Source organism: Neisseria macacae ATCC 33926 (assembly GCF_022749495.1).
GTDB lineage: Bacteria > Pseudomonadota > Gammaproteobacteria > Burkholderiales > Neisseriaceae > Neisseria > Neisseria macacae.
Genome location: NZ_CP094241.1, coordinates 1,665,944 through 1,723,614 on the forward strand (window position 1 = coordinate 1,665,944; position 57,671 = coordinate 1,723,614).

General features: G+C 49.7%; 39 protein-coding genes and 8 pseudogenes (2 of these 47 running past the window's edge). 43 read left to right on the forward strand and 4 right to left on the reverse strand.

The features are described 5' to 3' along the window. The 24 genes and pseudogenes from tssM to MON40_RS08150 all read left to right on the forward strand — a co-directional run. A protein-coding gene (gene tssM / locus MON40_RS08035; RefSeq protein WP_003780331.1) for a type VI secretion system membrane subunit TssM crosses the window boundary here: on the forward strand, nt 1-2,621 show its 3' portion. 937 nt of this gene lie to the left of the window's left edge; the window shows 2,621 of its 3,558 coding nt (coding positions 938-3,558); its start codon lies beyond the left edge, outside the window; its stop codon occupies nt 2,619-2,621. Between the two features lie 72 nt (nt 2,622-2,693). Beyond that, nucleotides 2,694-5,036: a type VI secretion system Vgr family protein gene (locus MON40_RS08040; RefSeq protein WP_003780333.1), complete on the forward strand. Its 2,343-nt coding sequence runs from the start codon at nt 2,694-2,696 to the stop codon at nt 5,034-5,036. Between the two features lie 12 nt (nt 5,037-5,048). Continuing rightward, nucleotides 5,049-6,185, forward strand: coding sequence for a DUF2169 family type VI secretion system accessory protein (locus tag MON40_RS08045; protein ID WP_003780334.1), 1,137 nt, complete (start codon nt 5,049-5,051; stop codon nt 6,183-6,185). An 82-nt stretch (nt 6,186-6,267) separates the two neighbouring features. After that, on the forward strand, nt 6,268-10,503 hold the full coding sequence (locus tag MON40_RS08050) for an RHS repeat-associated core domain-containing protein (protein ID WP_242925858.1): 4,236 nt from the start codon (nt 6,268-6,270) through the stop codon (nt 10,501-10,503). Further along, nucleotides 10,500-10,886: a hypothetical protein gene (locus MON40_RS08055; protein ID WP_003780337.1), complete on the forward strand. Its 387-nt coding sequence runs from the start codon at nt 10,500-10,502 to the stop codon at nt 10,884-10,886. The genes MON40_RS08050 and MON40_RS08055 overlap by 4 nt, the downstream gene beginning before the upstream one ends. Before the next feature lie 199 nt (nt 10,887-11,085). Continuing rightward, nucleotides 11,086-13,278, forward strand: a pseudogene (locus MON40_RS08065) (RHS repeat-associated core domain-containing protein); the annotation flags it as partial. Nucleotides 13,279-13,417: 139 nt separating this feature from the next. Beyond that, a complete protein-coding gene (locus MON40_RS08070) occupies nt 13,418-13,948 on the forward strand; it encodes a hypothetical protein (protein ID WP_242925859.1) in 531 nt (176 codons plus the stop codon). 81 nt (nt 13,949-14,029) lie between these two features. Further along, nucleotides 14,030-15,496: pseudogene (locus MON40_RS08075) on the forward strand (RHS repeat-associated core domain-containing protein); the annotation flags it as partial. Between the two features lie 840 nt (nt 15,497-16,336). Beyond that, entirely contained in the window at nt 16,337-20,680 is a 4,344-nt protein-coding gene (locus tag MON40_RS08085; RefSeq protein WP_242925860.1) for an RHS repeat-associated core domain-containing protein, read from the forward strand. 35 nt (nt 20,681-20,715) lie between these two features. Continuing rightward, the gene (locus MON40_RS08090; RefSeq protein ID WP_141765236.1) at nt 20,716-21,165 is read left to right on the forward strand and encodes a hypothetical protein; all 450 of its coding nucleotides are present in this window, start codon (nt 20,716-20,718) and stop codon (nt 21,163-21,165) included. A 159-nt stretch (nt 21,166-21,324) separates the two neighbouring features. Continuing rightward, nucleotides 21,325-23,127 carry an RHS repeat-associated core domain-containing protein gene (locus MON40_RS08095; RefSeq protein ID WP_242925861.1) on the forward strand — a complete coding sequence of 601 codons (1,803 nt, stop codon included), beginning with the start codon at nt 21,325-21,327 and terminating at the stop codon, nt 23,125-23,127. A 22-nt stretch (nt 23,128-23,149) separates the two neighbouring features. After that, on the forward strand, nt 23,150-23,572 hold the full coding sequence (locus MON40_RS08100) for an immunity 22 family protein (RefSeq protein ID WP_242925862.1): 423 nt from the start codon (nt 23,150-23,152) through the stop codon (nt 23,570-23,572). 207 nt (nt 23,573-23,779) lie between these two features. Further along, a pseudogene (locus tag MON40_RS08105) lies at nt 23,780-24,256 on the forward strand (RHS repeat-associated core domain-containing protein); the annotation flags it as partial. A gap of 66 nt (nt 24,257-24,322) precedes the next feature. Continuing rightward, a pseudogene (locus MON40_RS13415) lies at nt 24,323-24,628 on the forward strand (hypothetical protein); the annotation flags it as partial. 24 nt (nt 24,629-24,652) lie between these two features. Beyond that, nucleotides 24,653-25,015: a hypothetical protein gene (locus tag MON40_RS08110; protein WP_242925863.1), complete on the forward strand. Its 363-nt coding sequence runs from the start codon at nt 24,653-24,655 to the stop codon at nt 25,013-25,015. A gap of 138 nt (nt 25,016-25,153) precedes the next feature. Beyond that, on the forward strand, nt 25,154-25,288 hold the full coding sequence (locus MON40_RS13375) for a hypothetical protein (protein ID WP_003778042.1): 135 nt from the start codon (nt 25,154-25,156) through the stop codon (nt 25,286-25,288). A 100-nt stretch (nt 25,289-25,388) separates the two neighbouring features. Continuing rightward, nucleotides 25,389-25,916, forward strand: a complete 528-nt coding sequence (locus MON40_RS08115; protein ID WP_003778039.1) for a PAAR-like domain-containing protein — start codon at nt 25,389-25,391, stop codon at nt 25,914-25,916. Beyond that, a pseudogene (locus MON40_RS08120) lies at nt 25,823-26,278 on the forward strand (RHS repeat-associated core domain-containing protein); the annotation flags it as partial. The gene MON40_RS08115 and the pseudogene MON40_RS08120, both read left to right, overlap by 94 nt. 388 nt (nt 26,279-26,666) lie before the next feature. Beyond that, nucleotides 26,667-27,077, forward strand: a complete 411-nt coding sequence (locus tag MON40_RS08125) for a hypothetical protein (protein WP_049230542.1) — start codon at nt 26,667-26,669, stop codon at nt 27,075-27,077. A 143-nt stretch (nt 27,078-27,220) separates the two neighbouring features. Next, nucleotides 27,221-28,024, forward strand: a pseudogene (locus MON40_RS13630) (RHS repeat domain-containing protein); the annotation flags it as partial. Between the two features lie 183 nt (nt 28,025-28,207). After that, a pseudogene (locus tag MON40_RS13635) lies at nt 28,208-28,453 on the forward strand (HNH/ENDO VII family nuclease); the annotation flags it as partial. Nucleotides 28,454-28,484: 31 nt separating this feature from the next. Continuing rightward, nucleotides 28,485-28,895, forward strand: a complete 411-nt coding sequence (locus MON40_RS08140) for a hypothetical protein (protein ID WP_242925864.1) — start codon at nt 28,485-28,487, stop codon at nt 28,893-28,895. A gap of 241 nt (nt 28,896-29,136) precedes the next feature. Then, nucleotides 29,137-29,643: pseudogene (locus MON40_RS08145) on the forward strand (RHS repeat protein); the annotation flags it as partial. A 96-nt stretch (nt 29,644-29,739) separates the two neighbouring features. Continuing rightward, a complete protein-coding gene (locus MON40_RS08150) occupies nt 29,740-30,231 on the forward strand; it encodes a tetratricopeptide repeat protein (RefSeq protein ID WP_242925865.1) in 492 nt (163 codons plus the stop codon). A 90-nt stretch (nt 30,232-30,321) separates the two neighbouring features. Here the strand turns inward: MON40_RS08150 and purM are convergent, their stop codons facing one another. Continuing rightward, on the reverse strand, nt 30,322-31,356 hold the full coding sequence (gene purM / locus MON40_RS08155) for a phosphoribosylformylglycinamidine cyclo-ligase (protein WP_003778032.1): 1,035 nt from the start codon (nt 31,354-31,356) through the stop codon (nt 30,322-30,324). A 204-nt stretch (nt 31,357-31,560) separates the two neighbouring features. Between purM and MON40_RS08160 the strand changes: the two genes are divergently transcribed. After that, nucleotides 31,561-32,631 carry an AI-2E family transporter gene (locus MON40_RS08160; RefSeq protein WP_003778030.1) on the forward strand — a complete coding sequence of 357 codons (1,071 nt, stop codon included), beginning with the start codon at nt 31,561-31,563 and terminating at the stop codon, nt 32,629-32,631. Nucleotides 32,632-32,896: 265 nt separating this feature from the next. After that, nucleotides 32,897-33,613 carry an S-methyl-5'-thioinosine phosphorylase gene (locus MON40_RS08165; RefSeq protein ID WP_003778025.1) on the forward strand — a complete coding sequence of 239 codons (717 nt, stop codon included), beginning with the start codon at nt 32,897-32,899 and terminating at the stop codon, nt 33,611-33,613. Between the two features lie 168 nt (nt 33,614-33,781). On the opposite strand, the gene MON40_RS08170 is transcribed toward MON40_RS08165, so the two are convergent. Next, a complete protein-coding gene (locus tag MON40_RS08170) occupies nt 33,782-35,152 on the reverse strand; it encodes a polynucleotide adenylyltransferase PcnB (protein WP_003764158.1) in 1,371 nt (456 codons plus the stop codon). A 400-nt stretch (nt 35,153-35,552) separates the two neighbouring features. Between MON40_RS08170 and MON40_RS08175 the strand changes: the two genes are divergently transcribed. The 7 genes from MON40_RS08175 to MON40_RS08205 all read left to right on the forward strand — a co-directional run bounded on the left by MON40_RS08175 (nt 35,553) and on the right by MON40_RS08205 (nt 39,995). Continuing rightward, nucleotides 35,553-35,738 (forward strand): DUF3460 family protein, encoded by a 186-nt coding sequence (locus MON40_RS08175; RefSeq protein WP_003761287.1) that lies wholly within the window; start codon nt 35,553-35,555, stop codon nt 35,736-35,738. Between the two features lie 12 nt (nt 35,739-35,750). Next, complete coding sequence (locus MON40_RS08180; protein ID WP_003764187.1) at nt 35,751-36,419, forward strand: class I SAM-dependent methyltransferase; 669 nt, start codon at nt 35,751-35,753, stop codon at nt 36,417-36,419. Between the two features lies 1 nt (nt 36,420). After that, the gene (locus MON40_RS08185; RefSeq protein WP_003778020.1) at nt 36,421-37,161 is read left to right on the forward strand and encodes a tetratricopeptide repeat protein; all 741 of its coding nucleotides are present in this window, start codon (nt 36,421-36,423) and stop codon (nt 37,159-37,161) included. Nucleotides 37,162-37,238: 77 nt separating this feature from the next. Then, nucleotides 37,239-37,724, forward strand: a complete 486-nt coding sequence (purE, locus tag MON40_RS08190; protein WP_003778018.1) for a 5-(carboxyamino)imidazole ribonucleotide mutase — start codon at nt 37,239-37,241, stop codon at nt 37,722-37,724. Between the two features lie 111 nt (nt 37,725-37,835). Next, nucleotides 37,836-38,171, forward strand: coding sequence for a hypothetical protein (locus tag MON40_RS08195; RefSeq protein ID WP_003778016.1), 336 nt, complete (start codon nt 37,836-37,838; stop codon nt 38,169-38,171). A gap of 673 nt (nt 38,172-38,844) precedes the next feature. Further along, a complete protein-coding gene (locus MON40_RS08200; protein WP_003756443.1) occupies nt 38,845-39,195 on the forward strand; it encodes a helix-turn-helix domain-containing protein in 351 nt (116 codons plus the stop codon). Continuing rightward, nucleotides 39,099-39,995: an IS3 family transposase gene (locus tag MON40_RS08205; protein ID WP_242925829.1), complete on the forward strand. Its 897-nt coding sequence runs from the start codon at nt 39,099-39,101 to the stop codon at nt 39,993-39,995. The genes MON40_RS08200 and MON40_RS08205 overlap by 97 nt, the downstream gene beginning before the upstream one ends. 90 nt (nt 39,996-40,085) lie before the next feature. Here MON40_RS08205 and MON40_RS08210 read toward each other — a convergent pair whose 3' ends face one another. Beyond that, entirely contained in the window at nt 40,086-41,879 is a 1,794-nt protein-coding gene (locus tag MON40_RS08210) for a 2-isopropylmalate synthase (RefSeq protein WP_003778014.1), read from the reverse strand. A gap of 429 nt (nt 41,880-42,308) precedes the next feature. Between MON40_RS08210 and MON40_RS08215 the strand changes: the two genes are divergently transcribed. From MON40_RS08215 to MON40_RS08240, 6 genes are all read left to right on the forward strand, one after another. Continuing rightward, on the forward strand, nt 42,309-43,427 hold the full coding sequence (locus MON40_RS08215) for a methyltransferase (protein WP_003778013.1): 1,119 nt from the start codon (nt 42,309-42,311) through the stop codon (nt 43,425-43,427). 40 nt (nt 43,428-43,467) lie between these two features. Next, nucleotides 43,468-44,151, forward strand: coding sequence for a 16S rRNA pseudouridine(516) synthase (locus tag MON40_RS08220; RefSeq protein WP_003778011.1), 684 nt, complete (start codon nt 43,468-43,470; stop codon nt 44,149-44,151). Nucleotides 44,152-44,513: 362 nt separating this feature from the next. Then, nucleotides 44,514-45,773: a glutamate-5-semialdehyde dehydrogenase gene (locus tag MON40_RS08225; protein WP_003778006.1), complete on the forward strand. Its 1,260-nt coding sequence runs from the start codon at nt 44,514-44,516 to the stop codon at nt 45,771-45,773. 287 nt (nt 45,774-46,060) lie between these two features. Further along, nucleotides 46,061-47,059 (forward strand): hypothetical protein, encoded by a 999-nt coding sequence (locus tag MON40_RS08230; protein WP_003778003.1) that lies wholly within the window; start codon nt 46,061-46,063, stop codon nt 47,057-47,059. Between the two features lie 415 nt (nt 47,060-47,474). Then, nucleotides 47,475-49,502, forward strand: a complete 2,028-nt coding sequence (locus MON40_RS08235) for a BCCT family transporter (protein WP_003777999.1) — start codon at nt 47,475-47,477, stop codon at nt 49,500-49,502. A gap of 478 nt (nt 49,503-49,980) precedes the next feature. After that, nucleotides 49,981-50,904, forward strand: coding sequence for a pseudouridine synthase (locus MON40_RS08240; protein WP_003777997.1), 924 nt, complete (start codon nt 49,981-49,983; stop codon nt 50,902-50,904). A gap of 107 nt (nt 50,905-51,011) precedes the next feature. On the opposite strand, the gene MON40_RS08245 is transcribed toward MON40_RS08240, so the two are convergent. Continuing rightward, nucleotides 51,012-52,265 (reverse strand): D-alanyl-D-alanine carboxypeptidase family protein, encoded by a 1,254-nt coding sequence (locus tag MON40_RS08245; RefSeq protein WP_036492615.1) that lies wholly within the window; start codon nt 52,263-52,265, stop codon nt 51,012-51,014. A gap of 215 nt (nt 52,266-52,480) precedes the next feature. Between MON40_RS08245 and ilvA the strand changes: the two genes are divergently transcribed. The 4 genes from ilvA to patB form a co-directional block, all read left to right on the forward strand. Then, nucleotides 52,481-54,007 carry a threonine ammonia-lyase, biosynthetic gene (gene ilvA, locus MON40_RS08250; RefSeq protein WP_039862904.1) on the forward strand — a complete coding sequence of 509 codons (1,527 nt, stop codon included), beginning with the start codon at nt 52,481-52,483 and terminating at the stop codon, nt 54,005-54,007. A 437-nt stretch (nt 54,008-54,444) separates the two neighbouring features. Beyond that, complete coding sequence (gene rph / locus MON40_RS08255) at nt 54,445-55,170, forward strand: ribonuclease PH (RefSeq protein WP_003777992.1); 726 nt, start codon at nt 54,445-54,447, stop codon at nt 55,168-55,170. Between the two features lie 418 nt (nt 55,171-55,588). Then, on the forward strand, nt 55,589-57,025 hold the full coding sequence (locus MON40_RS08260) for an MBOAT family O-acyltransferase (RefSeq protein ID WP_003777989.1): 1,437 nt from the start codon (nt 55,589-55,591) through the stop codon (nt 57,023-57,025). A gap of 15 nt (nt 57,026-57,040) precedes the next feature. Continuing rightward, a protein-coding gene (gene patB / locus MON40_RS08265; RefSeq protein WP_003777987.1) for a peptidoglycan O-acetyltransferase PatB crosses the window boundary here: on the forward strand, nt 57,041-57,671 show its 5' portion. It continues 446 nt past the right edge of the window; only the first 631 of its 1,077 coding nucleotides appear in the window; its start codon is at nt 57,041-57,043; the stop codon falls past the right edge of the window.

A 57,671-nucleotide genomic window follows, 5' to 3' on the forward strand; every position in this document is an offset into this window, starting at 1 on the left:
CCAATGCTTTATCGGAAGTTGTTGATAAATTGCGCTCTTCTATGTTGGGCACCATCCATCAATTGGAATCTTCTGAAGATAAAGCAGCGGCTTTTGCTTTCCCTGAAGAATTTGAACGTCTTAATCAGGCGGTACTTTCTCTATTTAAAGAATTATCTAAATCTTCAAAATTTGAGCAACCTATCTCGTGGAGAGGTGTTTATTTCTCAAGCGGTACCCAAACGGGACAACATTTCAATCCCATCTTGGATGGCTTGCAAAACGATTTCCAATTATCGAAAAAATACTTGGATTCGGATCGAACCAAAACTCAAAACAACGAGCGAAGCTTTTTCCTGCACAGACTGTTCTCTGACGTCATCCTTAGTGAAGCAAACCTGGCAGGAGAAAATAAATCTTGGTTTGTCAAAAAACAAATGCTCTATTGGTTAGGCATTGGAGCTATTGTGACCATAGTCGCTGCCTGCTTAGCCATGATGCTGAACAGTTATTCGAATAATCGCTCATATCTTGAGCAGGTTGGCGATAAAGCAACCAAACTGGGCCAAGAGGCGAAAAAATACACAGAAGCCCCCGACCTTCTTAAAGCAGTAACATTTGCAGAACATGTCAAAGATACGACCCGCAGCAGAGAGATTCCTGATCTGTCTTCTCCTCCCCTCAGCTATCGTATGGGCCTTTATCAAGGCGGGCAAATGGAAGACGTTGGTGAATCCGCTTACCGCAGAATCCTTCAAGACAATGTGATGCCGTTAATCAGTTTCAAATTAGATGAGCTTCTGCGTACAACCAGCGGCTCAGACGGCATCAATGGTTACAATGCTTTAAAAGCTTATCTGATGATGTACGACAAAGAGCATTTTGATTCCGCTTTTATGCAAAACTGGCTGATGACTAATTTGTCTAAAGCAGAATCTTCAGGCATGAGCGAGCAACAGAAAAAATCTCTTGAGAAAGCTTTAAACCAAATACTTTCCAAACAAAGCATTACTCCCAGCGTACCCTATGATGAAGAATTGGTAGAACGCCGCAGGCAGGAAATTGCACAAAGAGATATTGCCACTATGGTACTGGAAGATACCATCAACACAGTTGCTCTCTCAGGCAAAGAAGGAATCACACCTGTTTCTTTTTCAAGCATGGGCGGCGTACAAAGCCACTTATTGTTTCGTCGCAAAACCGGCGGAGCTTTAAAAGAACCGATTAACTTCATTTATACCAAAGAGGCTTACATTACCAAAGTCTTACCTACTATGGTCAAGTCGACAGAACAGTTTTTTAATGAAGACAACTGGGTATTGGGTAGTTATGCATCACAAAGCCAAAGCAAAGCTTCTGTTCTTTCAGATGCTCAAAAGCTTTATTTCGGCAATTACATCAAGGCATGGAATAACTATTTGTCTGATTTGTCATTGGTTACGCCCAAGTCATCTCGAGAAAGTATTCAGATTGCCAAGCTTTTATCAGAGAAAAATTCTCCTTTAGTCAATATTATCAAAGGTATCAGCGACAATACGACGCTTACCATTGATAAAAAGATAACGGATAAAGCAGACAGTAAAATTGCCGACTGGTTAAATAGAGCAGGACTGTCAAAGCTCCTAGATGCTGAAGGAGAGGCTAATGTAAAAAATGAATTGTCTGCTTTAAAACTGGCCACTCCTGTTGATGATGCTTTTGCGGATTTCCATAGTTTAACTGAAACCACAAATGATCAACCTCCGGCAATTAACAGCGTTACTGAAGCCATTAATGATTTGTACGTTTATTTGGTTGCCGTTAATGTCGCAGTCGAAAAAGGGGTAGATTTGCCTCCTGATGATCCGTTTGTGAAATACAAAGCTGAAGTAAACCGTCTTCCTATGCCCTTCCGTCCGATGTTGGACAGCTTTTCTGAGATTATTTTGAAAAACACCGACAAAATTGTTGATGAAAAGCTCATGTCCACCTTGGAAAAACAGTTGGCAACCGTAACAAACAGTTGCCAAGAAATACACGAACAGGGTTACCCTTTTGACAGAGGTTCTGAAAACAATGTTGCCTTAGAAAGCTTCACCAACATATTTGGTCCAAACGGTATGTACAGCAAGTTTACCAATTTATCAGGTGAAGCCGCCGTATTGGCACGTTCAGAAAAACTGGAAACCTTGACTGCTAAAAACAGCGCATTTAAAGACCGTTTTTCCAGGCTGAACGACATAGCGGCAATCCGACAAGGATATTTTGACAAAGGCTCGGAAACACCTACTTTTGACTTTACAGTCAAAGTCTTGATTCTTGACTCCAGCTTGGAAAGCGTGAATGTTTCTTATGCAGGGAAAAGCTATGTATACAGTCACGGTCCAGTTAATCCTGCAACCTTTACTTGGCCTTCAAAAGAAGAAAACGCCTTGGCAAAAATAGATATTTCCTCCCCTCAAATCAATAGTGCGGGTATCAGTTCAACCGGACCGTGGTCAATATTCCGCCTGATTGAAAAAGGGAAAATCATTCGCCAGACAGGAAACACTACCGTTGTCGAATACAACATCCAAGGCAAAAACGTTGTACTTGAATTTACTACTTCCACAGCCTTCAATCCCTTTAATTTAAACAAATTAAGGAATTTTCAGTGCGTTTGATGGTCATAATGAGAATGTAAGCAGGTCGTCTGAAACCACTCATTCCAACATGCTTCTGCCGCAACCCTATGCATGATTGAAAATAGAAAAACCGACACTCAAGCGAAATTGGTTTTTAATGTCAACAAGGAATTTCCCGAAATGAATAGAACAGTCGTTGCTCATACACCTTTGGGATCACAACTTTTATTCAAAAAAATGCTTGGAACAGAATTTGTTTCCAACCTTTTTGAATTTAATATCACTTTGGTTTCCAAAGATTCCAATTTACAAGGCAAGGATATTATCGGTCAGCCTATAACATTGGAAATTGACACAGAAGCAGGCAGCCCACGCTATCTGAACGGTTTGGTTACCGACTTCGGTTACATTGGCGAAGATGAAGACGAAGAAGACTATCATGCCTACACCTGTACAGCCCGTCCGTTTATGTGGTATCTCACCCAAAATACGGACAGCAGGGTATTTGTCGACAAGTCCGTTCTGGATATTGCCAATGAAGTCTTGTCGCCGTTCGGCTTCCCCTTCCAGGTAAAATGCCAAAAAGGCTATCGTACCAGAGGATTTTGTGTCCAATATCAGGAAAACAGTTTTAATTTCCTAAACCGCCTGTTTGAACAGGAAGGCATCTACTATTATTTTACCCACAGCAACGGTTCGCATGAGCTGGTTATCGCTGATGATGTCGGTACTCTAGAAGCCATTCCTTCTCCCAACATTCCTTACCATTCCAAAAATACTGCGCCCGGCGCACCCAACATCGCCTATATCGATGTATGGGAAGAACGTGATGCCTTGAAATCCAGTCAGTTCGTGACTCAAGAATACAACTATAAAAACGCCAAAGTCCCAATGAAATCTTCTGATTCGGTTCACGATTTCAGTTCTGTTCCTATGGAACATTATGATTTTTATACCGGCTTTAGCGATGTATCCGAAGCACAAAATTACAGTCAGGTGCGCAGTGAAGATCTGAAAAGCCAAACCAAGATCATTACCGGTTCGGGTACTGCCTTGACAGTAGCTCCGGGTTATACGTTTACCCTGAGCAAACACCCGCATTCCTCATCCAATACCGAATACACCATTCTGAAAGCAGATTATGATTTTGAAGAAGCCGGCTATACTACCGGCGACCGTATCGGCAAATTCAGAATTTCGTTCCGCGTATTGCCCAAATCCTACCCATACCGCCCTCCCCTTAAAACGCCGAAACCCAAAGTATTGGGTACACAGGCGGCTACGGTAACAGGTCCTGCCGGAGAAGAGGTTTATACCAACGAGTATGGCGATATTAAAGTCCAATTCCATTGGGACCGCTACGGAAAAATGGATGAAAACAGCTCCAACTGGGTTCGGGTAACGCAAGGTTCTGCCGGAGCGGGATACGGCTCTATCAACACACCGCGTATCGGTGAAGAAGTGCTGGTTGACTTCATCAACGGCGATGCCGACCGACCGATTGTATTGGGTCGTCTGTACAACAGCGCAATGTCGCCGCCATGGGGCTTTCCTGCCGCGGCCAAGCAGTCCGGTATCAAAAGCAAGAGTTTCAATTCGCCATTGTCCAACTTCAACGAATTGATGTTCAACGATACTGCCGGTTCCGAGATGGTCAATTTCCAAGCGCAAAAAGACCTGACCTCGCTGGTTAAAAATAACGAAACCCGCAACGTCAACAACGACCGCACCACCACAATCGGCAACAACGAAACGGTTACGGTAGTGGGTGATCGGGCGAAAACCGTCCAAAAAAACGAAACGGCTTCGATTACCCAAAACCGCACAAAATCGGTGGGTCAAAACGAGACCTCCAGCATTACCCAAAACCAAAGCATTAGTGTGGGTGACAACCAAAGTACCAGCGTAGGTAAAGACCAAAGCGTCAACGTGGGTAAAAATCGCAGCCGTTCTGTTGGCTTGAACGAAAAAGTAGGCATAGGTCAGAGTCAAGCGCTGACTGTCGGACAAGACCAGAACGTTGCTGTCGGCAAAAACCAAGCGCTGACCGTCGGCGCCAACCGCAACAAGACCGTTGTTGCCAACGAAGTCAGCAGTATCGGCGGTAACAAACAGGAAACCGTCAGCCTGAACGGCATGAACAATGTCGGCATCGGTCAGATGACCAACATCGGTGCCGGCTATATGCTGAACGTCGGTGCAGGCTGGATGACCAATGTCGTCGGTGCAGAAATGCATAGCGTCGGCTTGGTGATGGGTCTCAACGCCGGTATGAACATCGGCCTCAACGCAGGTCGAAACATCACCCTGTCCGCAGGCAAGAAAATTACCATACAAGTCGGTAGTTCCATGATTTTGATTGATAAAAACAAAATCAGCATCGTCAGCAAAACGATCAAGATCGTCGGCACCAAAGTAGTGGACATCGACGGCAAAAAAGTCGATATCAACTAGAGAAGATACGCCATGTTTGAGTTGCAGAACTTTACCTGCTTTCATACGCAGCAGTTTAAAAACATCGACCAAACAGATCGGGCTTATGATGTAGTCGTCGCCAAAGTCAGTTACGAGTTTGAAATTGACCCGGAAACAGGAAAAACGGAGCTTGCGTTTGCCCGTAAGCAAACGCCGCTCACGTTTGCCGATACCTATTACGGCGATCCTTCGCAAACCTCGACTCAGTTTGAAAGCGACTTCAGCCTCTACAAACCCAAAACCGACTTGGTTGTCAATGCCACCGCCTATGCACCCGACGATGTCCCCTCTCGGCAATTTACCGTATCCGTAAGTATCGGCGATTACCAAAAAAGCCTGGCGCTTACCGGGGAACGTTACTGGGTGCGGGAGGCAGCAGGATGGTCTTTGAGCGAACCCGACCCCATCCTTTCGCTGCCTATCCGTTATGAGTTTGCCTTTGGCGGCAGCGCAGTCGAAGACGACCACACAGGCTATCAACAAAACGCCATCGGCATCGGCTACTATCCGAAGGCCGAACTCAAAAAAAACGGGTTCAAGCGGACACTGAAAGCGCATCAAATCTACGACCCCGCACACCCCGTGCGAGATCCGTCCGATAAGGCCGCGCCCGAAGGCTTCGGCTTTATGCCCCGTTATTTCGCACTGCGAGCCAAACATACCGGCACTGCTGATGCGCAATGGATAGCCAACCGTGCCCCGCTACTGCCTGAAGATTTTTCTATGGCTTATTGGAACGGCGCCCATCCCTCGCTGCAACTTCCCCATCTGAAACCCAACCATATTTACGAACTGACTTTTACCGGCATGGTGCATTCCTTCCAAGCACCCAACCAACGATTTACCGTTGATTTGCCGGTAGAAACCGTGTTCGTCCACGCCCATACGGCAACCAACTCGTCATTGTGCAAAGATATGGTATTGGACACCATCCTCGTCAATGTAGAACAACGCCGCATTGATTGCAGCTACCGCACATCTTTTCCCGAAGAACTGGAAATTGCGGCATGCCAGCTCAGATTCATCGCCCGACACGAACGTGCAGACCAAATCGCGGCCGCTCAAGCCTGTCGGGATTCGCAGGATGAATTTATTCCAATCCCGCCATCTTTGGCAGCACACGTATAAACCACACATAGGTCGTCTGAAACTCTAAGTCCTCATTCATCCCCCTTTCAGACGACCCCATCCCCAACAGGAGCAAGCCGCCATGGCATTCAATAAAATCGCCCGTAAAGACAGCGACTTCTATGTAATCTGTACCCTCCCCGATTTCTGCTGGGCGCCACCTCCTGCTCCCCCTGTTACACCGCCCATCCCCTTCCCGCTCTTCGCCGACTTGGGCAACGCTCAAACCGTCGCCAAAGACGTCCGCCTCAACCGCAAGCCCGCCTTCGTCTTCAAGGCCAGTAAAACCAACCGCACCACCGGCGACGAACCCGCCCTTCCGGGCCGCAAGGGTGTGTTGTCGCGCACCGCCACCAAACCCGCCTGGCCGATGATGCATTCTTCTTCGGTTAAAATCCGCAAGCGCCACATCATACGCGCCGGCGATATGTTCCACATGAACAACAAGTTCAAGAAGAAACTGCCGCCCAAACCCTGTATTTCCTGCAAAGCCGCCGCCGCTGCCGGCCGCCCGGTCAATCCGATACACGGGCTGAAGTTTTTGGAGAGTGAAACCGACTTTGCTTTTGAAGGCATCCTGCCGCTGGTTTGGAGCCGCAGCTATTATTCCGACCAAGACGGTACCGGCTGGCTCGGCGAGGGCTGGAGCGTACCGGGCTGCCAACGCATCATCCGCGATGCGGCGGGATTGGCCTATATCGACGATCATGGCCGTTTGTTCCCGCTGCCGGAAGTCGATGAAGACGATGAGGAACCGGTATTGTTCGAGAGCGAACAGATTTGGTTCAGTAAAAATCCGGACGGGCATTATGTCATTGCGTCGCTGGACGGTTCGATAGCGCTGCGTTTTGCGCCTTTGGTGGTGGCGGAAGACGGTTCGGACGAAGATTCCACCTTCTTCCCGCTGGTGGCGGTGGAAGACGCCAACGGCAACCATCAGCGTTTCGTCTATCATCCGCTGACCGGTCTGCCGCAGTACGTCATCGACGGCAACGGCCGGGTGTTCTCGCTGAACTTCGGCAATGTGGCGGATGAACAGTCGCCCAAAATGCGGCTGCTGTCGGTATCGCTGCTGGAGGGTTTGCCCGCCTTCGGCGAAGCGGTCCGGGTCGGCAGTCCGCTGGTCCGCTACGAATACAACGGCAGCGGCGACTTGGTCCGCGTCATCGGCCGCGACGGCAACGTCAAACGCAGCTTCGGCTATAAAAACAATCTGATGGTGTCGCACACGGATGCGGCCGGATTGGTATCGGAATACGAATACGACCATTACACCCCGACCGGCAAGGTGTTGCGCAACTGGACCTCCTTGGGCGAGGAATGGCGTTTTACCTATCACGACGGTTATACCGAGGTAACCGACGTGTTGGGCCGTACCGAGCAATATCATTACGATTACAACAACGAGTTGACCAAGCGGGTGTTTGCCGACGGCAGCGCTGTGTTGATGGAGCGCGACGGTTTGGGCCGTCTGCTCAGCCACACCGATGCGATGGGGCGTGTTACCCGCTATCAGTACAGCAACGAGGGGCAGGTGGAGGCCATCGTCCGCCCCGACGGCGCCATCCTGCATTTCGACTATGACGACTGCTACCGCCTGATCCGTAAAAGCGATGCGGAAGGCCGTTATGACGGCTATACCTACGACGAAGCGGGCAATCTGCTGACCCATACCGACCCGCTGAAACATACCACCCGTTTCGAATACGCCGACAACGGTCTGCTGCTGTCGGTAACCGATCCCAACGGCAGCTCCACCACCTATCACTACAATCAAAACCGCCAGCCCGACCTCATTACCGACTGTTCCGGTTACGAAACCAAACTGGCCTACACCCCCGAAGGACAGCTGGCGCGCATTACCGATGCGCTGGGACAGCACACCGAATACCATTACGACGCCGACCAAAACCTTACCCTCGCCCTCTATCCCGACGGCAGCAAAGAAACCTTCGGCTACGATGCCGCAGGTCGTCTGAAAACCCATACCGACGGCGAAGGCCATACCACTTCCTACGAATACGGCCAAGACGGTCTGCCGACCCGACGCACCAATGCCTTGGGCCATACCTTCGGCTACCACTACGACAAAGCCCGCCGCTTAGTCGGCCTCACCAATGAAAACGGTGCGCGCTACCGCTTTGCCTACGACGTCCTCGACCGCCTGATTGCCGAAAGCGGTTTCGACCATAAGCTGACCGGCTACCGCTACAACGCCGGCAACGAACTGGTCGAGCAGCGCGAATTCGGCGACGACGCCTCCCTCGCCGCCAAACTGATGGCGCAGCTGGGCGGACAGCCCGTCCCCAAAAAAGACGTATCCCCGCTTTCAGACGACCTCGACAGCCAAACCCCGCTGCGGATTACCGAGTTCAAACGCGATATATTGGGACGCCTAATCCACACCCTCGCCCGCGATAACGACAAGGTTCAGGAAACCGCTTACCAATACGACCTAGACGGCAACCTCGTCCGCGCCGCCAACCGCCACAGCATCACCTGCTTCGATTACAACGAAAACGGCCAACTCATCGCCCAGCACCAATGGAAGGTGCCGTCCAAAGAAGAGAACGCCCGAAACGGCCTGCCCGAAACCGACTGGCGCGATGCGCAGTACGACATGCTGTACCTGCCCGTCACCGAAACCGTCCGCTACCACTACGACTTCAACGGCAACCGTACCGCCACCGTCCTACCCGACGGCAGACAGATCAACTACCTGTATTACGGCAGCGGCCACCTGCACCAAATCGGCCTAGACGACGAAGTCATCACCGACATCGAACGCGATCAGCTGCACCGCGAAATCTTCCGCACACAGGGTAAGCTCGCCAGCCGCTACGAACTCGATCCTTTAGGTCGTCTGAAAAGACAAATCGCCACCCTCAATGAATTGACGGAAGGCGGCAAAGGCAAAACCAAAGTCGCAGCGGGCTATGGTCAAACCGCCGTCAAACGCAGCTACGGCTACGACCGCACCGGCAACCTGACCCACAGTACCGACCAGCGGACGGGCACGACCCGGTTCGAGTACGATAAACTGGGTCGAATCACCAAAGCGGGCAGCGAACTGTTCGCCTTCGACCCTGCGCACAATATCCTCGACATCCCGACGGAAAAGGTTAAACCATACCCTACCCCCTCTCCCGCGGGAGAGGGTCGGGGAGAGGGCAAAACGGCTGCGCTGCTTTCAGCCAACTCCAATGCCATCACCGACAACCGCCTGAAAACCTACAACGGCACGACCTATTACTACGACAATCTCGGCAACCTGATCCACCGCGAACTCGTCGACGGCGAAATGCAGAACTATTTCTACGACCTGCACGACCAACTGGTTAAGGCGGAAATCTTCAAAAAAGACGGCAGCAAAGAGACTTGGTCGTACACCTACGACGCCTTGGGCAGAAGGATGGGCAAAGGCCGTCTGAAAGACAGTCAGGAAGTTTCAGATGACCTCGACAACCAAACCCGCTTCGTTTGGGACGGCAGCCACCTCTTGCAGGAAATCCACCCGGACGGCAGGTATACCTATATCTACACCGATCAAGATTCCTACGAACCGCTGGCGCAGGTACATAACCGGATCAACGAAGAAGGCGAAAGCAAACAGAAAATCAACTACTTCCACTGCGACCAAATCGGTATCCCGCGCGAGATCACCGATAGCGAAGGCAATCTGGTTTGGTTCGGCGATTATTACGGTTGGGGCAAACTGAAGAGCGAAACGAACGTGACGGGAACGGCTCACCAGCCGTTCCGCCTGCAAAACCAATATGCCGACCATGAAACTGGGCTGCATTACAACTTCTTCAGGTATTACGAGCCTGATGCGGGTAGGTTTGTGAATCAGGATCCGATTAGACTATTAGGGGGTTTTAACCTTTATCAACTTGCATCGAATGTGCTGGGATGGATTGACCCATTGGGGTTAGCCAAAAATGCAGCTAAAAAATTAATCCAAAATTTAGAGAAAACAATAGGTTCTGAAAATGTTCACGGTTTGAGACGGCATGGTGCTGGTACAACAAGAGCACAGCAGAGATACCGCGCTCGAACAGGCGTATGTCCAGACGGCAAGAGAGGAAGACCTGAAGACTCATCAAGATTTCTTTCTCCTGAAGACCAAGCAGAAGCCATTCAGATTGCATTAAAAAAAGCTCCTGAAAATGGTGGCCCCGTTGTCTTTGATATGGGTAGAATTGTTGCAGAGGGTTATCTAAAAGGTGGGAGAGGACCATTAATCCAAACATCTCAAGTACAAGCCACATTCAATAAAGCTGGTCAATTAGTTTCAATTTTTGGAAAATTAAAATGAATAAAGTGTATAAAGTTAGTCCTGAATATATCAGACTTTTTCTTGGACTATTACACGAAGGTGTAGATAGCAAACTTGAGGACTTATCAGGTCTGAATTTGGTTAATCGAGATAGCGTAAAGAGATTAGTCAAAGAATATCTGTACCCCGAGTATCAAAATTTTACAATATCAACCCAATTCAGAATTAAAGAAAGTTTAAGATTTGGATTAAATTTCTGGACAGAAGAACGACTACATGATCAATTTCCTAGTACCGACGCAGCCTTTGAAATACCTCAGCAAATGACCGCAAAAGAACTTTATAAGCAAATTTGGGATGATATGTTTAATAACGAAGATATCACTATTTCTGATATAACAAAATATCAGGAATCGAACTAAAATTAGCAAGCTGTAGGCTGGAGTAAAACCCAACAAAATATTAAGATCGTACGAAACCAAACTCTCTTACACGCCCAAAGGATAACAGACGCATATTACCAATGCGCTGGGCCATACCTTCGGCTACCATTACGACAAAGCCCGCCGCCTGGTCGGCCTCACCAATGAAAACGGTGCACGCTACCGCTTTGCCTACGACGTCCTCGACCGCCTGATTGCCGAAAGCGGTTTTGACCATAAGCTGACCGGCTACCGCTACAACGCCGGCAACGAGCTGGTCGAGCAGCGCGAATTCGGCGACGACGCCTCCCTAGCCGCCAAACTGATGGCGCAACTGGGCGGACAGCCCGTCCCCAAAAAAGACGCATCCCCGCTTTCAGACGACCTCGACAGTCAAACCCCGCTGCGGATTACCGAGTTCAAACGCGATATATTGGGACGCCTAATCCACACCCTCGCCCGCGATAACGACAGGGTTCAGGAAACCGTTTACCAATACGACCTGGACGGCAACCTCGTCCGCGCCGCCAACCGCCACAGCATCACCTGCTTCGACTACAACGAAAACGGCCAGCTCATCGCCCAGCACCAATGGAAAGTGCCGAGCAAAGAAGAGAACGCCCGAAACGGTTTGCCCGACACCGACTGGCGCGATGCGCAGTACGATATGCTGTACCTGCCCGTTACCGAAACCGTCCGCTACCACTACGATTTCAACGGCAACCGTACCGCCACCGTCCTGCCCGACGGCAGACAGATCAACTACCTGTATTACGGCAGCGGCCACCTGCACCAAATCGGCCTAGACGACGAAGTCATCACCGACATCGAACGCGATCAGCTGCACCGCGAAATCTTCCGTACCCAAGGTAAGCTCGCCAGCCGCTATGAACTCGACCCTTTAGGTCGTCTGAAACGGCAAATCGCTACCCTCAACGACCTGACCGAAGGCGGCAAAGGCAAAAACAAAGTAGCGGCGGGCTATGGCCAAACCGCCGTCAAACGCAGCTACGGCTACGACCGCACCGGCAACCTGACCCACAGCACCGACCAGCGGACGGGAACGACGCATTTCGAGTACGACAAACTCGGTCGAATCACCAAAGCCGGCAGCGAACTGTTCGCCTTCGACCCTGCGCACAATATCCTTTCAGACGGCCGCTCCGCCGTCACCGACAACCGCCTGAAAACCTACAACGGCACGACCTATTACTACGACGACCTCGGCAACCTGATCCACCGCGAACTGGCAGACGGCGAAGTGCAGAACTATTTCTACGATCTGCACGACCAACTGGTTAAAGCCGAAATCTTCAAAAAAGACGGCACGAAAGAAACTTGGTCCTACACCTACGACGCCTTGGGCAGAAGGATAGGCAAAGGCCGTCTGAAAGACGGAGAAGTTTCAGGCAGCCTCGAAGAGGAAACCGGATTCGTTTGGGACGGCAGCCATCTCTTGCAGGAAGTCCGCCCGGACGGCAGGTATACCTATATCTATACCGACCCGAGCAGCTACGAACCTTTAGCACAAGTCCGCGATTGGACAACCGAAGACGGCGAAAGCCGACAACAGACCCACTACTTCCACTGCGATCAAATCGGCATCCCAAGGGAGATGACCGATAAAGACGGCAACCTCTTGTGGTTCGGCAACTACACCGGCTGGGGTCGTCTGAAAGAGGAAACCAAGGTAACGCAAACGGCGCACCAACCCTTCCGCCTGCAGAACCAGTACTGCGACGAGGAGACGGGGCTGCATTACAACTTCTTCCGGTATTATGATCCGGTGGTGGGTCGGTTTGTAAGTCAGGATCCGATCGGGTTGATGGGTGGGGAGAATATATATAGATTTAGTAATTCAATACAAAGCTGGATAGATCCTTTAGGATTGGATGGTTTTCAACTACTACGAGATTATGCAAATTCTCCAGGTGTTCAAGCTGAATATCATAAAGCACTAGCAGCAGCAGCCATGGCAAATCATCCAAAAACTCTACCAGCCTCTTCACACACATTAAGTATAGTTGCAGAAGGACAAGGGGTTGTAGGAGGTAGCGGTCGTTTATCTGTGATACACAATAATTTTCCAGACGGAACAACAGGTAAATGTTTAGCAGCAACTATCTGTGGAGAGACAGGAGCTGCAGAACGTTTAACGTTAGGGGGAGAATACTCATATAGCACAAGCAACGTTTCTACTGGGTGGTCAAATTCAACATGCGTCAATGGTAGTGTAGCGACCCCAGTAGGCGGATTTGGAAGTGGTATATGTACTTCAGATCCTACTCGTGGGCAAGCTGCAAGTAATACCTTTAATGCAAATATTTTATTTGGTGGCGGTGGCGGTGCTAGTGTAGGTAGATGTACAACATATTCATTGTGTAATAAATAAAGGAGTAAACTTAATGATTCATTCGTGTATAAAGAAGGTAATATACTTAACATTATTTTTAATATCAATAGTTTCTTGCTACCCTACAGATAACAATCTAGATGAAAAATCATTAATTAAAAATAAGAAGTATGCATTCTTGACAAATGTCACTCACCCCTCTCAAAAAGAAGTTGCCCCATTTGGATTAACTATAGGCAAGATTACTGTTAATGAGGCGCTATCCAAATATCCTCAATTAATAAAGGCAGATAGTTCTTACATTAGTTATGGAAAAAAAGAAATACCAATGCCAAACACATACGCCTTACCCGTTTCTAATAATTTAACGGCGTTTTTACAGTTTGATGAATCAACTAATATCCTACAGAATGTTTTAATTTTCGGACTAAAGAGCGTAGATTTCGACATAATAAAACAAGAATTTAAGGATATATACTCTCCTTATGAAGAATATAATCTATCTGAATTTGAAGCTTTTTCTAGAGGAGAAACCACCTTTGAAGATCAAAAAAAGTTTTTGGAAAAACATAAAAATGAAATAGCTCTATTTAAAAACAATGGCGTTATCATTATTTTAGGAAAATCTATAACCAGCGATGAAGTAGTTATTTTTTATAGAAATACAAGCTATTTTCCAATTTTAAAGAATAAAGCAGAAGCTTATTAACTAATCGTAGATCGTATCGAGACCCAATAAAACCGCGAAGTCGTCTGAAATTAATCTTCAGATAACCTTTCCCTATAAGTGACCCTTACCTGCTTCGACTACAACGAAAACGGCCGACTCATCGCCCAGCACCAATGGAAAGTACCGAGCAAGGAAGAGAACGCCCGAAACGGCCTGCCCGAAACCGACTGGCGCGATGCGCAGTACGATATGCTGTACCTGCCCGTTACCGAAACCGTCCGCTACCACTACGACTTCAACGGCAACCGCACCGCCACCGTCCTGCCCGACGGCAGACAGATCAACTATCTGTATTACGGCAGCGGCCACCTGCACCAAATCAGCCTCGACGACGAAGTCATCACCGACATCGAACGCGATCAGCTGCACCGCGAAATCTTCCGCACACAGGGTAAGCTCGCCAGCCGTTACGAACTCGATCCTTTAGGTCGTCTGAAACGGCAAATCGCCACCCTCAACGACCTGACAGAGGGCGGCAAAGGCAAAACCAAAGTAGCGGCGGGTTATGGCCAAACCGCCGTCAAACGCAGCTACGGCTACGACCGCACCGGCAACCTGACCCACAGCACCGACCAACGGATGGGAACGACCCGGTTCGAGTACGACAAACTGGGCAGGATTACCCAAGCCGGCAGCGAACGGTTCGCCTTCGACCCCGCGCACAATATCCTCGATATCCCGACAGAAAAGGTCAAACCATACCCTACCCATTCTCCCGTGGGAGAGGGTTGGGGAGAGGGCAAAACGACCGCGCCGCTTTCAGACGGCCGCTCCGTCATCACCGACAACCGCCTGAAAACCTACAACGGTACGACCTATTACTACGACGACCTCGGCAACCTGATCCACCGCGAGCTGGCCGACGGCGAAGTGCAGAACTATTTCTACGATCTGCACGACCAACTGGTTAAGGCCGAAATCTTCAAAAAAGACGGCAGCAAAGAGACTTGGGCGTACATCTACGACGCCTTGGGCAGAAGGATAGGCAAAGGTCGTCTGAAAAACGAAGAATTTTCAGAAACGTCATCCCCGCATGATTTAAGCGGAAACGACCTCGAAAACTAAACCCGCTTCGTTTGGGACGGCAGCCATCTGTTACAGGAACAAAATTCAGACGGCAGATATGCCTATATCTACACCGACCAAGATTCCTACGAACCGCTCGCGCAAGTCCGCGATTGGACAACCGAAGACGGAGAAAGCCAACAACAACCCCACTACTTCCACTGCGACCAAATCGGCATCCCAAGAGAGATGACCGATAAGGACGGCAATTTGCTGTGGTTCGGCAACTATACCGGCTGGGGTCGTCTGAAAGAGGAAACCAAGGTTGCGGATAGTGCTTACCAGCCCTTCCGCTTACAGAACCAGTATGCCGACCATGAGACGGGACTGCATTACAACTTCTTCAGATACTATGAGTCTGACTGCGGAAGATTCATCAATCAGGATCCGATTGGGTTGTTTGGGGGGAGTAATTTTTATGCGTTTGCACCAAATACTACGAAATGGATAGATACATTAGGTTGGTTTAAATATCATGGGAATTGGTGTGGACCAGACTGGACAGGGGGGGAGAGAAGAGCAATACAGTAAGCTTCGAGACAATAACGGTTATTATGCTGAACCAATGGGAGTATTGGATACGGCTTGCAGGCAACATGATATTTGTTATGCTAAGTGTAGGGAACAATTCTCATGTTCAGGATTAGAAAAATATAACTGTATGGTAAGGTGTGATGACACTCTTGTGAATACATCTAAAAATATCCAACATGATCCTAATTCTTCTATAAAACGTTGGGGGCTTGAAAAGGCAATTTCACAACACTATGGACCAGAAAATGATACTAATACTTGCCAAAACCCGCCATCCCTCGATAAAACAATTAAAAAAACGTCTAAAAATCATAGGTGATATTATGAAAATTTATAAATATATAAGTATTTTTTTATTATATTTATTTATATATATAATTTTATTTATAATAAACCCTTGGATTTTGGAATTAATTAATATTACTATAACACTTCCATGGTCAATTATTGAAGAAGATATTATTACTCATTTGGGACTAAATCTAAATCCTACTATTGATAATATCTTTTATCGAAGAATAATACACTTTACTTACGGATCAATTAGTTTTTTTATAAATATATTTCTTTTATACAACCTTATATATAAGCTTAAAAAAATTTTCAAACTATCCAAACTTAATTAAGTTTCGAATATTATGCTTTTACAAGTGTAACAAGCCGTACCCCATATGAAACCTCCAATCCCGACGTAGGGTGTGTGCGGTACGCACGCACACGGGTTCTGCCTTTCAGACGACCCCATCCCCCCAACAGGAGCAAGCCGCCATGGCATTCAATAAAATCGCCCGCAAAGACAGCGACTTTAGAGTCGTCTTTATCCTCCCCGATTTCTGTTGGGCGCCCCCTCCTGCTCCCCCTGTTACACCGCCCATCCCCTTCCCGCTCTTCGCCGACTTGGGCAACGCTCAAACCGTCGCCAAAGACGTCCGCCTCAACCGCAAGCCCGCCTTCGTCTTCAAGGCCAGTAAAACCAACCGCACCACCGGCGACGAACCCGCCCTTCCGGGCCGCAAGGGTGTGTTGTCGCGCACCGCCACCAAACCCGCCTGGCCGATGATGCATTCTTCTTCGGTTAAAATCCGCAAGCGCCACATCATACGCGCCGGCGATATGTTCCACATGAACAACAAGTTCAAGAAGAAACTGCCGCCCAAACCCTGTATTTCCTGCAAAGCCGCCGCCGCTGCCGGCCGCCCGGTCAATCCGATACACGGGCTGAAGTTTTTGGAGAGTGAAACCGACTTTGCTTTTGAAGGCATCCTGCCGCTGGTTTGGAGCCGCAGCTATTATTCCGACCAAGACGGTACCGGCTGGCTCGGCGAGGGCTGGAGCGTACCGGGCTGCCAACGCATCATCCGCGATGCGGCGGGATTGGCCTATATCGACGATCATGGCCGTTTGTTCCCGCTGCCGGAAGTCGATGAAGACGATGAGGAACCGGTATTGTTCGAGAGCGAACAGATTTGGTTCAGTAAAAATCCGGACGGGCATTATGTCATTGCGTCGCTGGACGGTTCGATAGCGCTGCGTTTTGCGCCTTTGGTGGTGGCGGAAGACGGTTCGGACGAAGACGCCACCCTCTTCCCGCTGGTGGCGGTGGAAGACGCCAACGGCAACCATCAGCGTTTCGTCTATCATCCGCTGACCGGTCTGCCGCAATACGTCATCGACGGCAACGGCCGGGTGTTCTCGCTGAACTTCGGCAATGTGGCGGACGAACAGTCGCCCAAAATGCGGCTGCTGTCGGTGTCGCTGCTGGAGGGTTTGCCCGCCTTCGGTGAAACGGTCCGGGTCGGCAGTCCGCTGGTCCGCTACGAATACAACGGCAGCGGCGACTTGATCCGCGTTATCGGCCGCGACGGCAACGTCAAACGCAGCTTCGGCTATAAAAACAACCTGATGGTGTCGCACACGGATGCGGCAGGATTGGTATCGGAATACGAATACGACCATTACACCCCGACCGGCAAGGTGTTGCGCAACTGGACGTCTTTGGGCGAGGAATGGCGCTTTACCTATCACGACGGTTATACCGAGGTAACCGACGTATTGGGTCGTACCGAGCAATATCATTACGATTACAACAACGAGTTGACCAAGCGGGTGTTTGCCGACGGCAGCGCTGTGTTGATGGAACGCGACGGTTTGGGCCGTCTGCTCAGCCACACCGATGCGATGGGGCGCGTTACCCGCTATCAGTACAGCAACGAGGGGCAGGTGGAGGCCATCGTCCGCCCCGACGGCGCCATCCTGCATTTCGACTATGACGACTGCTACCGCCTGATCCGTAAAAGCGATGCGGAAGGCCGTTACCACGGCTATACCTACGACGAAGCGGGCAACCTGCTGACCCATACCGACCCGCTGAAACATACCACTCGTTTCGAATACGCCGACAACGGCCTGTTGCTGTCGGTAACCGATCCGAACGGCAGCAGCACCGCCTATCACTACAATGAAAACCGCCAGCCCGACCTCATTACCGACTGCTCCGGTTACGAAACCCGTCTGGCCTACACCCCCGAAGGGCAGCTGGCGCGCATTACCGATGCGCTGGGACAGCACACCGAATACCATTATGACGCCGACCAAAACCTTACCCTCGCCCTCTATCCCGACGGCAGCAAAGAGGCCTTCGGCTACGATGCCGCAGGTCGTCTGAAAACCCATACCGACGGCGAAGGCCATACCACTTCCTACGAATACGGCCAAGACGGTCTGCCGACCCAACGCACCAATGCGCTGGGGCATACCTTCGGTTACCATTACGACAAAGCCCGCCGCCTGGTCGGCCTCACCAATGAAAACGGTGCGCGCTACCGTTTTGCCTACGATGTCCTCGACCGCCTGATTGCCGAAAGCGGTTTCGACCATAAGCTGACCGGCTACCGCTACAATGCCGGCAACGAGCTGGTCGAGCAGCGCGAATTCGGCGACGACGCCTCCCTAGCCGCCAAACTGATGGCGCAGTTAGGCGGACAGCCCGTCCCCAAAAAAGACGTATCCCCGCTTTCAGACGACCTCAACAGCCAAACCCCGCTGCGGATTACCGAGTTCAAACGCGATATATTGGGCCGCTTAATCCACACCCTCGCCCGTGACGTCGGCGACCGAGTTCAGGAGGCCGCTTACCAATACGACTTGGACGGCAACCTCGTCCGCGCCGCCAACCGCCAAAGCATCACCTGCTTCGACTACAACGAAAACGGCCAGCTTATCGCCCAGCACCAATGGAAGGTGCCGAGCAAGGAAGAGAACGCTCGAAACGGCCTGCCCGAAACCGACTGGCGCGATGCGCAGTACGACATGCTGTACCTGCCCGTTACCGAAACCGTCCGCTACCACTACGACTTCAACGGCAACCGCACCGCCACCGTCCTGCCCGACGGCAGACAGATCAATTACCTGTATTACGGCAGCGGCCACCTGCACCAAATCAGCCTCGACGACGAAGTCATTACCGACATCGAGCGCGATAAGCTACACCGCGAAATCTTCCGCACACAGGGTAAGCTCGCCAGCCGTTACGAACTCGACCCTTTAGGTCGTCTGAAAAGGCAAATCGCCACCCTCAACGACCTGACGGAAGGCGGCAAAGGCAAAGCCAAAGCAGCGGCGGGCTATGGCCAAACCGCCGTCAAACGCAGCTACGGCTACGACCGCACCGGCAACCTGACCCACAGCACCGACCAGCGGACGGGAACGACCCAGTTCGAGTACGACAAACTGGGCAGGATTACTAAAGCGGGCAGCGAACTGTTCGCCTTCGACCCTGCGCACAATATCCTCGACATCCCGACGGAAAAGGTCAAACCATACCCTACCCCCTCTCCCGTGGGAGAGGGTCGGGGAGAGGGCAAAACGGCTGCGCTGCTTTCAGCCAACTCCAATGCCATCACCGACAACCGCCTGAAAACCTACAACGGCACGACCTATTACTACGACGAGCTCGGCAACCTGATCCACCGCGAACTGGCAAACGGCGAAGTGCAGAACTATTTCTACGATCTGCACGACCAACTGGTTAAGGCCGAAATCTTCAAAAAAGACGGCAGCAAAGAGACTTGGTCGTACACCTACGACGCCTTGGGCAGAAGGATAGGCAAAGGTCGTCTGAAAAACGAAGAAGTTTCAAACGACCTCGAAAACCAAACCCGCTTCGTTTGGGATGGCAGCCACCTCCTACAGGAAATCCACCCGGACGGCAGATATACCTATATCTACACCGACCAAGACTCCTACGAGCCTTTGGCGCAAGTCCGAAACTGGACAACCGAAGACGGCGAAAACCGACACCAAACCCACTACTTCCACTGCGACCAAATCGGTATCCCGCGTGAGATGACCGATAAAGACGGCAACCTCTTATGGTTCGGCAACTACACCGGCTGGGGTCGTCTGAAAGAAGAAACCAAGGTAACGGATAGCGCATATCAACCCTTCCGCCTGCAGAACCAGTATGCCGACCGTGAAACGGGGCTGCATTACAACTTCTTCAGGTATTATGAACCTGATGTGGGTCGGTTTGTGAATCAGGACCCGATTGGGTTGATGGGTGGGATGAATCTGTATCAGTTTGCGCCGAATACTCAGCAATGGATAGATCATTTAGGGCTTGATGTTAATATCATTCGATCTGATCGCTCAGTTACATTTATCCTTGATATTTCTTTAAATGGAAGGAATGTAACCAATACTGATATAGAAAATGTAAAGAATGGGATTGAACGAAACTGGAATGCTGGAGGATGGAAATATGGTGGATGCAATATTAGATTCATTGCAAATGTAAAAGCAAATGACAGCAAAATGGCTAACCAAATTACTGCCGAACCTATCAATGGTAGAAGTTATGTAAATAAAGCTGGAGGAAATAGAGGAGTTTGGTATATGAGGGATCCTAATGTCTCATGGGTAGCCGCTCATGAGGCTGGCCATCTAATGGGATTAGGTGATAGATACAAAGATATAAACGGGAAAAGTATTCCTCAAAAAGGATGGGAAAACAATATCATGGCTGCACCTAACAAACCTGTTGAACAGAGAAACATAAACGAATTAATACCATTTACAACAAAATGTGCCTGTAATATTTTGGAATACATGTAAACAATATTTTTATATTTATATTAATGGGATTTAAAATGAAAAATATACTACTCTCTTTTGGAATAATTTCTATAATACTTTCACTAGCCTGTACTTATAGAGAAAAATATTATTTCAATCAGGAAAATAAACCGAGAGAACTAGGCCAAGAATTATCAGGTTATCCTTTTGATTTTATAGTATTGAGAATGAAAACAGAAAGTACTAATAATATTGATGGATATGTAAATTTATGGATAAAAAATACCAACGGAGAATCTGAAGCTCTTGAAGCAATTCTGACTAAAAAGCAAATAGACTACCAAAAGAATAGCATTTATTATACTATTGATAAATTTGAACATTTTAAATTTAAAGATGTGCAAATTGAAAACAAAGAAGGTAGGATCTATCTAGATGGGCGTAATTTATCTGAAATTGGGAATGCAACCTTGTCTGAAGATGGGAAGCTAGAGATGGGAACATTTTACCGAACCTTTCATTAGAGTCCACAATCTGTTGCCAGCAAGCGAGGTTGGGTCGAGACCCAACAAAATATCAAGGTCGTCTGAAATAACCTTCAGACGACCTTTCCCTATACGCTTACCCTTACCTGCTTCAACCACAACGAAAACGGCCAACTCATTGCCCAGCACCAATGGAAAGTGCCGAGCAAAGAAGAGAACGCCCGAAACGGCCTGCCCGAAACCGACTGGCGCGATGCGCAGTACGATATGCTGTACCTGCCCGTCACCGAAACCGTCCGCTACCACTACGACTTCAACGGCAACCGCACCGCCACCGTCCTGCCCGACGGCAGACAGATCAACTATCTGTATTACGGCAGCGGCCACCTCCACCAAATCAGCCTCGACGACGAAGTCATTACCGACATCGAGCGCGACAAACTGCACCGCGAAATCTTCCGCACACAAGGTAAACTCGCCAGCCGTTACGAACTCGACCCATTAGGTCGTCTGAAAAGGCAAATCGCCACCCTCAACGACCTGACAGAGGGCGGCAAAGGCAAAAACAAAGTCGCGGCGGGTTATAATCAAACCGCCGTCAAACGCAGCTACGGCTACGGCCGCACCGGCAACCTGACCCACAGCACCGACCAGCGGACGGGAACGACGCATTTCGAGTACGACAAACTCGGTCGAATCACCAAAGCCGGCAGCGAACTATTCGCCTTCGACCCCGCGCACAATATCCTCGACATCCCGACGGAAAAGGTCAAACCATACCCTGCCCCCTCTCCCGTGGGAGAGGGTTGGGGAGAGGGCAAAACGGCTGCGCTGCTTTCAGACGACCGCTCCGTCATCACCGACAACCGCCTGAAAACCTACAACGGCACGACCTATTACTACGACGACCTCGGCAACCTGATCCACCGCGAGCTGGCCGACGGCGAAGTGCAGAACTATTTCTACGACCTGCACGACCACCTGGTTAAAGCCGAAATCTTCAAAAAAGACGGTAGCAAAGAAACTTGGGTGTACACTTACGACGCCTTGGGCAGAAGGATAGGCAAAGGTCGTCTGAAAAACGAAGAAGTTTCAGAAACGGCATTCCCGCATGATTTAAGCGGGAACGGCCTCGAAAACCACACCCGTTTCGTTTGGGACGGCAGCCATCTGCTGCAAGAAATCCATTCGGACGGCAGGTATACCTATATCTATACCGATCAAGATTCCTACGAGCCGCTGGCACAAGTCCGCGATTGGGTAACCGAAGACGGCGAAAACTGCCAACAAATCCGCTACTTCCACTGCGATCAAATCGGCATCCCGCGTGAGATGACCGATAAAGACGGCAACCTCTTATGGTTCGGCAACTACACCGGCTGGGGTCGTCTGAAAGAGGAAACCAAGGTAACAGATAGCGCATACCAGCTGTTCCGCCTGCAAAACCAGTACGCCGACCGTGAAACGGGGCTGCATTACAACTTCTTCAGGTATTATGAGCCTGATGCGGGGCGGTTTGTGAATCAGGATCCGATTGGGTTGTGGGGCGGAATGAACTTTTATAGTTTTGCATCCAATATCCAAAACTGGATTGATTTTTTAGGACTTGCTACAGTAGATGCCACCTTTAGAATACGTGGTAGTCGGAAAAAGTATACGGGCACCAACCCAACTGAGCGAGCAAATAGGACTTCAGGAGCCATCGAATGTGCATCAATGCCAGGACCAAATAGAGATAAACATTCTATGCATGCTGAGGTAGAAGCAATGACAGCCGCTTTTGATGATGGCGTACGAGGAGGAATCGGGGAATTAACAGTCAAAGGAAAACCAGTTTGTGGTTTTTGTAAAAGTAGTTTGAAACAACTAGCAAGGTCTCTGGATCTAAAAACACTGATTATTAAAGAGATGGATACTGGTAATATTTATAAGTTTACTGGAGATGAACTCTTACCAATTAAAGAGGGTGGCAAAGGATATAAAAAATGCGACCATTGTTAATAAACCGTTAAAGAGATTTAATATGAAAGAGATGTATAAAAATTGCCATTTTTGGATAGGTTTTGTTGAAAGCCTAAAAGAGTTTAACGATTATTTTGATATCGATATAAAAACTGGTACATCCAAATTTGCTCAAGATATTGGGTTTCCATTCAAAGACGAGGAATTAGATAAATTTTGCAAGTTAACATGTTTGCAGCCTAACTTTGATCATACATTTCAAATAAGTGAATTACTATGCGATTCTCCTTTAAAAAAAGAAGATATTAAGCTTATTGAGGAATTATGTAAAAAAATGGAGCCTCCCCCAAATTCATATGTCTACCTCTTTCATTCAGGTGCAAAATACAAGATTGGTGCTAAATTTTCCAGTTATTATTATATTGGATGTTTTGAAGCTAATCCAAATTTTATTGAAGATGAAGAATTATTAGATAATTTATAATTAAATTTCTTTAATCTCCATATATTGAGTGAAAGCAACAAAAGTCGTCTGAAATTAAATTTTCAGACGACTTTTCCCTATATATCTATACAGCCAGCGTAGTCGGATTCTCGAAACCAACAAATTGAGAATAGCAAGCCGTAGCCTGTATGGGCGGTAGGGTGTGTGCGGTAAGCACACACGTGTTTTTTTCGGTTTTCAGACGACCTCAAAGACCAAACCGGCTTCGTTTGGGACGGCAGCCATCTCTTGCAGGAAGTCCAATCGGACGGCAGATATACCTATATCTACACCGACCCAGATTCCTACGAGCCTTTAGCACAAGTTCGCGATTGGACAACCGAAGACGGCGAAAGCCGCCAACAAACCCACTACTTCCACTGCGACCAAATCGGCATCCCAAGAGAGATGACCGATAAAGAAGGCAATTTATTGTGGTTTGGGGATTATTACGGTTGGGGTAAGCTGAAGAGCGAAACCAACATAACGGAAACAGCACATCAGCCTTTTAGGTTGCAGAACCAGTATTTCGATCAAGAGACGGGGTTACATTACAACTTCTTTAGGTATTACGAACCTGACTGTGGAAGGTTCATTAACCAAGACCCCATTGGCTTGCTAGGTGGAATGAACTTATATCAATTTGCATTCAATGCGAGTGTTTGGGTTGATTTTCTTGGTTTATCTGAAGTGGTTTATCGTTTATTGGATCAACAAGGAAATACAATTTATTATGGCATCACTAACGATGCAGAAAGAAGATGCGCAGAGCACAGAGACTCTGGTAAACAATTTTCTAAGATGGAAATATTGGCAGAAGGTTTAACACATGATGAGGCTAGAACAATCGAAGGAGCTTTGATTAGAAGTAAAATTAGTCCAGCTGATGAACTTTTATCTGTTAAAGAACAGTTAGACAATTCTCCCTTAATTAATAAAAATCGAGGTAGAGTTAAAGAAAGATGGACCAACAAAAATCCTCTCAAAAATTGGAAAAATAAATTTATTAAACCTAAAACTGTTAAAAAACCTGGCACATGCAATGAAAATTGCTAATTTAACTAAAAAATAGGAGATCGTATGAAAATATATGGTGATGGAATTTATGATAATGAACGAGCTGATTTAGTTTTCATTGCATATATTGAATTTTCACTTAAAAAAATTCAAGAGCATATAGAATGGTTAGAAAATACTAATGAAATATGCCAAGCTGTATTAGGTTATATTGATATGTTACTATTTGTTTCAGAAAAATCACCAAGTGATTTAACAGGTAGGCTGAAAGAATCTGAGGTTGCCCAATGGAAAAATGTGTTTGACGACTGGTTTAATAGAGTTGAAAAAAAAATACCAAACAAATACAAAAACTCCATTAGAGTTAATGCTGATATTTTGTTTGATAAATTAAAGGAAAATGCAAACTCATTAGAATGGTTATAATTTTCCAATTGTTTTTTTATACAGTACACATACGCTTTTAATTTATTCAGTTTAGGCCGTCTGAAAAACTCTTTTTTCAGACGGCCTAATTTCTTAATTAGCAATATTGATATTTCCGAAGCGCAGAATTACAGCCAAGTGCGCAGTGAAGATTTGAAAAGCCAAACCAAAGTCATTACCGGCTCCGGCACGGCGTTGACGATTGCTCCGGGTTATATGTTTACCCTGAGCAGCCCCCCGCATTCGTCATCCAATACCGAATATACGATTTGAAGCAAGCTGTAGCCCGTATAACATACTTATTTAATCTGTAGCGCGTGCCAGCAGCACGCACGTATTTTTATCTATTAGCATTTCAGCACAAAATCCCATCATGGCCCTCAACAAAATCGCCCGCAAAGACAGCGACTTTAGAGTCGTCTTTATCCTCCCCGATTTCTGTTGGGCGCCCCCTCCTGCTCCTCCTGTCACACCCATCCCCTTCCCGCTCTTCGCCGACTTGGGCAATGCCAAAACCGTTGCCAAAGACGTCCGCCTCAACCGCAAGCCCGCCTTCGTCTTCAAGGCCAGTAAAACCAACCGCACTACCGGTGACGAACCCGCCCTTCCGGGCCGCAAGGGCATACTTTCCCGTACCGCCACCAAACCCGCCTGGCCGATGATGCATTCTTCTTCGGTTAAAATCCGCAAGCGCCACATCATTCGCGCCGGCGATATGTTCCACATGAACAACAAGTTCAAGAAGAAACTGCCGCCCAAACCCTGTATTTCCTGCAAAGCCGCCGCCGCTGCCGGCCGCCCGGTCAATTCGTTTGGGACGGCAGCCATCTGCTGCAAGAAATCCATTCGGACGGCAGGTATACCTATATCTATACCGACCAAGACTCCTACGAGCCTTTAGCCCAAGTCCGCGATTGGACAACCGAAGACGGCGAAAACCGCCAACAAACCCGCTACTTCCACTGCGACCAAATCGGCATCCCAAGAGAAATGACCGATAAGGACGGCAACCTCTTATGGTTCGGCAACTACACCGGCTGGGGTCGTCTGAAAGAAGAAACCAAGGTAACGGATAGCGCATACCAACCCTTCCGTCTGCAAAACCAGTACGCCGACCGCGAGACGGGGCTGCATTACAACCTATTCAGGTATTATGCGCCTGATGCGGGTCGGTTTGTGAATCAAGACCCGATTGGGTTGTTGGGTGGTAGTAACTTATATCTATTTGCACCAAATATTCATAATTGGATTGATCCTTTGGGATGGGAAAAAGATTGGGTCAAATATGAAGAAAAAATTCGAAAATTATATCCTACACGTAGTAAAAGAAAATATAAAGGGAGTGATTGTGAAGGTGTAGCAGATGGGATTGCTAATGTTAATGGCAAAGAAACAGCTATTGAAGCTAAATATATAAATAAATGGAAAAATTCTGCATACAATCCGGAAAGTTTCTTTTCTAAATGTATTAAAAAAGATGGAACAGAAGAAGAAAGACTTATAGATCAAGCAAAAAGATATACAAAATGCTTTGACCAAGTTATATATCATACAAATAGTAAGGAATTTGTTGATCATTACTCAAAAGTTTTTGCAAAAGAAGGTTTAACAAATATTATTTTTATAATTACGAAAGCATAGGAAGTGTTAAATGAAAAAAGTGAGCCATAAAATTAATGTAATAAAGCAAATAGAAAACACTGTTGATATAGTTGGTAATCATCCCAACCAAAATCCTGATAGAGTGTTTTTATATATTAATTATGATATACAAAGTTTTGAAGATTCATTTGATGAAATTTTTAGTATTCCTGAATTGGAATCGGAAGATTTTTGTTTGATTTCATCCAACTGTGAAATCACTTTACCTAATGGAGAAAAATTTTGTGGAATATCTTTCAAAAGTAACTCAAATAAAGAATTAATTCTTCAAAAGATTAAAAACCATTTTGAGAAAAAAGGATATCAATATGGGGTTATTAGAAACAATAATTTAATATTAAGTACAAAGAATGTAATTAATTTAGATGATTGTTCCGCTATCCTTTATGACTATGATTAATACTCAATGAACTTAGATAGCAAGCCGTAGCCTGCGTAGGCAGCTTGTATCTGGTACGCACGCAGTTTCTGCCTTTCAGACGACCTCAATCCTTTTTCGAGGTCGTCTGAAATATTTATTTCGTAACAATCTAAGCCAAAATCGCCTACGAATACGGCCAGGACGGTCTGCCGACCCGACGCACCAATGCGCTGGGCCATACCTTCGGCTACCATTACGACAAAGCCCGCCGCTTAGTCGGCCTCACCAATGAAAACGGTGCGCGCTACCGCTTTGCCTACGACGTCCTCGACCGCCTGATTGCCGAAAGCGGTTTCGACCATAAGCTCACCGGCTACCGCTACAACGCCGGCAACGAGCTGGTCGAGCAGCGCGAATTCGGCGACGACGCCTCCCTCGCCGCCAAACTGATGGCGCAACTGGGCGGACGACCCGTCCCCAAAAAAGACGCCACCCCGCTTTCAGACGACCTCGACAGCCAAACCCGCTTCGTTTGGGATGGCAGCCATTTGCTGCAAGAAGTCCATTCTGATGGCAGATATACCTATATCTACACCGATCCGAGCAGCTATGAACCGCTGGCACAAGTCCGCGATTGGACAACCGCAGAAGACGAAAACCGACAAGAAACAAACTACTTCCATTGCGACCAAATCGGCATCCCGCGCGAGATGACCGATAAGGACGGCAATCTCTTGTGGTTCGGCAACTACACCGGCTGGGGTCGTCTGAAAGAAGAAACCAGAGTAACAGATACTGCATACCAACCGTTCCGCCTGCAAAACCAGTATGCCGACCGCGAGACGGGGCTGCATTACAACTTCCTCAGGTACTACGAACCTGATGCGGGTCGGTTTGTGAGTCAGGATCCGATCAAGCTTTTGGGCGGGGATAATCTTTATTTTTTTGCACCGAATCCCCTAAATTGGTTGGACGAATTAGGTCTAAGAAGCCGATGGCTTCGCAACATGTTAAAAAATAAAGATAAAACAATTAGCCCAGTAGATGGTAGAACCGTTTATCAAGATGATAGGATTATTGATTGGGCAAAATCAGACATATGCAAAATGTATAAAGATGGAGCTGCTGCTAAAGGTACTGATGGGAAAAGTATACAGTTGCATCATGTAGAAGGCAAAGAACCTGGCCCCATGTTAGAAATACTAGCCTCTATACATTTAAGCTTTAAAAAACAAAGCAATGGGAAAAATATATATAACCTACTACACCCTTATGTTAAACCAGGGTATCAATCGTTTCGTAGAAATCCAAATTTAAATGCTAGTTATGAGAACTTTCGCAAAGAACACTGGAAGAAACGTGCAGAAAGCTATTTAAAATCACGAGGGAAATGTGCAGAAGAAGAATGTGGATAATTTCTATTACTTTTTACTAAAGGACTATATTATGAAAGAAATCTTTAAACAATATAAACTCCCAACATCTTATTTAGAACTCCTGGATAAATATAAAAATGGGCTTTCTCAAATATTATACAATTCAGAGGATAATATAAATTTTGATGAAGCATTGTTTTATGACTTATGGAGTAAAGAAACTCTTTTTGAGTATACATTTTCAGATTGCCCAAATTATCAAATTCCATTAAATATTATTAATGAAATAATTATAGACTTTAAAGAACCAGATTATTTTAATGAAAAGATAGTTAAAAATATGTTTGCAATAGGTCTACAAGATTCAGGATTTTTATGTTTTAATCCAGAGGATAACTCTCTTTGTGTTTTATATCCTGATGGATTTATAACGACAATTGCTTCATCATTTGATTTCTTTATCAATAATATCAAGGAATAATTAACAAGCAAGCCGCAGTCCGTACAAAACCTCCAATCCCGACGTAGGGTGTGTGCGGTACGCACGCACACGGGTTCTGCTTTTCAGACGACCTCAATCCTTTTTTTGAGGTCGTCTGAAAACCCATACCGACGGCGAAGGTCATACCACTTCCTACGAATACGGCCAGGACGGTCTGCCGACCCGACGCACCAATGCCTTGGGACACACCTTCGGCTACCATTACGACAAAGCCCGCCGCTTGGTCGGCCTCACCAATGAAAACGGTGCGCGCTACCGCTTTGCCTACGACGTCCTCGACCGCCTGATTGCCGAAAGCGGTTTCGACCATAAGCTGACCGGCTACCGCTACAATGCCGGCAACGAACTGGTCGAGCAGCGCGAATTCGGCGACGACGCCTCCCTCGCCGCCAAACTGATGGCGCAACTGGGCGGACAACCCGTCCCCAAAAAAGACGCCACCCCGCTTTCAGACGACCTCGACAGCCAAACCCCGCTGCGGATTACCGAGTTCAAACGCGATATATTGGGACGCCTAATCCACACCCTCGCCCGCGATAACGACAAGGTTCAGGAAACCGCTTACCAATACGACTTGGACGGCAACCTCGTCCGCGCAACCAACAGCCAAAGCATCACCTGATTCGACTACGACGAAAACGGCTGACTCATCGTCCAACACCAATAGAAAGTGTCGAGCAAGGAAGAGAGCACCCGAAACGGATTGTCCGACACCGACTGGCGAGATTTATAGTGACAACGAGGTCATCGCTGACATCGAACGCGATAATAGGCTCTTTCTTATAATGCCGCCCCTAAAAATAAAATATTAAGGATAGGTTCTATGTGCAATGACGCTTATCATACTGATAATTTTTTAAAAGCTAGTTATTTTCTTGAAAATGAAGATTATCAGAGAGCTTTTTATTTTTTGAAGAAAGGAGCTTTGCAAGGAGATGTTAATTGTTATAATAATTTAGCAGTTTTATATGATCTTGGATATGGGATTGAAAAAAATCCACTTTTGGCGCTTAAATGGTATAGAAAAAGTTGGCAATATGAAGGGAAAAGTGGTGGGGTATGTTCTAATATTGCATCACTTTATGCCGGTTTAGGCAATATCAGGCAGGCTAAATTTTGGTGGAATAAAGCAATATTAGAATTAAATGATGGAGATGCAGCTCTTGATTATGCAAAATTCTTAATTAATAGGAAAAACAAGAGGGATTATCATAAGATAATAGAATTACTTAAGTTTGCTATCAAGAGCGATTATATTACTGAAATCTCTAAGGAAGAAGCTGGTCAATTATTGAAAAATCTAGAAAGCACATAAACTTAGTAAACCATATAAAGATCAAACCATACAGTAAGGTCGTCTGAAATTAATTTCAGACGACCTTTTATTTAGCTTCAGGCTTGTGATTTAAGCCACTTGTGTTTGATGCTCGTCGCCGTTGCGTTCGCGTATTTTGCCCAAACGGTAAACGGTTTCGCCTTGTTCGGTTAAGAACGCCTGCACCGCGTCGGCATCTTCTTCGGCAATCACGACCACCATGCCGATGCCGCAGTTGAAGGTGCGGTACATTTCTTGCGTTTCCACATTGCCGGCCTGTTGCAGCCATTGGAACAGCTTGGGCAATTCCCACGCTTTGGCGTCGATTTGGGCAACGGTGTTTTCCGGCAGGATGCGCGGCACGTTTTCAGTGATGCCGCCGCCAGTGATGTGCGCCATGCCTTTAATAGTGAATTTTTCCAAAGCGGCGAGGATGGGTTTCACATACAGGCGGGTCGGGGCGATGATGGTTTCGCGCAGGGTTTTGCCATTGTCGAACTCGGCATCCAAATCGGGATTGTCGCGGGCGATGATTTTGCGGACGAGGGAGTAGCCGTTGGAATGTGCGCCGTTGGAAGCCAGACCCAACACGATGTCGCCTGCTTTGATGCTTCGGCCGTTGATAACGCGCTCTTTTTCAACCACGCCGACGGCGAAGCCTGCCAAGTCGTATTCGCCTTCGGGATACATACCGGGCATTTCGGCGGTTTCGCCGCCGATAAGGGCGCAGCCGGATTCTTCGCAGCCTTGGGCGATGCCTTTAATCACGTCGGTAGCGCGGGCGACGTCGAGTTTGCCGCAGGCGAAATAGTCGAGGAAGAACAAAGGTTCTGCGCCTTGAACCAAAATATCGTTGACGCTCATGGCGACGAGGTCGATGCCGACGGTGTCGTGTTTGTCCCAATCGAAGGCGAGTTTGAGCTTGGTGCCCACGCCGTCAGTGCCGCTGACAAGGACGGGATTTTTGTATTTTTTGCTGATTTCGACCAATGCGCCGAAGCCGCCCAAATCACCCAACACTTCGGGACGCATGGTGCGTTTGGCAAAAGGTTTGATGTTTTCGACCAGTTGGTCGCCTGCGTCGATGTCGACACCTGCGTCGCGGTAGCTGAGTGGAGTGCTCATGAATGGGTTCCTTATCGTGATTGGGACGGAAAAACGATGGGGCGTATTTTACCTTATTTTGCAGGCGCGGGCTTGGATTTTTCGGTGATTTTGTAAACAATCTGAGGTTTCAGACGACCCCGTTTATTCTGTTATACTGGACGGTCAGGGGTCGTCTGAAAACGATTGCGGCGGCTCCCGCTGAAACACACATGGAAAGGTTTTATGTATCAGAAAAAAACGCGCGGCATGAAGCCGTGGATCATTATGGGCTGCGTGATTGCGGCTTTTGTCTGGCTGCTGTACGCGCTGGGCGACATCCTGACGCCGTTTATTGTGGCGGCGGTGTTGGCTTATGTGTTGAATCCGCTGGTGGAATGGTTGCAGAAAAAACGGATTAAGCGCGGCCCCGCGTCCATGATGGTGATGGTATTCGCTTTGCTGTTGCTGCTGTCGCTGATGCTGATTATTGTGCCTATGCTGATCAACCAGTTTAACAATATGGTCAGCCGCATTCCCCAAATCGTCGATTTTACGCAAAACAGGCTGCTGCCTTGGCTGAACCATGTGGCGGGCAATTATGTGCATATCGATCAGGATTCGGTAGTCAAATGGTTGCAGTCGCATACGGGCGAATTGAGCAACACGCTCAAGGCTTGGATGCCGACGCTGATGCGCCAAAGCGGCAACGTCATCAGCGGCATGAGCAACCTGATACTGCTGCCGCTCTTGCTGTATTATTTCCTTTTGGACTGGAAACGCTGGTCTTACGGCATCAGCGCGTTGGTTCCGCGCCGCTTTATCGACACTTATACGCGCATCACAAGCAATATGGATGAAGTTTTGGGCGAGTTCCTGCGCGGGCAGTTGATGGTGATGCTGATTATGGGGCTGGTGTACGGGGTCGGGCTGATGCTGGTCGGACTGGATTCGGGCTTCGCCATCGGTATGATTGCCGGTATTTTGGTGTTTATCCCGTATTTGGGCGCATTTACCGGACTTTTGTTGGCAACCGTCGCCGCTTTGCTGCAATTTAGCACATGGCACGGTCTGATTATGGTGTGGGTTGTGTTCGGTATCGGACAATTCCTCGAGAGCTTTATCGTTACCCCGAAAATCGTCGGCGACCGCATCGGCCTGTCGCCTTTCTGGGTGATTTTCTCGTTGATGGCGTTCGGACAACTGATGGGCTTCGTCGGCATGCTCGCCGGTCTGCCGCTTGCCGCCGTAACCTTAGTCCTGCTGCGCGAAGGCGTGAATGCTTATTTCCACAGCCGTTTTTACAAACACAAATAAAAGGACAAAAAGGTCGTCTGAAAACAGATATGGGTTTTCAGACGACCTCCCAGCCCTTTTTCGACAGCCATGTTGAACAATTTTGCACTTTGGTTTATATCCGGTTTTCTGTCGATGTTGCTATGGGAAGTGCTTCCCGTAGACGACGGATACAGCTTTCCGGAAAAAATGAAGGTGTTAATCCTGTTTTCCATCATCATGGCTGTCTTGCAAACCTTTTTCTTTCCGACACTCACTCCCTGAAATCACTTACACAAAGGACCATATGTTAGCCATCATCGGCGGCAGCAGCCTGACCAAGCTGCCCGAACTGAGCATCACCGACCGCAAAATCGTCCGCACCCCCTACGGACTGACCAGCAGCCCCGTCTTAAGCGGCAAACTGGGCAGTCAGGACATTTTCTTCCTCGCACGGCACGGCTTCGGCCATACCGTCGCGCCACATGAAATCAACTACCGCGCCAACATCTGGGCGTTGCATTCCATAGGTGCGGAATACATCGTCGCCGTTTCCTCCGTCATCAGCATCAACGACCGCTTTGAAAACGGCGCACTCGTCCTGCCCGACGACTTGATCGACTACACCTACGGCCGCAAGGACACCTTTTTTGAAGGACAGGAAGAACCGGTCGTACACACCGATTTTCTCGAACCCTACTCCGCCGGACTGCGCGAAAAAATTGCCGAACACGCGCAACAGCACCAAATGCCCTTATACACCCAAGCCGTTTACGGCTGCCTGCAAGGCCCGCGCTGGCCGACCCGCGCCGAAATCCAACGTTACCGCCGCGACGGCGTGGACGTATTGGGTATGACCGGAATGCCCGAAGCCTTCCTCGCCCGCGAACTGGGCATCCAATACGCCCACTTCTGCGGCATCACCGACATCCGCTGCCTCAGCGGCGGAGCGGAAGGGACGGAATGCGGCTTGGAAACTGAGCTTGCCATCGGCAAAATCCGCCGTTTGCTTGCGGGTTTGTAAAGGGTGAATGTTTCCCTCTTGATTCTTTAAACCATACAAAAAGGTCGTCTGAAAATTTTCAGACGACCTCATCACTAAGATAAATACGGCAGAAACAATTTGACATTCAAACCAACACTTCAGTCCTACAACAAACTAATAAGACAAAACCGTTTGCAATCCGTCGATTCATGATTCCGGCTTATCCGCAGCCGGTTTTTTCTTACGCGAGCGACGGCGTTTGCGATTCGGCTTGCCATCCGCGCCATCGCCTTGCCCGTGTTGCCGACGCTGTTGTGTGGCAAGCGTCATTTCCGCGCGGGCTTCCGCATCCGCATGTTGGAACTTCGTCCACCATTCGACCAAATCCCGCTCCACTTCGCCAACTTCTCCGCGCAATACAAGGAAATCGTAAGCTGCACGGAAACGCGCTTGCGCCAACATTTTATGCGGACGCGCGCCGCGCGTGTAATCGAATTGCGGCTGAAGCTGCCAAATTTCCCGCATGGTCGCGGCAAAACGCTGCGGCACACCCCAGCCTTTTTCCACCGTCTCGCGCATGGTGTTCATCGCTTCGGATAAAGCATGCGCAGGTTTTTGACCGCGCTTGATGTTGTCCTGCCAATGACGGTTCAAAACCGGCCACAATACGGCGGCAAGGACAAAGCCCACCGACACTGATTTGTCTGCGCGCAAACGTTCGTCCGTATTTTTCAAGGCGAGAGAGATAATGCGGTTTTCAGGTTTTGCGGCCGATTTGAGCGCAGTCAGAAGCGGATGGACGTCGTCTGAAACGCCTAGGGAATTCAATCGTTTCAAACATTCTCTGGCATAACCGGAAAACAGCAGTTTCATGATTTCGTCAAACAGACGCGCTACGGGTTCGTGTTTCAGACGACCTGCCTGTTCCGGAATTGGTGCAGCGGTATTTTCTTCTACGTCAAACCCAAGTTTGCCCGACAACCGCACTGCCCTCAGGATGCGGACAGGGTCTTCCTGATAACGCTCCGCCGCATTGCCGATCATCACCAGCTTGCGGTCGGCAATATCGCCGACGCCGTGGTGAAAATCGATGATTTCTTCTTTTATCGGATCATAATAAAGCGCGTTGCAGGTGAAATCACGGCGCATGGCATCTTCTTCCATACTGCCGTAAGTGTTGTCCTTCATAATCCTGCCGTGCGCGTTCTGCTGCACTTTGCCGCCGCCCCTAAAGGTCGTGACCTCTATGGTTTCCGGCCCAACCATGACGTGTACGATTTGAAAGCGTCTGCCGATGATGCGGCTTCTGCGGAAAATCTTATGAACCTGCTCCGGCGTCGCATCGGTGGCGATATCGAAGTCTTTAGGCTCGACGCCCAGCAACAGGTCGCGAACCGCCCCGCCGACAACATAAGCCTGAAAACCTTCGTCATGCAAACGGCGGACAACTTTTTCCGCCGCAAAACTCAACATATCCGCGCTGATATGGTGCCTGTCGAAAGGAAGGATTTCCTTCGCCACAGGCACTTGCTTCGGCTGCTTTCCGGGTAAAACTTTATGCAACCATTTTTTCAACATAAAACTCTTTCCAAAATAAAAAGAGGTCGTCTGAAACCGGCGGCGAAGCCTTTGCGCAATATTCTGCCGGGAATACGGGCAAAATATTATGCAAAGGCTTCAGACGACCTGCCGTACCGCATTAAAAATAAGGCGGCATTATACCCGAAACACCATAAACCCTGAAAATATAGTGGATTAACTTTAAACCAGTACGGCGTTGCCTCGCCTTAGCTCAAAGAGAACGATTCTCTAAGGTGCTGAAGCACCAAGTGAATCGGTTCCGTACTATCTGTACTGTCTGCGGCTTCGTCGCCTTGTCCTGATTTAGTTAATCCACTATATAGTCGAATATCTAAAAACCGTAACGGCGTTATCAGTTATAATAAAAGACTGACACAAACCTGTACGGAACCGTATCATGTATCACTACAAATCCGAAGCCACCCAATTCCTCGACAAACTCATCGAAGACAATCCGCAGCTGGAAACACAACGCCTTGAAAACCGCCATCTGTTGTGGGATGTCGAGCTGGACCCTCAAGAACAGAAAGAATTCGAAGCCGCCAAAGTCGCCAAAAAACCTTATACCTACTACCAAGACTGACGGCCAAACGGCATGACCACCCAGACACACAATATCGACCCGGCGCTGCAAGACTACCTCAACAGCATCGGCGAAAAAGAACATCCCGTCCTGACCGCCCTGCGTTCGCGCACGCAATCCCACCGTTTAGGGAAAATGGCGATTGCCCGCGAACAGGCAGCCTTGCTGACTTGGCTCGCGCGCCTGCTCAAAGCCGAAAAATATCTGGAAATCGGCGTGTTTACCGGTTACAGCAGCACCGCAGTCGCCCTAGCCCTGCCCGAACATGGCAAAATTACCGCCTGCGACATCAACGTCACCTTTACCGATATCGCCCGCGAAACCTGGCAGGCAGCGCAAGTCGCCCATAAAATCACCCTTCACCTCCAGCCCGCCCTGCTGACCTTGGACGACTTGATAAGCCAAGGCGAATCAGGCAGCTACGACTTGGCGCTGATCGATGCCGACAAACCGCCCACCCCGCAATATTTCGAACGCTGCCTGCAACTGGTTCGCAGCGGCGGCGTTATCGCCATCGACAATGTCCTGCTGAACGGGCGCGTTATGGGTGAAGCAGAACGCGATGCCCCGCCCAGCCTGAACATACTCCAGTCCTTCAACCGCAACCTGCCCGACGATTCCCGCATCGTACCCATTACCCTGCCCGTCGGCGACGGTCTGACTTTGCTGCTTAAAAAATAAAATGAACAAAACCCTTCCCATCCTGTTTGCCGGCATCCTCCTGCTCAACGCCTGCGCCTCTACCGCCCCCAAACCCAAATCCGGCGACACCTTCATGCTGCCCGATATTCCCACCGCCGCAGCCGAATCCTCCGCCATTCCCTATCCCGATTTGAACACGATGACTCAAATCGAACGCTTGGGTATGCAGATCGAACGTTTGGAGCGCGAAATGGAAAACACCAACCAGCGCCTGCAACAACTCGAAAAACAAAACAAAACCCCGCGTCACACCAATAGGAAAGTGCCCGCCCAGCGTTTGGACGACCAAAAGCTCAAAAGCACCTATCTGGCAAACGGCGGCACCGCGCCTTCTGAGGCCGACTCTGCCGACCAAAACGAAACCCGTCTCTACAACCAAGCCCTCAAATACTATCAGCGCAACAATTACGCCGCAGCGGCCGCAGTCTTAAAAGGAGCAGACGGCGGCAACGGCAGCGAAAGCGCCCGACGCAATATGTATCTGCTGCTGCAAAGCCAACAGCGCATGGGCAATTGCGAATCCGTCATCGAAATCGGCGGACGCTTTGCCAACCGCTTCCGCAACAGCCCGCAAGCCCCCGACGCGCTCTTCAGCATCGGGCAATGCCAATACAAGCTGCAACAGAAAGACATCGCCCGTAACACATGGCGCAAACTGATACAGAGCTACCCCGGCAGCGCCGCCGCCAAACGCGCCGCCGTCAGCATCAAGCAACGATAACTTTTCAGACGACCTCCCATATTCAAAGGTCGTCTGAAATCATTCATTGAATAACGTTTTATACACTAGGAGTAAATATGGCCAAAATCGGCATCATCATGGGCAGCAACAGCGACTGGCCCGTCATGCAGCAGGCAGCGCAGTTTCTCAAAGAGTTCGGCGTCGAATACGAAGCCCGCGTCGTGTCCGCACACCGCACCCCCGATTTAATGTTCGAATACGCCGAAACCGCCCGCGAACGCGGCATCAAAGCCATCATCGCGGGCGCAGGCGGCGCGGCGCACCTGCCCGGCATGGTTGCCGCCAAAACCACCGTCCCCGTATTGGGCGTACCCGTACCCAGCAAATACCTGCGCGGCGAAGACTCCCTGCTCTCCATCGTACAAATGCCCAAAGGCGTTCCCGTCGCCACTTTCGCCATCGGCGAAGCAGGTGCCGCCAACGCCGCCCTGTTCGCCATCTCACTGCTTGCCAACGAAAACCCCGAGCTGGCGCAAAAGCTTGCCGACTTCCGCGCCAAGCAGGAGCAAACCGTTTTAGACATGGAGCTGCCTGAGGCATAACCATCGAATTCATCTGAAAGGTCGTCTGAAAATGGTGCAAACAAAATATTTGATTTCGTTTACCCCATTTTCAGACGACCTTTTTTTAATCACTCAACCCTCTGAACAACAATGAACAAAACTTTTGCATTTATCCTACTCGCCGCCCTACTCTGCGCCTGCCAAAGCCCGAGCAAACCGACCCAAGCGACTGAAGCAGTCCTCACCCAACAAGCACAAGCCACAACGGGTAACCTGATTATTTTCTACGATAAAGACATCGGCTCAGGTCCATTGATGAAGGCAGTGAACGATTCCGGCGCGAGCTTGGTTTACGAATACAAAAACCTGCACGGAATTGCCATTCGTCCATCAGCCAAAACCAATATTCAAGATACCATTGCTTATTTCCAAAAGGTAAACGGCGTATTGTCAGTCGAACAAGACCGACTGATGAAACTTCAATAAGGGGTTGCACTTAAATCAGCAATCTTCTTAAAATTTAATGTTGTTTGATTTTTTATGATGTACTGATTTTTTCAATGTCTATTAATCTTCCTTTCAGGCAGGAATACGTTATAAAAAATACACAGAAAAAATAAAACGAATGGGAGCATGATGGCAAACCGTATTTTCAGTATAAAATTCATAAAAACAATTAATTACCTCATTTTATTGCTACTTATTTCGTTTTCATTTCTCCTTAATACCGATGAATTTTACATCATAGACTATATAACTGATGGGGATGTCTATAATTTATCTGACTTACAAGGTGAAATAAACGACAACCCCATGATTATTAAATTATTTTTTATAATAAACAATATTTCTATTCTATTCTTTCTATTAGGAAGAAAGTTTATTGGCATTTTCTGTTTCATCCTTACAGCGTATTTTTTTGTCCATTTAATAGGCGACCTAGATTTATTGTTTCATATCATTTACTCAAGTATAAAACTTAAAAATTTATGGCTGACTTTAATACTCGTTTTGTATTTTTTACTGTGTTTGATTAACCTTTTTCCCCTGTTCAGTTCTGTGAAAAAATAAAAAAAGGTCGTCTGAAAACCCAAAATCCGGTTTGAACTGCACCCCAAAAGTTGGACATCCCCTCCAACTCACAAGGTGCAGTTTTTTTATGAGCAAATATACATTACACTTCAAATACCAAGCCGTACTCCACTACCTGCATATACGCAGCCAACAACGTACCGCAGACCACTACGGCATTTCCCGAACCCACCTGAGACGATGGATACGCGCCTATCAAGAAGGCGGTATCGGCGCACTCGAACATCCCCAATCCAAAACCATGCCCCAACACCGCAAAAACCCCTTCATCGCCGACAAACCCGACCAAGAAAAAACGCAGGCAGAGCTTATCGAAGAGTTGTGCTATATGCGCGCAGAGGTCGCCTACCTAAAGGAGTTAAAAGCCCTCAGCCAAAAACAGACCGAAAAGGACAAAGCCAAACCGTCCAAACACTGAGGGCGCAACACCCGCTCAAATACCTGCTGCACATCGCAAACCTGCCCAAAAGCAGCTTTTACTACCACCACCAAGACCAGCCCGACACCGACGCAGCCGACAAAGCCCTCCTTGTCGAAACCTACCGGCGGCATAAAGGACGCTACGGACAAAGGCGCATTGCCGCAGCATTGGGTTGGAACCGCAAAAAAGCGGCGCGGTTGATGAGGCAGCTAGGGCTGAAAGCCCTCATACGGGCGAAAAAAGCCTACCGCCATCCCGCCATGGGCGAAATATCGGAACACCTCCTCAAACGCCTATTCAAAGCTGAAAAGCCTAACGAAAAATGGCTGACCGACGTGACCGAACTCAAAGGAAAGGACGGCAAACTGTACCTCTCGCCGATATTGGACTTGTTCAACCGAGAAATCGTCGCCTACGCCATGAGCCGCAGAGCCGACAGCGAAATGGTGAAGGAAATGCTCGAAAAAGCCGCCCCCCGTCTGACTGATAAAGGAACGATGCTTCATTCGGACCAAGGTGTGCTGTACCGTACGGCGGGGTATAGGGAATTGCTTGCGGAGCATTCCATGGTTCAAAGCATGTCGCGAAAGGCGAACTGTTGGGACAATGCGCCGATGGAAAGCTTCTTTGCGGTGTTAAAGACGGAGTGTTTCTATAACGCAGGTGAATTGACGGTAGATGAATTGATGAAGCAGATAGATGACTATATGGATTACTACAACCGGGAGCGTTGCAGTTTGAAATTGAAAAAGCTGAGTCCTGTCGCATACAGAACCCAGCTTGCACAGAGCGCCTGAATAGGCTTTTATGAGTGTCCAAGATTTGGGGGCCAGTTCAGTTTTCAGACGACCTCTTTGCTTTTTAAATTCAAATCAAACCATTTAAGCTCAAATCGTACCGCTGCCTTGCGCTTTCGGTTTGGCGGTACCGAATTCCAGTTTGCTCAAGGCGGAGAGGTAGGCTTTGGCGGTGGCGACCAAAACGTCGGTATCCGCGCCCTGACCGTTGACGACGCGGTTGCCGCGCGCCAGACGGACGCTGGTTTCGCCTTGGCTTTCCGTGCCTTGCGTTACGGCGTTGACGGAATAAATCTGTAAAGTCGCGCCGCTTTGTGCCACGCTCTCAATCGCTTTGAAAATCGCGTCGACAGGGCCGGAGCCGCTGGCGGAAGCGCGTTTTTCTTCGCCTTTGATGCTGAACACGATGTCGGCGCGCGGCTCTTCGCCGGTTTCGGTGCTGATTTTTTGGGAGATGAATTTGTAGCTTTCGGCGTTCATGCTGCCCATTTCGTCGGACACCAGCGCGTGCAGGTCTTCGTCGAAGATTTCACGTTTTTTGTCGGCAAGTTCTTTGAAGCGGGCAAATGCGGCGTTCAGCGCCTCTTCGCTTTCCAACTCGATGCCCAAATCCGCCAGTTTGCTGCGGAACGCGCTTCGGCCGGACAATTTGCCCAAGGTCAGGCGGTTGGTTGACCAGCCGACCGATTCGGCAGTCATGATTTCATAGGTTTCGGGGTGTTTCAACACGCCGTCCTGATGGATGCCTGATTCGTGTGCAAAGGCGTTTGCGCCGACTACCGCCTTGTTGGGCTGAATTGGATAGCCGGTAACGGTGGACACCAGTTTGGATATCGGCACGATTTGCGTGGTGTCGATGCCGGTTTCCAAGCCGAAAAGGTCATGGCGCACTTTCAACGCCATCACGATTTCTTCAAGGCTGGCATTGCCTGCGCGTTCGCCCAAACCGTTGATGGTGCATTCCACCTGGCGCACGCCTGCCTGAATAGCGGCCAGCGAATTGGCAACCGCCATGCCCAAGTCGTTGTGGCAGTGGGTCGACCAGACTACTTTGTCGCCGTTGGGCACGCTTTTGATGATGTTGCTGATACGCTCGTACCACACGGAAGGGATGGAGTAGCCGACGGTATCGGGAATATTGATGGTGGTCGCGCCCGCTTCGATAACCGCCGTAAAGATTTTGGCGAGGAAGTCCAAATCCGAACGCACGGCGTCTTCAGCGGAAAATTCCACATCGTCGGTGTATTCTTTGGCGATTTTCACTGCTTTGACCGCCGCATCGATGACCTGCTGCGGCTTCATTTTCAGTTTGTGCTCCATATGGATGGGGCTGGTGGCAATGAAGATATGGATGCGTTTTTTCAGCGCGGGGGAAACGGCTTCACCTGCTTTGCGCACATCGTTTTCAACGGCACGCGCCAACGAGCAGACTGTGGATTTGGTGATGATTTTGGCAATCGCATTGACCGACTCGAAATCGCCCGGGCTGGCGGCGGCAAAACCTGCCTCAATCACATCCACACCCATTTTCTCCAACTGGCGGGCAATGCGGATTTTCTCCTCTTTGGTCATGGATGCACCGGGCGACTGCTCGCCGTCGCGCATGGTGGTGTCGAAAATAATTACGCGGTTGGTCTGTGTCATTTCTGTTCTCTCCAGAGATTCGTTTTTTTGTAAAAAAGCATTCAAATCCAGCGGCCTGCCTTGCGCTTCCGCCAGCGCGGTCAGCTTTTGCAGTTGCGCCAAAGGCAGCGACCCGCGTGTGCGCCATTTATAGATGGCTGCGGTTGTTGCGGCATTTTCGGGATCGTGCTGTTTCAACGCTTCGGCAAGTGCATTCACGCCGCCGAAATAAGCAACTAAGCGGTCAATGTCTAATTGCATGATACTCCTTGTCCAAATTTTATCGAAATTATGGTTTGCTTTGGAAGGAGATTATACACATTTTAGACAAAACGACAATATATTTTTCTAAAAATACGGATTTACTTTTTAAAAAATAGAATTATTTTATACATTTTGTCCAATTTAGTTTCAAAATCTTAAATACAAAAAGGCAGGCGACACATACCTGCTGCTAAATAATGAATAGGCATTACAGTCCAAACTAAGCCCGCTTATTTTGAATGTCTAGCACACCATAACGGCAATACATCGTAAGCCGAAATATATAGTGGATTAAAATAAAAATGAGACAAGGCGGCAACGCCCGCCGTGTACGGGTAGTACATAAGGGCGTTGGCAACGCCGTATCATTGCAATTTTAATCCACTATAGTAAACTTGCCGCCGGTTTCCCTTCCTCCTTCCCTCCATGTTCCCCATTATCCCCACCGACCGCGCCGCTGCCGAATGGCGCAACGAAAGCACGCAGAAGCCGCCCAAGCAGGCGGTTTATGTGCATGAAAGCAATGCCGCCGATATTCTGAAAAACGCCCACGCCCACACGGCGACCGTTTGGACGGGCGATTTCCACAACGCCAAGCAAGTATTGGCGGCGATGAAAAAGCGCGTCCGCAGGTCGTCTAAAAAAACAAAAAACGTGCCCGCCGATATTCAGACGACCTTCCACACCCACCGCATGAAGCAGGCGCAGCAAAGCCGCGTGCTGAACATGCTTGCCGTCGAAATCGGCGTGGGTTTTCAGTTAAGCAACCCGCGCGCGCCGGACGTCCGCGCCGCCCTTGCCGATGTGTATGCCGAACCGAACGACACGCCGTTTTTACTGCCGCTCAACCAGCTTTTGGGCTTTATCGGCGCACACGAATGGCACAAAAAAGGCATAGAAATTCCGCAGCTTGGCGGCAAAATCCACGTTCCTTTCGGCGTGTTCTCGCCCCTGCGCGGCGAATATTTAGACTTAATCGCCCAAGCGCCGTTGAATCCACATATTCAGACGGCGTTCGACGTCGGCACTGGTTCCGGCGTTATCGCCGCCATCCTTGCCAAACGCGGTATTCCCGAAATCACCGCCACCGACACCAACCCCAAGGCCATCGCCTGCGCAACCGCCAATCTCGCCCGCTTGGGGCTGGACAAACAAGTCGCCGTCCACGCCGTCGATTTGTTTCCCGAAGGACGCGCCGACCTGATCGTCTGCAACCCGCCGTGGCTGCCCGCCAAACCGACTTCCGCCGTCGAAACTGCCCTCTACGATCCCGACAACGCCATGCTGACCGCCTTTTTAAACGGCGTGCGGCAACATTTAAACCCGCAAGGCGAAGCGTGGTTAATCATTTCCGACTTGGCGGAACATCTGCACTTACGCGACCGCGATTTTCTGGAACAATGTTTTCAGACGACCTCTTTAGAAGTGGCCGATATTCTGAAAACCAAACCGCGCCACCGCAAAGCCGCCGACGAATCCGACCCGCTCGCCTTCGCCCGCAATCGGGAAACCACTTATCTCTATCGTTTGAAAGCGAAGTCCTGATATACAATTAGGTCGTCTGAAACCCGTTCCCGCCATTCCCATGCAACTGATCAAATACCTTCAATCCCAAGGCATAGGCAGCCGCAAACAATGCCAGTGGCTGATTCAAAACGACTGTGTCGAAATCAACGATACGGTCTACAACGACGCCAAAGCCGACATCGATCCCGCCGATGTCCAAACGCTGCGTATAGACGGCGAAGACATCGTTGTCGTGCCCATGCCTTATTTTTATATCCTGCTCAACAAGCCTGCCGATTACGAAACCTCGCACAAACCGCAGCAATACCCCAGCGTTTTCAGCCTTTTCCCCGACCATATGCGCAATATCGACATGCAGGCGGTCGGCAGGCTGGATGCGGATACGACGGGCGTTTTGCTGATTACCAACGACGGGCAGTTCAACCACCGCGTTACCTCGCCGAAACACAAAGTACCCAAAATCTACCGCGTTACCCTGAAGCATCCTGCCGATGACAGCCTGTGTGAAACGCTGAAAAACGGCGTCCTGCTGCACGACGACAACGAAACCGTCCGCGCTGCCGAAGCTGTTTTGGAAAACCCGACCACCCTGCTGATGACCATTACCGAAGGCAAATATCATCAAGTCAAACGTATGGTCGCCGCCGCCGGCAACCGCGTCGAACACCTCCATCGGGACGAATTTAACGGACGAACGGTAGAAAATTTAGCCTCAGGGGAGTGGAAATTCATCACGGTTTAAAAATTTTGAAGTTTTTTCAAAAAAATTTTAACCATTATGATTTTTTTATTTGTTTAAAAACATGATGATATGATTGTTAAGATGCCATTAACCAAACTTAACGTCATCATTCGTGAACTATTATATAATTCGCGTGTCTGAGTAACACTTGCTTCGAGAGAAGTGAGTAAGTGAGTAAGACGTTTTCCCCGTAATGTGTTTGGCCATCTATACTTTTCCCCTTAGTATAGATGGTTTTTTTTATCTGCGATTTTCTCAATCCCCTTCCCCAGTATCATTTGAACCGTCTCCCTGCATCCTATTGAATTCCCGTTCAGACGACCTTATCATCAACCCATTCCCACTTTCCCCGCAGAGACACCATGCAAAACATCCAAGACTACGTCCGCCACACCGCGTCCGCCGCCAAGCAGGCTTCCTATGTTGTCGCCGCCGCCGAAACCGCGCAAAAAAACGCCGCGCTCCTGCGCACCGCCGAACTCATCAAACACCATCAAACCGCCATCCTCGCCGCCAACGCTCAAGATATGGAACAGGCCGCGCAGAAAGGTTTGAACGACGCCCTGCTCGACCGCCTGCGGCTGACCGAAAAAACCATAGACGCCATGTGCGAAGGTTTGCGCCAGATTGCCGCCCTGCCCGACCCCGTCGGCGAAATGGACGAATTCCGCACCCGCGAAAACGGCCTGCAAATCGGCAAAATGCGCGTACCTTTGGGCGTTGTCGGCATCATTTACGAATCCCGTCCCAACGTAACCGTCGATGCCGCCGCCCTCTGCCTCAAATCCGGCAACGCCTGCGTCCTGCGCGGCGGCAGCGAAGCCTTCAACAGCAATATGGCGCTTTCCAAACTGATTACGCAGGCGTTAGTTGAAAACGGCCTGCCCGCAGCAGCCGTCAGCCTGATTGAAAACACCGACCGCGAAAGCGTCGGCGCCATGCTGCAAAGTCCCGAGTTTATCGACGTCGTCATCCCGCGCGGCGGCAAGTCGCTGGTTTCCCGCATCGCCGCCGAAGCCCGCGTGCCCGTCATCAAACACCTCGACGGCATCTGCCACGTCTATATCGACCGCGCCGCCGACGCCGAAAAAGCCGTCAACATCGCCTTCAACGCCAAAACCTCGCGCTACGGCACCTGCAACACCATGGAAACCCTGCTCGTCCACCAAAGCCGAGCCGCCGAAATCCTACCCGTATTGGCGGAAAAATATGCCGCTCGCGACGTCGAGCTGCGCGGCTGCCCGCGTACCCTGTCCATCCTGCCCCACATTCAGACGGCCTCCGAAGAAGACTGGGACACCGAATACCTCGCCCCCATCCTCTCCGTCAAAATCGTCGACAGCCTCGAAGAAGCCGTCGCCCACATCAACACCCACGGCAGCCACCACACCGACAGCATCGTAACCGAATCCTACACCGACGCCCGCACCTTCCTGCGCACGATCGACAGCGCCAGCGTTATGGTCAATGCCTCCACCCGCTTCGCCGACGGCTTCGAATACGGCCTCGGCGCAGAAATCGGCATTTCCACCGACAAAATCCACGTCCGCGGCCCCGTCGGTCTGCACGGGCTGACTTCGCAGAAATGGATTGTGTTGGGCGACGGGCAGGTACGGTCGTAATCCGTCGCTTTCTTGAGTGATAAAACGGCAAAAGGTCGTCTGAAAAACAGTTTTCAGACGACCTTTTTTACTGCAATGGCAAATCTTGTTGCCTATTATCGGTTTCACGAAAATGCAATATCGTTATACGGCTATCATCAACACAAACTATTCCATTATAATCATTCAAATTTCCATAACGGCTTAACCGTAATCCGATACGACAATTTTGAGCTCGATGTATCCGCGCTCAAAGGTCGTCTGAAACTACTTCAATTCCGATAAATCATCCAAAGGAAACCAGCATAATGTCGGACAACACCGCCCTGAAGGACAAGAAACCGCGCAAGCCGTACCTTATACTGCTTTTTACCGTTTATGCCTTGTGTTACGGCGTTTTACTCGTGTTTCTCACCGTTCAGCTTGCCGTAGCTTCCGGCGGGGTGGCAGCTTTTTTTGCCTCTATGCTCTATTTCGGTATTTTCGGACTGGTGGTCGGCAGTCTGACTAGTGTGGCTGCAATAATTGCCGGTTTGCTCTATATGCTTGGCTATATGTTGGTTTGGGGCATACTGACCGGTATGGCGATGACGCAGCTTCGTTTGCGTAGGAACTTGAAGCATATCTTGACCGCCATGCTCATCGGCTTTGTCTGTTCCTACATAAGCACGATATTGTTTGCGCTGTTTTTGTCAAAAGATATAGAGATGCTGTTTAATTTTTATTTCGAAGGATTAACGATATTCAGCCTATTGAATGCTTTTGCCGTTATTCCCTTTGGGCTGGTGTTTTTACCTAGTGAAAGCGGGTATAAACGGGAGCGGGAAATTGTCGTGAAAACCGTGAAGGCGGGCATTCATGCGGGGCAAGTCATTTTTGAACATGCAACTGAAAAAAAAGGCGTTTTTTCTTACCGCTGGTGGATTCCGCTTGCTTTTGCTTTGGCAGGCACACCGATTTTCCTGACTTGCGCCTTCCTGATGCAGCCGGACTCCGCCTTCCCCGACACACAAGCTTGGAGTGCACACTTTATCCCGATGACTTTCTTTGGCTTTGCCGCCATGGTGGCAAGCGGTTTGACGGCAATGCTGATGCGTCTGCGTAAAGACCAAAAAGGCATTTTGAGCTGCCTTGCCCTATCGTCTGCCTACTTCGGCGTTATGGTTTATCTGCCACCCATCAAGAATCCCGATTTGAACCCCTACGCCCATTTGCTCAACCCGTATTGGCTGCTGGCGGCTTGGCTGATATCGGTCGGCGTCTGCAGTTGGTTGTCGTTTAAGAAAGTAGATGGCGGCAATAGCTAATAAAACTGATGAGGGGTCGTCTGAAATGCCTTTCAGACGACCCCTTTGCCCATTTTATCGCTGCCATCTTTCTTGTCCCAATACACACAAATCTTTCCCAATTTGAAACAATCCCCTGATTTTGTTATTATTCCTTCAAAAAAAGAAATAATCATCATCCATTTTGTCTCACCCGGCCCTCATTACGGCTCATTCATCTGTGCGTTTTTACTCTCTTTTTCCCTTGTTTTTCATCCGGCAGGACGGTTTAAACGCCATTCGTTTTTTGTCTGCGTTTTATAGTGGATTACCAAAAATCGGGAAAGTCTCGGACCCTGTCCGACAGACCATGTTTTATTCCTAGTTTTTGTTAATCAACCATATACAGCCTTGCGCCCGTATCCGCCTGCCTCACCATCCCAAAGGAGGTCAAGGTTTGTCTTTATTTCATTTCTTACGCAACCGCTCTTCGTTCAACCCCTTCGTCGTTTCCGTTACGCTGTCCTTCGTGCTGCTGGTCATCGGCATCGCGCTTTTGATTCCGCAGCAGGCAGAAACCGTCCTCAATGCCGCTAAAACAGGCATTTTCAAAAACTTCAGTTGGTTTTACATCTTGGCATTTTCAGCCTTCTTCTTCTTCCTGCTCGCACTTTCGGTCAGCAGCTTCGGCAACATCAAGCTGGGCAGCAACGAAGAAGAGCCTGAATTTAGCTTTTGGTCTTGGCTCGCCATGCTGTTCGCGGCGGGTATGGGCGTCGGGTTGATGTTTTTCGGCGTCGCCGAACCGCTCACCCACTATCTGTCCCCCATCACCGAAGGCGGCAGCGGCGCAAGGCAGCAGGACGCGTTGCTCCACACCCTCTTCCACTGGGGCGTACATGCCTGGTCGGTTTACGCCGCCATGGCGTTGGCGCTCGCCTATTTCGCCTTCCGCTACAAACTCCCGCTTTCCCTGCGCTCCTGCTTTTATCCGCTGTTGAAAGAGAAAATCGACGGTAAGGCAGGCGACATCATCGACATACTCGCGCTGGTCGCCACCCTGTTCGGCATCATTACCACGCTTGGTTTCGGCGCGGCGCAGTTGGGCGCGGGCTTGGCACAAATCGGCTGGATAAGCGAAAACACCTTTTCCGTACAAACCATCGTGATTTTCGCCGTCATGGGTTTGGCAGTCGCCTCTGCCGCCTCCGGCATAGGCAAAGGCGTCAAAATGTTGAGCGAGATGAACTTGACCCTTGCTTTTGTACTGATGGTCTTCGTCCTCGCCACCGGCCCGACCCTCCATCTGCTCTCCGCCTTCAACGACAACCTCGGCACTTACCTGAGCAACCTCGTACAACTCAGTTTCAAAACGTACAGCTACGAACAAAACCATACCGAATGGTTCGGCGGCTGGACCATCTTATACTGGGCATGGTGGTGTTCTTGGGCGCCTTTCGTCGGACTCTTCATCGCCCGCATCTCGCGCGGACGCACCATACGCGAATTCATTTTCGGCGTTTTGGCGGTTCCCTCCCTGTTCTGCGTCATCTGGTTTACCATCTTCGGCGACACCGCCATCTGGATTAACGACCACACCGCAGCAGGCGCATTGGGCGAATTGACCGGCACGCCCGAAAAACTCCTCTTCCGCTTCCTCGAATACCTCCCCCTGCCGACCCTCACAGGGCTTGTCAGCCTCATGGTGATCGCCCTCTTCTTCATCACCTCCGCCGACTCCGGTATTTACGTCCTCAACAACATCGCCTCCCGCGACAAAAGCGTGGCCGCCCCGCGCTGGCAGGCAGTGATGTGGGGGCTGTTGATGTCTGCCGCCGCCATCGTCCTTTTGCGCTTCGGCGGACTGCCCACCCTGCAAACCATGACCCTCATCGTCGCCCTGCCTTTCGCCCTGCTCATGCTGATCATGTGTTTCAGCCTATGGCGCGGATTAAACGCCGACCACAAATACTTCACGACCGCCGTCACTCCCTCCAGCGTCTATTGGAGCGGCGACAACTGGCAGGACAGGCTTGAGCGTATGCTGAACCAAACGCAGGAACAAGACATCCTCAAATTCCTCAAAACCACCGCCCTGCCCGCCATGCGCGAATTGGGCGAGGAATTGTCCGACAAATACAGCCTGAGCGTCGACATCCAAACCCACTTCGACCGCGAAGAGCCTGCCGTCGAATTCACCATCCACAAAGAGTCCCTGCGCGACTTCATGTACGGCATTAAAACCATCAAGCGCGAAGTGTCCGAACAGCTTATCAAAGACGGCCACCTCCCGCACATCCGCCACAACGTCACCTACGAGCCCTACACCTACTTCTTCGACGGCCGCAGCGGCTACGACGTGCAATACATGAACCGCCGCGAACTCATCGCCGACATCCTCAAGCAGTACGAGCGTTACCTCAACCTCCTGACCGATGTCGGACAAGAACTCATGTCGCACCAGCAAACCGAATTGGCGGAATAAGTTTTTGTTAAACAGATGGTAACCAAGGTCGTCTGAAAACAGATTTCCCATTTTCAGACGACCTTTCTTCATGCGTTCAAACAAACCACGCGTTCCATCCACAACCCTCCCGTAGCGTGGGCTTTGCCCACGAAAAACACCGCCCAACCTGTCTTTAAAAAAACAAATAAAAAACGTCGTCTGAAAATGGACTTCCCGTTTTCAGACGACCTTTCTTCATATGTTCAATCAAACCACACACCCCATCCACAACCCAACCGTAGCGTGGGCTTTGCCCACGAAAAACACTGCCCAACCTGTCTTAAAAAAACAAATAAAAACGTCGTCTGAAACCCAAAATCCAGCTTTTCAGACGACCTCTTTCCCCATCATCCGTAACACAATCTTTCCCCATGCAAACCGCTTCATTATCACCCGACAGCCTTAACCCAGCCAAGGTCGTCTGAAAAAAAGACCGAAACCGAGTACAATCCGCCACATGAAAAAACGCTCCAACCCCCTCCCGCTTTTAAACGGCGTCAAACCCAGCTATTTGGTACTGCCGCACGAAAAACCGTTTTACGGTCTACCCCTGTTACATTTCCTCTGCGTCCGCTTTCCCTTTGTCGGCGAGGACAACTGGCGCAGGCGTTTGAACAGCGGCTTCGTCGTCGATGCAGACGGCGCGCCGTTTGACGAACACACGCTGTTCGAGCCGGGCAAAACCATGTTTTATTACCGCGAAACCAGCAGCGACAGCGAACCTGTCATTCCGTTTGAAGAAAAAATCCTGCACATCGACGACCATCTGATTGTCGTTGACAAACCGCATTTCCTGCCCGTTATCCCCAGCGGGCGTTTTTTGCGCGAAACCCTGCTGACCCGCCTGCGCCTGCGGCCGGAATTGCAGCATTTGAACGTAGCAGACATTACGCCGGTCCACCGTTTGGACAAAGATACGGCAGGCGTGATGCTGCTGTCGCACAATCCTGCCACGCGCCGCGATTATCAAACGATGTTTCAGGAAAAAAGCGTCCGTAAAACCTATCACGCCGTCGCGCCGACGCGGACGGATTTGGTATATCCCTTGGACGTGGTTTCGCGCATGGTGCGCGGGGAACGGTTTTTCACGACGCAGGAAATCGAAGGCGAGCCGAACGCCCATACGACGGTCGAATTGCTTGAAAACCGCGGCGAATTCAGCCTCTACCGGCTGACGCCGCATACGGGGAAAAAACACCAGCTTCGGGTGCATATGATGCGTTTGGGCATGCCGCTGCTAAACGACGCGCTTTATCCCACCCCTTTGGCGGCGGGCGATGAAGATTATGAAAAACCTTTGAAACTACTGGCAAAACAGATTGAGTTTACCGACCCGATCAGCGGACAAAAACAGATATTTGAAAGCGGATTTAAGTTATAGTGGATTAACTTTAAACCACTATATAAAGACTTTGCCGTCGTCCTGTTCGCATCCAAAACAAAGGTCGTCTGAAAACCATTTTCAGACGACCTTTTCATAAATCCTGCCTATTTCGAACTGCTGCCGAACAAGCCTTTGAACCACAATACGATATCATCCCACATCCGTCTGAACCAGCTGCCTTCTTCAACGGAATGGAGGGCGACGACGTTTTTCTCGGTAATGACTTTGCCGTCTTTGACGATTTTGAGTTTGCCCAAGGTTTGACCTTTGCGTATCGGGGCGATAACGGGCTGGACGGTTTCTAAAATCGGTTTGATGTTTTGTCCGGCATCGTGTGGAATCGTGATATATACGTCTTCGAGGAAACCGACGTTCACCGATTTGCTGCTGCCTTTATAAACTTTGACCTTAGAAATGATTTCGCCGCCGTTGTAGAGTTTGGGCGTATCGAATGCCTGCAATGCCCAGTTGAGCAATTTGCCGCTTTCGGACGCGCGGGCTTCGGTGGAATCGGTACCGACAACGATGGAAACGATGCGTCTGCCGTTGCGTTTGCTGGAAGCGGCAAGGTTGTAGCCTGCGCTTTCGGTGTGTCCCGTCTTCAGACCGTCCACATTGGAATCGCGGTAGAGCAGGAGGTTGCGGTTTGGCTGTTCGACATTGTTGTATTTGAAGGATTTAATCGAAAATACGGGATAGTATTTCGGATAATCGTGTATCAGCGCGGCGGAGAGGATGGCTAAATCGCCGACAGTGGAAACGTGGCCTTCGGCAGCCAATCCGGTCGGATTTTTAAAGTGGGTTTTGGTCATGCCCAAACGCTTGGCTTCGTCGTTCATTTGTTGGACGAACGCATCCACCGAGCCGCCTCCCATGGCTTCGGCAAGCGTGGTGGCAGCATCGTTGCCGGATTGGACAATCATGCCTTTAATCAAATCGCTGACGCTGGCGGGAACTTTGGGACTGAGGAACATCCGCGAGCCTTCGATTTTCCAGCCCGCATCGGACACGGTCAGCATTTGGTCGGCGCGCAATGTGCCGTTTTCCAAAGCTTTGAACGCAAGATAGGCGGTCATCATTTTGGTCAGCGAAGCGGGTTCGATTTGGGTGTCGATATTGCCGGAGGCAAGCACTTGATGGCTTTGCAAATCGGTAACGATGTAGGCGGCAGCGGCAATGGCAGGCGGCGCATCGGGGCTGTTGATGCTGGGCATCATGGCTTCGGGCTGGGATGCGGCGGCAGGCGCAGGCTCGGAAGCGGCAACAGCGGGGGCTGCGTTGTTTTTAGCCGCTTGCGGCGCGGCTTGCGCGGCGGCAATCATCATTGCCGCGATCAATACGGATAATGTTTTTTTCATCGGGATGTGGTGCGGAAACAGAAATAAAAACAACCGCGTCGTGCGGTTTGGCACAAAAGGCAGTCATTATACCGCCGCAACTTCGCTTTGCTAAGATTTTTCTTGATTTCAGACGACCTCGAGGGTATGGTTTTACCTTTCCGCCGTTTTGTTGGCAAAGTTTGACGCGGGCGGCGGACACTCCTTTTGAAAATAATCCTCCGGCACACAAAACCATGAACAACCGCCCCTCTTATTCCGATTACCTCATCCGCATCCTGACCGCCTCCGTTTACGACGTTGCCGTCGAAACGCCGCTCGAACCTGCAATCGGGCTGTCACGTCGTCTGAACAACAACGTCCTGCTCAAACGTGAAGACCTGCAACCCGTGTTTTCCTTCAAAATCCGCGGCGCGTACAACAAAATGGCGAAGCTGCCCAAAGAAGCGCTCGCCTGCGGCGTCATCGCCGCCAGCGCGGGCAACCACGCACAAGGTGTCGCCCTTTCGGCACAGCGTTTGGGCTGCCGCGCCGTCATCGTCATGCCCGAAACCACGCCCAAAATCAAAATCGACGCCGTCAAAAGCCGCGGCGGAGAAGTCGTCCTCAAAGGCGTTTCCTACAACGATGCCTACGATTACGCGATGGAGTTGGCAGGAAAAGAAAAACTGACCTACATCGCCCCGTTTGACGACCCCGACGTGATTGCCGGTCAAGGCACGGTCGGTATGGAAATCGTGCGCCAGCGTCCCGACGACATCCACGCCATCTTCGTCCCCATCGGCGGCGGCGGACTGGCTGCGGGCGTTGCCGCATTCGTCAAACAAGTCCGCCCCAGCATCAAAGTCATCGGCGTGCAAACAAACGACTCCTGCTGCATGAAGCAATCCGTCGAAGCCGGAAAAGTCGTCAGCCTCAAAGACGTCGGCCTCTTCTCCGACGGTACCGCCGTCAAAGTCGTCGGCGAAGAAACCTTCCGCCTCTGCCGCGACCTCTTGGACGACATCATCACCGTCGATACTGACGCCATCTGCGGCGCCATCAAAGACATCTTCGACGACACCCGCAGCATCACCGAACCCGCAGGCGCGCTCGCCCTCGCCGGTCTGAAAACCTACGCCGCCCGCAACCGCATCCAAAACCAAACCCTTATCGCCGTAACCAGCGGCGCCAACATGAATTTCCACCGCCTGCGCCACGTTTCCGAACGCAGCGAATTGGGTGAAGGCAACGAAGGCATTTTCGCCGTTACCATCCCCGAAGAGCGCGGCAGCTTCCTCAAATTCGTCAACCTGCTCGGCAGCCGCAACATCACCGAGTTCAACTACCGCTACGGCGATGACCAAAAAGCCCACATCTTCGTCGGCCTGCAAACCGCAGGTTCCCAAGACCTCGCCGTCATCAGCCGCCAGCTGACCGAAGCCGGACTGCCCAATGTCGACCTGACCGACGACGAAATCTCCAAAATCCACATCCGCTACATGGTCGGCGGACGCACAACAAAAGTCGCCCACGAACGCTTAATCAGCTTCGAGTTCCCCGAACGCCCCGGCGCACTCGCCCGCTTCCTCAACCATATGCAGGGCGGCTGGAACATTACCCTCTTCCACTACCGCAACCACGGCGCCGACTACGGCCGCATCCTCGTCGGCATCGACGTCCCGCCCGGCGACAATCAAGCCTTCGAAAACTTCCTCGAAAGCCTCGGTTACAGCTATCAGGACGAAACCCAAAACGCCGCATACCGCCTGTTCCTTGCTTGATTGGAAGGGAAATATAATAAGGTCGTCTGAAAACTAGATATGGTTTTCAGACGACCTTAGCTTATAGGTAGAATAAAAAAATATTAGTTTATTGTTTTATAAAGATATTTATTTACTTAAATCTGCATATAACCCGCAAATAGAGCTTTAAACTATGCCAAGAGTCTCATGATTCTCGTTTTTTTATTAACTTAGGAGCTGATAGCTTATTATGATTAAATTTTCATATACACACGGCAAAACAAATATATCAATTGAAACATCAGTCTTTACCATTATGATGCTTATCAGTATGTTAAAAGAGTTATCTAATCACTTGTAAACTTAAATTAACTCCCTCCTGCGATGGAGGGATTTTCTATGATAGAAACAGCCTCCCTGCCGAATCCCGTATAATACCGACCACAAATTTTTACCGTTTCCCCAAAGGACAAATCATGAGCAATTACACCCGAACCTCGCGCGCTGCCGACAACCTGCGCGACATCAAAATCACCCCTCACTTCCTGCCGTACGCCGACGGTTCGTGCCTGATCGAATGCGGCAACACCAAAGTTATCTGCACCGCTTCCATCGACGAAAATGTCCCGCCCTTCCTTCGCGGCAAGGGGCAGGGCTGGGTTACTGCCGAATACGGGATGCTGCCCGCTTCCACTGCCTCGCGTATGCGCCGTGAAGCTGCGGCGGGCAAACAGTCGGGGCGCACCCAAGAAATCCAGCGCCTGATCGGGCGCTCGCTGCGTGCCGTCGTGGATATGGAAAAACTGGGTGAACGCCAAATCCTGATTGACTGCGACGTGATTCAGGCTGACGGTGGAACGCGTACCGCATCCATTACTGGCGCGTTCGTCGCCCTGCAAATTGCGATCAACAAGCTGCTTTCAGACGACCTCATCAGCGAAAATCCCATCCGCGAAGCCGTTGCCGCCGTATCCGCAGGTGTGGTGAACGGTGTGCCGCTTTTGGATTTGGATTACCCCGAAGATTCCGGTTGCGACAGCGACGTCAACATCGTTATGACCGCTTCGGGCAAAATCATCGAAATCCAAGGCACGGCGGAAGGCGCGCCGTTCAGCTTGGACGAATTGGGCAAACTGATTGCGCTGGCGCAGAAAGGCATTGCCGAGTTGACGGCGCACCAGAAAGCCGCCCTATCCTCTTAAGTAAAAATCATCTAATTTATTGAAATAAAAGATTATTCTTAAAAACCAACCTTATTAAAAGCAGATTCAAGGTAAAACCCGTCAAGGTTTAAACACCTTACGGGCATCTTTACCCCGAATCTGCTTTTTTTCATCTTAAATCAATTCATTGCTTGAAATTGAGTGTCGAAACAAGGGCAATCAGCATGCCCTGCCCAACCTGCTTTTTATCTCTGAAAATTTAAAAAAAGCCTGCTTATCCAATACGATATTTATGACAAAAGATTTCAAAATCCGCCCCAAGCTCTGACGAGCGGTTCTAAAACAAGATTAGCGTTAGTTGTATAAATTCAAACACTTATTTAAAATATATGGTTCGCTTCGACTTGCTAAACCTATATTCGGGGCATCTGAATAATAAAAATTTCAAGGAACACTTATGCCGTTGCTGTCGATTGAATTCGCGGTATTTTTTATTGCTTTTTTGCCTATTTATTGGGCATTTGTCCGTATGCCGTCGGTGCAGAATGTTTTGCTTCTGCTGGCGGGGATGGGCTGGCTGTATCACTTGAATCCCATCTTTGCCGCCATAATTACCTGCTATTCGTCCTGCGTGCATTTGCTCGGCCTGTTGATGTCGTCTGAAAACGAAAACGTACGGAAATTCTGGCTGGGCTTCGGCGTAGCGACTGCTTTGGCAGTATTGTGTTTCTTCAAATATTTCGACTTTTTCCGCCCGTTTATCCGCCAATACACGGGACAGAGCGAAATTGTCGATATCTTGATGCCTTTGGGGCTGTCTTATTACACATTTCAATCTTTGGCTTATTTGGTGTACTGCTGCCGTCACCCGATGGGCGACCGGTTTGCGTGGCATGAGTTGCTGCTGCATTTGAGCTTTTTCCCGACGATTACTTCCGGGCCGATTATCCGTGCGGCGGCGTTTAAAAGCATAGACGGCGAACAGGCGGGGGCTTTGGAACAGATTCGGACCGCCGAACCGCGCGCATTGGTGCGCCCTGCGCTGGCGGTGTGCTTGATTTTGCTGGGCATTGCTAAAAAATGGTGGCTGGCGGGTGCGCTGGGAGACGGCTGGGTATCGCCCGTTTTCGAGAATCCCGCCCAATTTGACGGCTGGGGTGTGTTGTCGGGGGTGTACGGCTATACTTTCCAGCTTTTCTTCGATTTTTCAGGCTATTCGGATTTGGTAATTGGGATGGCGATGCTGCTCGGTTTCCGCCTGCCGAAAAACTTTGCCGCTCCGCTGCGCGCATTCAATATCCGCGACTTCTGGAACCGTTGGCACATCAGCCTTTCCACTTGGATACGCGACTATATTTATATTCCTTTGGGCGGCAACAAACACGGCTTCGTCCTGACGCAGTTCAACTTGCTGCTGGCGATGGTGTTGTCGGGCGTTTGGCACGGCTACGGCTGGAATTTCCTGCTGTGGGGCGCGCTGCACGGCGTGGCATTAATTTTGCTTAACTGCAGCGACAAAATCTTCGGTCGGGACGGCTCACGTCGTCTGAAAATCTTGCGTCCGCTTGCCTGGTTCGTCACTTTCCATTTCGTCTGCTTCACTTTCGTCGTGTTCAACACCGGCAGCCTCGCCGATACGCAGATGGTGTTTGATGCATTATTCGCCAACGAAGCAGGTTGGGCCGCGCCGAAACAGGCGGATGTCTTGCTGCTTGCCGCGTTTGGCCTGATGATTTTGCTCTACCCGTATTTGCTTCGCCTGTTTGACGGCGCAGTAGCGACGTTGGAAAAAATGCCGATATGGCTGTGGTTTATACCGCTGACGCTGGTGTTGGTGTTGATTATCGTATTGGCGCCGTCGGGTATTCCGGGCTTTATTTACGCCGATTTTTAAAAGGACAATCAGAATATGAAACGCTTTATTTCCCTGCTTGCCTCCCTTTTGGTTTGCGCCTTTGGCGCGGCGTGGTTCAGTCAAGATTCCATTAATGCCTATTGGCAGCAAACCTATCATCAGGCTTCTCCGTTGGAGCCTTTGTCCGAATACGAATGGTGGCGCACGGGCGCGAAGCTGCAACAAGACGCATACGCCTTTTCAGACGACCTCAAAGCACGTTTGGCAGGACAGCCTGTGATTGCCGAACCGGAACCTCAAATCGCTGAAAACGACGGGTCGTCTGAACAAAATGCGCAGCTTAATGCGTCCGAACCGCACGAAAAAAACCGTCCCGCCGACGGACGCCAACCTCAAACGGCACAAAACGGCGGACAACCCGAAGCACATCGTCTCCCCATTACCCCGCCCGCCAATATCGTTCTCGGACAAGGCGACAAAGTCTTTTTTGCCGGCGACTCGATGATGCAGGGCGTTGCACCTTTTGTAGAAAGAAGCCTGAAAAAACAATACGGTATCCAGTCGGTGAACCTAAGTAAGCAAAGTACCGGATTGTCCTATCCCAAGTTTTTCGACTGGCCGAACACCATTGAGCAAACGCTAAAACAACAAACCGACATCCGCCTTCTGGTCGTCTTCCTCGGTC

Bases quoted from the DNA above. Each gene is read 5' to 3' on its own strand.
- MON40_RS08040 (WP_003780333.1), top strand. From the start codon at position 2,694: ATGATTGAAAATAGAAAAACCGACACTCAAGCGAAATTGGTTTTTAAT.
- MON40_RS08045 (WP_003780334.1), top strand. From the start codon at position 5,049: ATGTTTGAGTTGCAGAACTTTACCTGCTTTCATACGCAGCAGTTTAAA.
- MON40_RS08050 (WP_242925858.1), top strand. From the start codon at position 6,268: ATGGCATTCAATAAAATCGCCCGTAAAGACAGCGACTTCTATGTAATC.
- MON40_RS08055 (WP_003780337.1), top strand. From the start codon at position 10,500: ATGAATAAAGTGTATAAAGTTAGTCCTGAATATATCAGACTTTTTCTT.
- MON40_RS08085 (WP_242925860.1), top strand. From the start codon at position 16,337: ATGGCATTCAATAAAATCGCCCGCAAAGACAGCGACTTTAGAGTCGTC.
- MON40_RS08090 (WP_141765236.1), top strand. From the start codon at position 20,716: ATGAAAAATATACTACTCTCTTTTGGAATAATTTCTATAATACTTTCA.
- MON40_RS08100 (WP_242925862.1), top strand. From the start codon at position 23,150: ATGAAAGAGATGTATAAAAATTGCCATTTTTGGATAGGTTTTGTTGAA.
- MON40_RS08110 (WP_242925863.1), top strand. From the start codon at position 24,653: ATGAAAATATATGGTGATGGAATTTATGATAATGAACGAGCTGATTTA.
- MON40_RS08115 (WP_003778039.1), top strand. From the start codon at position 25,389: ATGGCCCTCAACAAAATCGCCCGCAAAGACAGCGACTTTAGAGTCGTC.
- MON40_RS08125 (WP_049230542.1), top strand. From the start codon at position 26,667: ATGAAAAAAGTGAGCCATAAAATTAATGTAATAAAGCAAATAGAAAAC.
- MON40_RS08140 (WP_242925864.1), top strand. From the start codon at position 28,485: ATGAAAGAAATCTTTAAACAATATAAACTCCCAACATCTTATTTAGAA.
- MON40_RS08150 (WP_242925865.1), top strand. From the start codon at position 29,740: ATGTGCAATGACGCTTATCATACTGATAATTTTTTAAAAGCTAGTTAT.
- purM (WP_003778032.1), bottom strand. From the start codon at position 31,356: ATGAGCACTCCACTCAGCTACCGCGACGCAGGTGTCGACATCGACGCA.
- MON40_RS08160 (WP_003778030.1), top strand. From the start codon at position 31,561: ATGTATCAGAAAAAAACGCGCGGCATGAAGCCGTGGATCATTATGGGC.
- MON40_RS08165 (WP_003778025.1), top strand. From the start codon at position 32,897: ATGTTAGCCATCATCGGCGGCAGCAGCCTGACCAAGCTGCCCGAACTG.
- MON40_RS08170 (WP_003764158.1), bottom strand. From the start codon at position 35,152: ATGTTGAAAAAATGGTTGCATAAAGTTTTACCCGGAAAGCAGCCGAAG.
- MON40_RS08175 (WP_003761287.1), top strand. From the start codon at position 35,553: ATGTATCACTACAAATCCGAAGCCACCCAATTCCTCGACAAACTCATC.
- MON40_RS08180 (WP_003764187.1), top strand. From the start codon at position 35,751: ATGACCACCCAGACACACAATATCGACCCGGCGCTGCAAGACTACCTC.
- MON40_RS08185 (WP_003778020.1), top strand. From the start codon at position 36,421: ATGAACAAAACCCTTCCCATCCTGTTTGCCGGCATCCTCCTGCTCAAC.
- purE (WP_003778018.1), top strand. From the start codon at position 37,239: ATGGCCAAAATCGGCATCATCATGGGCAGCAACAGCGACTGGCCCGTC.
- MON40_RS08195 (WP_003778016.1), top strand. From the start codon at position 37,836: ATGAACAAAACTTTTGCATTTATCCTACTCGCCGCCCTACTCTGCGCC.
- MON40_RS08200 (WP_003756443.1), top strand. From the start codon at position 38,845: ATGAGCAAATATACATTACACTTCAAATACCAAGCCGTACTCCACTAC.
- MON40_RS08210 (WP_003778014.1), bottom strand. From the start codon at position 41,879: ATGCAATTAGACATTGACCGCTTAGTTGCTTATTTCGGCGGCGTGAAT.
- MON40_RS08215 (WP_003778013.1), top strand. From the start codon at position 42,309: ATGTTCCCCATTATCCCCACCGACCGCGCCGCTGCCGAATGGCGCAAC.
- MON40_RS08220 (WP_003778011.1), top strand. From the start codon at position 43,468: ATGCAACTGATCAAATACCTTCAATCCCAAGGCATAGGCAGCCGCAAA.
- MON40_RS08225 (WP_003778006.1), top strand. From the start codon at position 44,514: ATGCAAAACATCCAAGACTACGTCCGCCACACCGCGTCCGCCGCCAAG.
- MON40_RS08230 (WP_003778003.1), top strand. From the start codon at position 46,061: ATGTCGGACAACACCGCCCTGAAGGACAAGAAACCGCGCAAGCCGTAC.
- MON40_RS08240 (WP_003777997.1), top strand. From the start codon at position 49,981: ATGAAAAAACGCTCCAACCCCCTCCCGCTTTTAAACGGCGTCAAACCC.
- MON40_RS08245 (WP_036492615.1), bottom strand. From the start codon at position 52,265: ATGAAAAAAACATTATCCGTATTGATCGCGGCAATGATGATTGCCGCC.
- ilvA (WP_039862904.1), top strand. From the start codon at position 52,481: ATGAACAACCGCCCCTCTTATTCCGATTACCTCATCCGCATCCTGACC.
- rph (WP_003777992.1), top strand. From the start codon at position 54,445: ATGAGCAATTACACCCGAACCTCGCGCGCTGCCGACAACCTGCGCGAC.
- MON40_RS08260 (WP_003777989.1), top strand. From the start codon at position 55,589: ATGCCGTTGCTGTCGATTGAATTCGCGGTATTTTTTATTGCTTTTTTG.